Annotated in this window: 56 protein-coding genes and 1 tRNA gene (1 of these 57 only partly in view); 29 read left to right on the top strand and 28 right to left on the bottom strand. The window is 61.9% G+C overall.

Annotated elements, in window-relative coordinates:
- A protein-coding gene (locus tag GM658_RS13670; protein WP_155454603.1) for a nuclear transport factor 2 family protein crosses the window boundary here: on the top strand, positions 1-263 show its 3' portion. It extends 142 nt beyond the left edge of the window; 263 of the gene's 405 nt are visible here — the last part of the coding sequence; its start codon lies off the left edge, out of view; the stop codon is at positions 261-263.
- A gap of 4 nt (positions 264-267) precedes the next feature.
- Here the strand turns inward: GM658_RS13670 and GM658_RS13665 are convergent, their stop codons facing one another.
- The 3 genes from GM658_RS13665 to GM658_RS13655 all read right to left on the bottom strand — a co-directional run bounded on the left by GM658_RS13665 (position 268) and on the right by GM658_RS13655 (position 3,279).
- A complete protein-coding gene (locus GM658_RS13665; protein ID WP_155454602.1) occupies positions 268-666 on the bottom strand; it encodes a VOC family protein in 399 nt (132 codons plus the stop codon).
- Between the two features lie 67 nt (positions 667-733).
- Positions 734-2,380: a DNA repair protein RecN gene (recN, locus tag GM658_RS13660; RefSeq protein WP_155454601.1), complete on the bottom strand. Its 1,647-nt coding sequence runs from the start codon at positions 2,378-2,380 to the stop codon at positions 734-736.
- Positions 2,380-3,279, bottom strand: a complete 900-nt coding sequence (locus GM658_RS13655) for an NAD kinase (RefSeq protein WP_155454600.1) — start codon at positions 3,277-3,279, stop codon at positions 2,380-2,382. Before GM658_RS13655 ends, recN begins: the two co-directional genes overlap by 1 nt.
- Positions 3,280-3,417: 138 nt before the next feature.
- On the opposite strand from GM658_RS13655, the gene GM658_RS13650 reads away from it, so the two are divergent.
- From GM658_RS13650 to GM658_RS13635, 4 genes are all read left to right on the top strand, one after another.
- Positions 3,418-3,795: a VOC family protein gene (locus tag GM658_RS13650; RefSeq protein WP_155454599.1), complete on the top strand. Its 378-nt coding sequence runs from the start codon at positions 3,418-3,420 to the stop codon at positions 3,793-3,795.
- Between the two features lie 146 nt (positions 3,796-3,941).
- Positions 3,942-4,385 carry a hypothetical protein gene (locus GM658_RS13645; RefSeq protein WP_155454598.1) on the top strand — a complete coding sequence of 148 codons (444 nt, stop codon included), beginning with the start codon at positions 3,942-3,944 and terminating at the stop codon, positions 4,383-4,385.
- Positions 4,386-4,434: 49 nt separating this feature from the next.
- The gene (locus tag GM658_RS13640; protein ID WP_155454597.1) at positions 4,435-4,683 is read left to right on the top strand and encodes a hypothetical protein; all 249 of its coding nucleotides are present in this window, start codon (positions 4,435-4,437) and stop codon (positions 4,681-4,683) included.
- Positions 4,680-5,354 carry an alpha/beta fold hydrolase gene (locus GM658_RS13635; RefSeq protein ID WP_155454596.1) on the top strand — a complete coding sequence of 225 codons (675 nt, stop codon included), beginning with the start codon at positions 4,680-4,682 and terminating at the stop codon, positions 5,352-5,354. The genes GM658_RS13640 and GM658_RS13635 overlap by 4 nt, the downstream gene beginning before the upstream one ends.
- Here GM658_RS13635 and GM658_RS13630 read toward each other — a convergent pair.
- A complete protein-coding gene (locus tag GM658_RS13630; RefSeq protein WP_155454595.1) occupies positions 5,338-6,195 on the bottom strand; it encodes a DUF3667 domain-containing protein in 858 nt (285 codons plus the stop codon). The genes GM658_RS13635 and GM658_RS13630 overlap by 17 nt on opposite strands.
- Positions 6,196-6,284: 89 nt before the next feature.
- On the opposite strand from GM658_RS13630, the gene GM658_RS13625 reads away from it, so the two are divergent.
- Genes GM658_RS13625 through gloA form a run of 3 tightly spaced genes read left to right on the top strand, consistent with a single transcriptional unit; the run spans position 6,285 to position 8,284 of the window.
- On the top strand, positions 6,285-6,545 hold the full coding sequence (locus tag GM658_RS13625; RefSeq protein ID WP_155454594.1) for a hypothetical protein: 261 nt from the start codon (positions 6,285-6,287) through the stop codon (positions 6,543-6,545).
- Between the two features lie 8 nt (positions 6,546-6,553).
- Positions 6,554-7,861: a PQQ-dependent sugar dehydrogenase gene (locus GM658_RS13620; RefSeq protein WP_155454593.1), complete on the top strand. Its 1,308-nt coding sequence runs from the start codon at positions 6,554-6,556 to the stop codon at positions 7,859-7,861.
- A 12-nt stretch (positions 7,862-7,873) separates the two neighbouring features.
- Positions 7,874-8,284, top strand: coding sequence for a lactoylglutathione lyase (gloA, locus tag GM658_RS13615; protein WP_155454592.1), 411 nt, complete (start codon positions 7,874-7,876; stop codon positions 8,282-8,284).
- A 99-nt stretch (positions 8,285-8,383) separates the two neighbouring features.
- On the opposite strand, the gene GM658_RS13610 is transcribed toward gloA, so the two are convergent.
- From GM658_RS13610 to GM658_RS13595, 4 genes are all read right to left on the bottom strand, one after another.
- Complete coding sequence (locus GM658_RS13610) at positions 8,384-9,691, bottom strand: TolC family outer membrane protein (protein ID WP_155454591.1); 1,308 nt, start codon at positions 9,689-9,691, stop codon at positions 8,384-8,386.
- 44 nt (positions 9,692-9,735) lie between these two features.
- The gene (locus GM658_RS13605) at positions 9,736-10,059 is read right to left on the bottom strand and encodes a rhodanese-like domain-containing protein (protein ID WP_155454590.1); all 324 of its coding nucleotides are present in this window, start codon (positions 10,057-10,059) and stop codon (positions 9,736-9,738) included.
- 9 nt (positions 10,060-10,068) lie between these two features.
- Entirely contained in the window at positions 10,069-10,722 is a 654-nt protein-coding gene (locus GM658_RS13600; protein ID WP_155454589.1) for a protein-L-isoaspartate O-methyltransferase family protein, read from the bottom strand.
- A gap of 150 nt (positions 10,723-10,872) precedes the next feature.
- Positions 10,873-11,517, bottom strand: coding sequence for a TetR/AcrR family transcriptional regulator (locus GM658_RS13595; protein ID WP_155454588.1), 645 nt, complete (start codon positions 11,515-11,517; stop codon positions 10,873-10,875).
- Between the two features lie 222 nt (positions 11,518-11,739).
- On the opposite strand from GM658_RS13595, the gene GM658_RS13590 reads away from it, so the two are divergent.
- The 6 genes from GM658_RS13590 to recQ all read left to right on the top strand — a co-directional run bounded on the left by GM658_RS13590 (position 11,740) and on the right by recQ (position 16,590).
- Entirely contained in the window at positions 11,740-12,045 is a 306-nt protein-coding gene (locus tag GM658_RS13590; protein WP_155454587.1) for a hypothetical protein, read from the top strand.
- 24 nt (positions 12,046-12,069) lie between these two features.
- Positions 12,070-12,327: a YkgJ family cysteine cluster protein gene (locus GM658_RS13585; protein ID WP_155454586.1), complete on the top strand. Its 258-nt coding sequence runs from the start codon at positions 12,070-12,072 to the stop codon at positions 12,325-12,327.
- A 14-nt stretch (positions 12,328-12,341) separates the two neighbouring features.
- Positions 12,342-12,602: a YkgJ family cysteine cluster protein gene (locus GM658_RS13580; protein WP_155454585.1), complete on the top strand. Its 261-nt coding sequence runs from the start codon at positions 12,342-12,344 to the stop codon at positions 12,600-12,602.
- Positions 12,603-12,655: 53 nt separating this feature from the next.
- Complete coding sequence (locus tag GM658_RS13575) at positions 12,656-13,798, top strand: MFS transporter (RefSeq protein WP_155454584.1); 1,143 nt, start codon at positions 12,656-12,658, stop codon at positions 13,796-13,798.
- Between the two features lie 134 nt (positions 13,799-13,932).
- On the top strand, positions 13,933-14,766 hold the full coding sequence (locus GM658_RS13570) for an undecaprenyl-diphosphate phosphatase (RefSeq protein ID WP_155454583.1): 834 nt from the start codon (positions 13,933-13,935) through the stop codon (positions 14,764-14,766).
- Between the two features lie 6 nt (positions 14,767-14,772).
- Complete coding sequence (gene recQ / locus GM658_RS13565; protein WP_155454752.1) at positions 14,773-16,590, top strand: DNA helicase RecQ; 1,818 nt, start codon at positions 14,773-14,775, stop codon at positions 16,588-16,590.
- Here recQ and GM658_RS13560 read toward each other — a convergent pair.
- Both GM658_RS13560 and GM658_RS13555 read right to left on the bottom strand, forming a co-directional pair.
- Positions 16,568-17,449, bottom strand: a complete 882-nt coding sequence (locus GM658_RS13560) for an AraC family transcriptional regulator (protein ID WP_155454751.1) — start codon at positions 17,447-17,449, stop codon at positions 16,568-16,570. The two genes, recQ and GM658_RS13560, sit on opposite strands and share 23 nt — an antisense overlap.
- A 124-nt stretch (positions 17,450-17,573) precedes the next feature.
- Positions 17,574-19,391, bottom strand: a complete 1,818-nt coding sequence (locus tag GM658_RS13555; RefSeq protein WP_155454582.1) for an SEL1-like repeat protein — start codon at positions 19,389-19,391, stop codon at positions 17,574-17,576.
- Positions 19,392-19,494: 103 nt separating this feature from the next.
- On the opposite strand from GM658_RS13555, the gene GM658_RS13550 reads away from it, so the two are divergent.
- The 3 genes from GM658_RS13550 (at position 19,495) to GM658_RS13545 (ending at position 21,575) form a co-directional block, all read left to right on the top strand.
- Positions 19,495-20,064 carry a PEP-CTERM sorting domain-containing protein gene (locus GM658_RS13550; protein ID WP_155454581.1) on the top strand — a complete coding sequence of 190 codons (570 nt, stop codon included), beginning with the start codon at positions 19,495-19,497 and terminating at the stop codon, positions 20,062-20,064.
- Positions 20,065-20,132: 68 nt separating this feature from the next.
- Positions 20,133-20,624 carry a hypothetical protein gene (locus tag GM658_RS28875; RefSeq protein WP_211841862.1) on the top strand — a complete coding sequence of 164 codons (492 nt, stop codon included), beginning with the start codon at positions 20,133-20,135 and terminating at the stop codon, positions 20,622-20,624.
- Between the two features lie 54 nt (positions 20,625-20,678).
- Positions 20,679-21,575 carry a DMT family transporter gene (locus GM658_RS13545; protein ID WP_155454580.1) on the top strand — a complete coding sequence of 299 codons (897 nt, stop codon included), beginning with the start codon at positions 20,679-20,681 and terminating at the stop codon, positions 21,573-21,575.
- A 1-nt stretch (position 21,576) separates the two neighbouring features.
- Here the strand turns inward: GM658_RS13545 and trmB are convergent, their stop codons facing one another.
- The gene (gene trmB, locus GM658_RS13540; RefSeq protein ID WP_155454750.1) at positions 21,577-22,257 is read right to left on the bottom strand and encodes a tRNA (guanosine(46)-N7)-methyltransferase TrmB; all 681 of its coding nucleotides are present in this window, start codon (positions 22,255-22,257) and stop codon (positions 21,577-21,579) included.
- A gap of 127 nt (positions 22,258-22,384) precedes the next feature.
- Between trmB and GM658_RS13535 the strand changes: the two genes are divergently transcribed.
- The 3 genes from GM658_RS13535 (at position 22,385) to GM658_RS13525 (ending at position 24,017) form a co-directional block, all read left to right on the top strand.
- Positions 22,385-22,888, top strand: coding sequence for a hypothetical protein (locus tag GM658_RS13535; RefSeq protein WP_155454579.1), 504 nt, complete (start codon positions 22,385-22,387; stop codon positions 22,886-22,888).
- A gap of 103 nt (positions 22,889-22,991) precedes the next feature.
- Complete coding sequence (locus GM658_RS13530; protein ID WP_155454578.1) at positions 22,992-23,717, top strand: hypothetical protein; 726 nt, start codon at positions 22,992-22,994, stop codon at positions 23,715-23,717.
- A gap of 66 nt (positions 23,718-23,783) precedes the next feature.
- Positions 23,784-24,017, top strand: coding sequence for a hypothetical protein (locus GM658_RS13525; RefSeq protein ID WP_155454577.1), 234 nt, complete (start codon positions 23,784-23,786; stop codon positions 24,015-24,017).
- A 14-nt stretch (positions 24,018-24,031) separates the two neighbouring features.
- On the opposite strand, the gene GM658_RS13520 is transcribed toward GM658_RS13525, so the two are convergent.
- Both GM658_RS13520 and GM658_RS13515 read right to left on the bottom strand, forming a co-directional pair.
- Positions 24,032-24,721: a DUF4197 domain-containing protein gene (locus GM658_RS13520; protein ID WP_155454576.1), complete on the bottom strand. Its 690-nt coding sequence runs from the start codon at positions 24,719-24,721 to the stop codon at positions 24,032-24,034.
- 61 nt (positions 24,722-24,782) lie between these two features.
- Positions 24,783-24,856, bottom strand: a tRNA-Gly gene (locus GM658_RS13515).
- A 124-nt stretch (positions 24,857-24,980) separates the two neighbouring features.
- Between GM658_RS13515 and GM658_RS13510 the strand changes: the two genes are divergently transcribed.
- The gene (locus tag GM658_RS13510; RefSeq protein ID WP_155454575.1) at positions 24,981-26,573 is read left to right on the top strand and encodes a serine hydrolase domain-containing protein; all 1,593 of its coding nucleotides are present in this window, start codon (positions 24,981-24,983) and stop codon (positions 26,571-26,573) included.
- Between the two features lie 58 nt (positions 26,574-26,631).
- On the opposite strand, the gene GM658_RS13505 is transcribed toward GM658_RS13510, so the two are convergent.
- The 3 genes from GM658_RS13505 to GM658_RS13495 all read right to left on the bottom strand — a co-directional run bounded on the left by GM658_RS13505 (position 26,632) and on the right by GM658_RS13495 (position 29,623).
- The gene (locus GM658_RS13505; protein ID WP_155454574.1) at positions 26,632-28,161 is read right to left on the bottom strand and encodes a family 43 glycosylhydrolase; all 1,530 of its coding nucleotides are present in this window, start codon (positions 28,159-28,161) and stop codon (positions 26,632-26,634) included.
- A 107-nt stretch (positions 28,162-28,268) separates the two neighbouring features.
- Positions 28,269-28,661, bottom strand: a complete 393-nt coding sequence (locus tag GM658_RS13500; RefSeq protein ID WP_155454573.1) for a YidB family protein — start codon at positions 28,659-28,661, stop codon at positions 28,269-28,271.
- Between the two features lie 62 nt (positions 28,662-28,723).
- Positions 28,724-29,623: a LysR family transcriptional regulator gene (locus GM658_RS13495; protein ID WP_155454572.1), complete on the bottom strand. Its 900-nt coding sequence runs from the start codon at positions 29,621-29,623 to the stop codon at positions 28,724-28,726.
- A gap of 101 nt (positions 29,624-29,724) precedes the next feature.
- On the opposite strand from GM658_RS13495, the gene GM658_RS13490 reads away from it, so the two are divergent.
- Together GM658_RS13490 and GM658_RS13485 are read left to right on the top strand one after the other, a co-directional pair.
- A complete protein-coding gene (locus GM658_RS13490; protein ID WP_155454571.1) occupies positions 29,725-30,159 on the top strand; it encodes a carboxymuconolactone decarboxylase family protein in 435 nt (144 codons plus the stop codon).
- A 121-nt stretch (positions 30,160-30,280) separates the two neighbouring features.
- Positions 30,281-31,867, top strand: coding sequence for a methyl-accepting chemotaxis protein (locus GM658_RS13485; RefSeq protein WP_155454570.1), 1,587 nt, complete (start codon positions 30,281-30,283; stop codon positions 31,865-31,867).
- A gap of 536 nt (positions 31,868-32,403) precedes the next feature.
- On the opposite strand, the gene GM658_RS13480 is transcribed toward GM658_RS13485, so the two are convergent.
- From GM658_RS13480 to GM658_RS13425, 12 genes are all read right to left on the bottom strand, one after another.
- On the bottom strand, positions 32,404-33,054 hold the full coding sequence (locus tag GM658_RS13480; protein WP_155454569.1) for a hypothetical protein: 651 nt from the start codon (positions 33,052-33,054) through the stop codon (positions 32,404-32,406).
- A 129-nt stretch (positions 33,055-33,183) separates the two neighbouring features.
- Positions 33,184-33,576 (bottom strand): hypothetical protein, encoded by a 393-nt coding sequence (locus tag GM658_RS13475; protein WP_155454568.1) that lies wholly within the window; start codon positions 33,574-33,576, stop codon positions 33,184-33,186.
- A gap of 115 nt (positions 33,577-33,691) precedes the next feature.
- A complete protein-coding gene (locus GM658_RS13470) occupies positions 33,692-34,291 on the bottom strand; it encodes a hypothetical protein (protein WP_155454567.1) in 600 nt (199 codons plus the stop codon).
- Between the two features lie 268 nt (positions 34,292-34,559).
- A complete protein-coding gene (locus tag GM658_RS13465; RefSeq protein ID WP_155454566.1) occupies positions 34,560-35,069 on the bottom strand; it encodes a hypothetical protein in 510 nt (169 codons plus the stop codon).
- 48 nt (positions 35,070-35,117) lie between these two features.
- Positions 35,118-35,762 carry a hypothetical protein gene (locus tag GM658_RS13460; RefSeq protein WP_155454565.1) on the bottom strand — a complete coding sequence of 215 codons (645 nt, stop codon included), beginning with the start codon at positions 35,760-35,762 and terminating at the stop codon, positions 35,118-35,120.
- 63 nt (positions 35,763-35,825) lie between these two features.
- Positions 35,826-36,335 carry a DinB family protein gene (locus tag GM658_RS13455; protein WP_155454564.1) on the bottom strand — a complete coding sequence of 170 codons (510 nt, stop codon included), beginning with the start codon at positions 36,333-36,335 and terminating at the stop codon, positions 35,826-35,828.
- Positions 36,335-37,321, bottom strand: a complete 987-nt coding sequence (locus GM658_RS13450) for a TraB/GumN family protein (RefSeq protein ID WP_155454563.1) — start codon at positions 37,319-37,321, stop codon at positions 36,335-36,337. Before GM658_RS13450 ends, GM658_RS13455 begins: the two co-directional genes overlap by 1 nt.
- 38 nt (positions 37,322-37,359) lie before the next feature.
- Positions 37,360-38,529, bottom strand: a complete 1,170-nt coding sequence (locus GM658_RS13445; RefSeq protein ID WP_155454562.1) for a purple acid phosphatase family protein — start codon at positions 38,527-38,529, stop codon at positions 37,360-37,362.
- Positions 38,529-39,893, bottom strand: coding sequence for a Gfo/Idh/MocA family protein (locus GM658_RS13440; RefSeq protein ID WP_155454561.1), 1,365 nt, complete (start codon positions 39,891-39,893; stop codon positions 38,529-38,531). Before GM658_RS13440 ends, GM658_RS13445 begins: the two co-directional genes overlap by 1 nt.
- 30 nt (positions 39,894-39,923) lie before the next feature.
- Positions 39,924-42,881, bottom strand: coding sequence for a TonB-dependent receptor plug domain-containing protein (locus tag GM658_RS13435; RefSeq protein WP_155454560.1), 2,958 nt, complete (start codon positions 42,879-42,881; stop codon positions 39,924-39,926).
- 15 nt (positions 42,882-42,896) lie between these two features.
- Complete coding sequence (locus tag GM658_RS13430) at positions 42,897-45,896, bottom strand: TonB-dependent receptor (RefSeq protein ID WP_155454559.1); 3,000 nt, start codon at positions 45,894-45,896, stop codon at positions 42,897-42,899.
- Between the two features lie 85 nt (positions 45,897-45,981).
- Positions 45,982-49,311 carry a TIM-barrel domain-containing protein gene (locus GM658_RS13425; RefSeq protein ID WP_155454558.1) on the bottom strand — a complete coding sequence of 1,110 codons (3,330 nt, stop codon included), beginning with the start codon at positions 49,309-49,311 and terminating at the stop codon, positions 45,982-45,984.
- A 279-nt stretch (positions 49,312-49,590) separates the two neighbouring features.
- Between GM658_RS13425 and GM658_RS13420 the strand changes: the two genes are divergently transcribed.
- From GM658_RS13420 to GM658_RS13395, 6 genes are all read left to right on the top strand, one after another.
- A complete protein-coding gene (locus tag GM658_RS13420; RefSeq protein WP_155454557.1) occupies positions 49,591-50,727 on the top strand; it encodes an SIS domain-containing protein in 1,137 nt (378 codons plus the stop codon).
- On the top strand, positions 50,714-51,700 hold the full coding sequence (locus GM658_RS13415) for an ROK family protein (RefSeq protein ID WP_155454556.1): 987 nt from the start codon (positions 50,714-50,716) through the stop codon (positions 51,698-51,700). Before GM658_RS13420 ends, GM658_RS13415 begins: the two co-directional genes overlap by 14 nt.
- Positions 51,697-53,001, top strand: a complete 1,305-nt coding sequence (locus GM658_RS13410) for a D-tagatose-bisphosphate aldolase, class II, non-catalytic subunit (protein ID WP_155454555.1) — start codon at positions 51,697-51,699, stop codon at positions 52,999-53,001. The genes GM658_RS13415 and GM658_RS13410 overlap by 4 nt, the downstream gene beginning before the upstream one ends.
- Positions 53,002-53,034: 33 nt before the next feature.
- Positions 53,035-53,802, top strand: a complete 768-nt coding sequence (locus GM658_RS13405) for a DeoR family transcriptional regulator (protein ID WP_155454554.1) — start codon at positions 53,035-53,037, stop codon at positions 53,800-53,802.
- Between the two features lie 2 nt (positions 53,803-53,804).
- Entirely contained in the window at positions 53,805-54,890 is a 1,086-nt protein-coding gene (locus GM658_RS13400) for an N-acetylglucosamine-6-phosphate deacetylase (protein ID WP_155454553.1), read from the top strand.
- A 16-nt stretch (positions 54,891-54,906) separates the two neighbouring features.
- Positions 54,907-55,698 (top strand): MFS transporter (locus GM658_RS13395; RefSeq protein ID WP_229416895.1); only part of this gene is annotated, 792 nt, incomplete at its 3' end.

Here is a 55,698-nt window from a genome sequence, read left to right as displayed (position 1 = left end):
CGGCAGCCATTGAAAACTTTATTGCGTCCCTGCTCAAAAAGGTGCCCGATTTCCAATTCAAGAACGTCCGTATTCTGATTGAAACCGGCGAGCAGGCCTTTGCAGAGTATGACGTGGAGGCTCCTGTGGTTCCGACCAATCGTATTTACCGCCAGTCCTATGCCGGACGGCTTGTGACAGCCGGCGGAAAAATCGTGCTGCTACGAGAGTCACTGGATACCGTAGCAGCAGCCAAGGCCTTCAATATCCCGATATCAGTCTAAGGGTTCAGGCCTGTGGCGCGACCCAGACCAGGTTCCACAGGTGGCCATCGAGATCCTCAAAGCCCTGGTCGTACATGAAACCGTGGTCTTCCGGGGGATGCGGGATGCGGGCGCCGCCGGCGAGGGCCTTGGCGATAAGGCTGTCGACTTCCTCGCGGCTGTCGCACATCAGGCAAATGACCACTTCATTGGCCTCTTTCGCCTGCACCACCGGCTTGTTGATCAGCGACCGGAAAAAGGGTTCCGTGGTCAGCATGACGTCGATCCCGCCTTCGACGACGTGCATGTACGACGCTTCCTGGTTGCTGAATTGTTGATTGAAGGTGAATCCCAGCGCGGTAAAGAAGGTTTTGGATTTCTCCAGGTTCTTGACCGGCAAGTTGAAGATAACTGACTTTTTCATGGCGTCTCCAGGTAAAGGTTGAGGGACTTGCATCCCTACGACGAATGACGTTGGCCGAAATCGACAGCTAAGAAGCCAGCAGTTCGCGGGCGTGCTTGCGGGTGGTGGCGGTGATTTCCAGGCCGCCGAGCATGCGCGCCACTTCTTCGATGCGCGCCTTCTGGTCCAGCACTTCGATGCGCGAGGCGGTGCGGCCGTTGCCGGCCGGGCCCTTCGCCACCTGGAAGTGCTGGTTGCCCTGGCTGGCCACTTGCGGCAAGTGGGTCACGCACAGGACCTGGCGCTCCTGGCCGAGGCGCTTGAGCAGCCGTCCCACAACCTCCGCCACGCCGCCGCCGATGCCGCTATCGACCTCGTCGAAGATCAGGGTCGGCACGGTCGTCGCATGCGAAGCGATGACCGAAATCGCCAGCGAGATACGCGCCAGTTCGCCGCCCGAAGCCACCTTGGCAAGGGGCCGCGGGGCAACGCCGGCGTGGCCGGCCACCAGGAATTCCACCTGCTCCACCCCGTAAGCAGACGGCTCGCACGGACGCAGGGCGATTTCGAAGCGACCGCCGGACATGCTCAACTCCTGCATGCCTTGCGTGACGGCCGCACCCAGAGCCTGCGCCGCCGCAGCGCGCGTGGCCGACAGTTCGGCGGCAACCGCGAGATAAGCCGCCTTCAGCTTCTCTTCCTGCTTGCGCAATCCTTCCAGGTCCGCCGCGTCGGCCAGCTGCGCCAGCTTTTCGGACAGGCGCTCATGTTCCTCCGGCAGGTCGTCCGCCGCCACGCGGAATTTGCGCGAAGCGGAATGCAGGGCTTCCATGCGCGCATCCACTTGGCGCAGGCGCTCGGGATCGAGCTCCACCCGGTCCATGTAGTTATTCAGCGCATACACCGATTCCTGCAGCTGGATACGGGCCGATTCGAGCATTTCAACCACCGGCTGCAGTTCCGCATCGACCGACACCAGTTTGCTGAGGCGCGAGCCGATCGTCGTTACCTGCGAAAGCACCGGGTGCTCGTCCGACTCCGACAGCACGCCCAGCGCCTCCTGTGCGCCCTCCAGCAGGCTGGCGGCGTGCGACAGGCGCGAATGCTCGTTGCCGATCTCCGCCCACTCGCCTTTTTTCGGCGCCAGCTTGTCCAGCTCCGTCACCTGCCATTCCAGGCGCTCGCGCTCGAACTGCAGGTTGGCTGCGTTGGCCTCATACTCTTCCAGCTGCTTCGACAGGGAGCGCCAGGCGCGATAAGCCGCCGTTACGTCGCGCACATTGGCGCCGCACTGGTTATCCAGCAGCTCGCGCTGCGAATCGGTTTTCAGCAGGGACTGGTGGGCATGCTGGCCATGGATGTCCACCAGCAGGTCGCCCAATTCGCGCAACTGCCCCGCTGTCGCCGCCACGCCGTTGATGAAGGCTTTCGAGCGTCCGGCATTGTCGACCACGCGGCGCAGCAGCGCCCCGCCCTCTTCCACCGCGAACTCGTTCGCTTCCAGCCAGGACAGGGCCTGTTCGGTCAGCGCGAAATCGGCAGTGATATCGGCCTTGGCCGCGCCTTCGCGCACCATGCTGCCATCGCCCCGCCCGCCCAGCGCCAGCGTCAGTGCATCAATCAGGATGGATTTGCCGGCACCGGTTTCGCCGGTGAAGACTGTGAAGCCTGGGGAAAATTCCAGTTCAATCGAATCGACAATAACGAAGTCGCGGATGGACAGGGTTCGAAGCATCAGATTTTGCCGTCAGTAGATGGGTATTCGTTCCAGTGCAGCTTTTCGCGCAGGGTGTTGTAGTAGCTCCAGCCTTCCGGATGCAGGAAGGTGATGGTGTGCGGCGACAGGCGGATGTGGATCTGGTCGCCCGTTGCCGCGCTGGCGAAGGTTTGCATGTCAAAGTTCACAGTGATGTCTTTGCCGCGCTTAAGCTCAATCACGATCTCGCTGGAATCGGGCAGTACGATCGGCCGGTTGGACAGTGCGTGCGGCGCAATCGGCACCATGGCGATGCCGCCCAGCGTCGGGTGCAGCAGCGGGCCGCCGGCCGACAGCGCATAAGCCGTGGAGCCGGTCGGGGTCGAGATGATCAAGCCGTCGGAGCGCTGGTTGTACATGAACTGGTTGTCGACGTCCACGCTCAGCTCCACCATGCCGGCGCCGGCGCCGCGCGACACCACCACGTCATTGACGGCGGTGCCGAAGAAGATCGCTTTCCCGTCGCGCATGACGCGGCCTTCGAGCAAGGTGCGGCGTTCGGCCTTGTGCGTGCCGCCGAGGATGCGTCCCAGCACCGGCAGCATGTCTTCCTGGCGGATGTCGGTCATGAAGCCCAGGCGGCCCTGGTTGATGCCGATCAGCGGCGTATCGTAGGCGGCCAGCTGGCGCGCAATGCCCAGCATGGTGCCGTCGCCGCCCATCACCACCACGGCATCGGCGCGCTCGCCAATGCCCTGTACGCTCATGGAGGGAATGTCCGTGATCCCAAGGTGCTCCGCCGTATCAGATTCCAGCACGACGCTGTAACCGCCCTGCTTCAGAAAGTTGATGACATCGCGCACCGGTTCTTCGATGCCGGTGGTGTTTGGCCGGACAACCAGGGCAATCGTGTTGTACATCGGGTGCGTAACGGACATATCAATCTCGGTCAAAAATATGGGGGTGGCAACACGCAGCAGAGTAACCCATAATGCTTGCTCATGCCATGCATTGCAACGCTGGCCGATACGCTCAAATACTGTATATTTGCACAGTATATAACAAGGGAGGCTCGCATGGCAAAAGCAGTGGGCATCGGCGGGATTTTCTTCAAATCCAAGGATCCGGTGGCGCTGATGGCCTGGTACCAGGCTTGCCTTGGGCTTCCGGGTGAAGCCAAAGAGTACGCCTCCTTCCCACCTGCCGCCATGCCTCCGAATGGCGCAACCTTGTTCAGCCCCTTCAAAAGCACGACTTCCTATTTCGCTCCATCCAAGCGTGACTTCATGATCAATTTCATCGTGGATGACCTGGATGGCGCGCTGAAGCAAGTCGCCGAAGCTGGGGCGACACTGGTGGGCGACCCGCAATCCTTCGACTACGGCCGCTTTGGCTGGTTTATCGATCCTGACGGGAATAAGGTCGAGCTGTGGCAGCCGACTGCTGCGGTGTAAGGCGCCCCTTCGAAGCATGGTGTACCCAAGGTCCGCCGCAAGGACTGATATGTCTCAAAGCTTGGCCAGAAGCCGCTTTCCAGCGGGCAAGCTTGTTGTACAATCCGAAGTCTTGAGAGATTGTCTAATCCTTGCCTTTCCGCGCCATGGATTCCGTATCAGAAGCACAATTTGAGCTGGACCAATTGCGCCACCAGGCCAGGAAACAGTTGCTTGGAACCGTGGTGCTGGGTGTCATGGCCGGACTGCTGGCGTTTGTCGGCCAGAGTGCCCTGGGACAGGCCCGCCCTCTGCTGGAGTCCTCCTTTGGCACCTGGCAGTCGCTCTACACGGTGGTGCTGTGGGCGCTGGCGATCGCCTGGCTAGTCGCCTTGATCCAGCAAGCCCTCCACTACCAGAACATCAGCGAACAATTCGAATCCCGGCGCCGCCTGGATGCGGTCTATGCAGAGCGCGCTGCCAAAGCGCAGGCCGTCGAAGAAGAACGCCAGCGCCAGCGTGCTGAATCCGAAGCCCGCCAAGCCGCCGAGCGCAACCGCCGCCTCAACAAGAACAGCCACAGCACCAAATTCGACTTCTGGCAGGAATAACTCAGTAGCGATCTGATAACATTAGCCTCTTGATTCCCAGGAGGATACCTTGCTTATCTTGTTTGCTGCGTTGATGGCCGGCTATGCCATCGGAAAATTCATGCCAAGCGGCAAAGCTGCTTTTGGCGTCTGCACCCCCGTCAGTATCGTTTGCTATGCCTTGGTGAAGTCGATGCTTGGTACCTTGCCGGACATCGGGATGATCATCATGGTTGGCGTCGTCCAATCGCCAATCCTGATGTTGGGCGTTGTCCTCGCCCGGCGCAGCAGTAAGCGCAATTCATACGAAACGGAATGAAACCAGTCCTCGTGCTGCTGCCTGGAATGGATGGGACGGGGGAACTGTTCACGCCATTCATCCAGGCGCTTGGCGGGCAATTCGATGTGCGAGTGGTGAAGTATCCCGGCGACCATGGCGGCGGGTACGACGAGCTGGAAGCGCTCGCGCGGGCAGCGCTTCCTCAAGACCGGCCTTATTTCCTTCTCGGCGAATCCTTTTCGGGGCCGATCGCGGTTTCGATTGCCGCATCGGCACCCCAGCATTTGTCAGGCCTGGTGTTGTGCTGCACGTTTGCACACAATCCCCGGCCCCGACTGGCTGCGTTGAAAGCGCTGATTGGTGTGATGCCGGTGAAAGCTCTGCCAGCGGCTTGGCTGGTAAGCGAGCAACTGCGCGCGCCGTTCAACGCGGCACTGTCCAAAGTGACGTCGAATGCACTTCGCGCGCGCATGCGTGCCGTTCTCGCCGTCGATGTCCGTAGCCGGCTCGCTGCTTGCAACGTGCCGATCCTCTACCTGCAGGCGAAGCGCGACCTTCTCGTACCGCCCGGCGCAGCGAACGCCATCACGAGCATCAAGCCGGCGGTAAAGCTGGCCGCGTTCGATGCGCCGCACTTCCTGCTGCAAACCGTGCCGCGGGAAGCCGCGCGCGAAGTCGGTGACTTTGTGCGGCTTAATGCGCGGAGATGATTGCGAGGCCCATCGCGACGAAGATGGCGATGGCGAGCGAAACGCCATGTATGAGCCCGAGCAGCAGCCAGCGCCAGGCAGTTCCCCATTTCCCTTTCCGGTAGACGCGTTGCATGGCCCATGGCAGGTAGCCCGCCACCCAGCAGAACGCCACGAATTTCAAGAACCCGTCTGGCAAGAACATGAATATGGCGAGCATGACGAAGGCAAATGCATTCGTGTGCAAGGCGAACAGCAGGTGTTCGCCATAGCGCTTGCCGGTGCCGAGATAAAGCAGCTTCAGCCACAAGGCAAACAATGGCATCAGCAGGAAGATCGCGTAAGGCACGTATTTGTAGAAGCCGGCCTGCATGACCGCGCTCTTTTCCTGGTCCGGCAAGCGGTTGAAGCGGTCGATGGAATGGTAGATGTCCGGCGTTTCGCGCTTTAGCCACTCCTGCATTTTCCCGGCATCGCCTTGCGCCTCCCTTTTTTCAGGCTCCGCTTGCTGGATGGCGACCGGTTGCGCCGCATGCGGGTCAACGTTCACGATACCAACGTTGGACAGCTTCAGCACGGCGAAGAAAATAATGCTCAGCGAAAGATACAGCCGCAAAGGCTCGACATAGCGCTTGCGTCGGCCCGCAATGTATTCCGTGGTCAGCAGGCCGGGCCGGAACAGCAGGCGTGTGATCGTTCCCCACAAGCGCCCTTCCAGCGCGACGTAGTGGCCAATGAACTCGTGCAGGAATTCGCCTAAGCTGGGCGAGTGGAGACGGGTCTCCTGGCCGCACATATGGCAGTAGTTGCCGGACGTGGTGGCGCCGCAGTTGCGGCAAGTGTTGTCGTTGGTGTTGTGCATCCTGCAATGCTACCGGTGGAATTGCTTCTGTTCAAGCTGGCGACCCAGACCGTGTCGCTTCGCTACCATGGCCTGAGGAGGACGAGACCATGGAACCGAACAGCAAGGACCGCAAGGTCAATACGCAAACGCCCGTGGACCGCACTGGCGGCAAGCGCCTGCCCCATGAGCGCGACCAGTCGCCGCAAGGCGAAACCCAGCAGAAGGAACGCAGCGTGATACGCCAGGCGGCGGACGACGTCGAGCAGGGCCTGGTTGATACCGACCTGCATGGCAAGCCGGGCCTGCAAAAGCCGAGTGCCGGCAGCGAAGCAAAGGCCAATCCCCTGCCCGGGACTAAGCGCGATTGAGGCCCATCATGCGAACCGCAATACTTACCCTTTCGGCAGGCGCGGCGATCGGCGCCGGCGCCGCGCTGGCGCCGACCTACCCGATGGGCTGGGGACCCAATCCCGCGCTGGCGGAACCGAACAAGACGCTGATCCCCACCTTGAACGTGGCCCCGGTCGATCGCTGGAAAGGCGATGAGAAACCGGTGCCCGCTTCGGGCTTCAGCGTGACCGCTTATGCGCGCGACCTGGACCACCCGCGCTGGCTGTATGTGCTGCCGAACGGCGACGTGCTGGTGGCGGAAACCGCCGCCCCGTCCAAGCCGGAAGACGGCAAGGGCATCAAGGGCGCCATCATGAAGCATGAGATGAAGAAGGCCGGCTCCGCCACCGCTTCCGCCAACCGCATCACGTTGCTGCGCGACGTCGACGAGCGCGGCGTCGCGAAGACGCGCGGCACCTTCCTCAAGGACCTGAACTCGCCATTCGGCATGGTGCTGGTCGATAAGGACCTGTACATCGCCAATACCGATGCTGTGGTGCGCTTCCCCTACACGGAAGGCGCAACGTCCATCAGCGCGGCCGGGATGAAGGTGATGGACTTGCCGGGTGGACCGATCAACCACCACTGGACCAAGAACATCACCGCCAGCCCGGATGGCCGCTTCCTCTACATCACAGTCGGCTCCAACAGCAATGCGGGCGAAAACGGCATCGATAAGGAAGAAGGCCGCGCCGCGATCTGGGAATACGAACGCGCCACCGGCAAGTCGCGCCTTTATGCAACTGGCATGCGCAACGCAGCCGGCATGGCGTGGGAGCCGAAAACGAAGGTCTTATGGACGGTGGTGAACGAGCGCGACGAGCTGGGCGATGATCTCGTGCCTGACTACCTGACGTCGGTAAAGGATGGCGCCTTCTACGGCTGGCCCTACAGCTACTACGGCCAGCGTGTCGACACGCGGGTCAAGCCGCAGCGGCCGGAGATGGTGCAGAAAGCGATCATGCCCGACTATGGCCTCGGCTCGCATACCGCTTCCCTGGGGCTGGCGTTTTACGATGCGAAGCTGTTCCCGGCCAGCTGGCAGGGCGGCGCCTTCATCGGCCAGCATGGCTCGTGGAACCGCAAGGAATTCAGCGGCTACAAGGTGGTGTTCGTGCCGTTTGCGGAAGGCCGGCCATCCGGCCCGCCGACTGATTTCCTGTCCGGGTTCCTGACGCGCGAAGGCAAGGCCAAGGGGCGTCCGGTGGGCGTGGCGGTTGACAAGGCCGGGGCGCTGCTGGTGGCGGACGACGTGGGCAATATCGTGTGGCGTGTGAGCCCCGCCACGCGCTGATACAATCAAGCCATGCGAATCCTACACACGATGCTGCGGGTTGGTGACCTGCAGCGATCCATCGACTTCTACACCAAGGTGCTGGGCATGAAACTCTTGCGCACCAGCGATAACCCGGAATACAAGTACACGCTGGCCTTCCTCGGCTACGGGCATAACCCGGAGCATGCGGAGCTGGAGCTGACCTACAACTACGGCGTGGACAAATACGATATGGGGAATGCCTACGGCCATATCGCGATCTCGGCGACCGATATCGTGTCGGCTTGCGAGGCGGTGCGCGCCAACGGCGGCAATGTCACGCGCGAACCGGGCCCGGTGAAAGGCGGCACGACTGTGATCGCTTTTGTCACCGACCCGGACGGGTACAAGATTGAACTGATTGAGCGCAGCTTTGACGGCCAAGGGGCTGGCTTGCGCTAAACCCGGTAAACCTGGGTACGACCGAAGGGTCGGCCCCTTCCCCTGCAGCCTGTACCGGCGAGGGTCAGACCCTTGGGTCTGACCCGGATTTGCCGGGTTTTAGTGCTGCAGCAGCGCGTTAATCGGCTCCAGGTCCGCTTCTTTCAGCGACCCCGCGGCCGACTTCAGGCGCAAGCCATTCATGATGGTGTCGTAACGGGCCTTCGACAGGTCCTTCTGCGTGGTGTACAGCTGGCGCTGTGCATTCAGCACGTCGATGTTGATACGCACACCCACCTGGTAACCCAGCTTGTTCGATTCCAGCGCGGACTTGGACGACACTTCCGCCGCTTCCAGCGCCTTGACCTGCGCCAGGCCGCTGTTCACGCCGAGGAAAGCTTGGCGAGCGGTCTGCGCAGCCTGGCGGCGCGATGCTTCCAGGTCGTTGCGGGCCTTGTCTTCCAGCGCGATCGACTCGCGCACCTTGCTGGTCACGGCGAAGCCGTTGAAGATCGGGATATTCCAGGTCACGCCGATGGCGTTGTTGTTCTGCAGAGAAGTGCCGGTGAGCGAGGTGCGGGACTTCTGCGCCACCAGGTCCACCGTCGGCATATGCCCTGCGCGCTGCTTGCCGATTTCGCGCTTGGCGATTTCCACATTCAGCTTGGCGCCGGCCACGCCGTAGTTCTGCTCTTCCGCCGCCGAGACCCATGGCTCCAGCGTCGCCGGCTGCGGGCTGGCGATGGTCACGCCGGTGCGCAGCGGCGCCAGGGTGCCCGGCACTTCGCCGATGATCTGCTGCAGCGCGGTGCGCTTCACTTCCAGGTCGTTCAGCGCGGCGAATTCCTGCGCCACCACCAGGTCGTATGCCGCCTGCGCTTCGTGCGTGTCGGTGATGGTCTGGGTGCCCACTTCGAAATTGCGCTTGGCCGATGCCAGCTGTTCCGTGGTCGCTGCTTTTTGCGCCTGGGTCGCGGTCAGGTTGTCCTGCGCGGTCAGCACGTCGAAGTAGGCTTGCGCGACGCGTAGGATCACATCCTGTTGCGCCTGGGCGAAGACCGCTTCGGCAGCGGCAGCGGACAGTTTGCCCTGCTGGTAGCCTTCCCAGTTAGCCCAGCGGAACAGCGGCTGGGTCAATTGCAGCTGCATCTGGCTGCTGTAGTTTTCTACATCGCCGGATCGCTTTTGGATGTAGTCCGTCGCGTCACCATTATTTTTCATATTGGTGCCGTTCAGGCCGACGGTCGGCAGCAAAAGCGAGCGTCCCTGCACCGTGCGTTCCTGGCCCGCTGCCAGGGCGGCGCGCGCGCTGGCGTAGGTGGCGTCGTTGGCGAGCGCCTGTTTGTACACCTGGACCAGGTCAGCCGCCTGCGTATTCAGCGAGAACAGTGCGCTGGCAACCAGCACGGCGAGAAGGGGTTTCTGCATTTGCATCTCCGTTGGAGTCGTCAAAAAGGTTTAGTTTTCGTGCCTTAGTACTTCGGCATTGAGCTGTCTACCTGCACAGCCCAGGCGTGAATACCGCCTGTCAGATTGCTTACCTTGCTGAAACCGTGATGCTCGAGGAAGGCTGCCACGTTGAGGCTGCGCGCCCCGTGGTGGCAGATGCAGACGATCTCCGCGTCCTCGTCGAGAGCGTCGATGCTGGCCGGGATGGTCTGCATCGGCATCAGGGTCGAGCCTGCGATATGGCAGGTCTCGTACTCCCAGTTCTCGCGCACGTCCAGCAGGAAAGGCTGGGCCTTGGCCGAATCATTCAGCCAGGCCGCCAGTTCCGCTGCAGTAATGTGCTGCATGGCGTTCCCTTAGAAAGTGAACGCCGAAGGTTTCACCGCCAGGTCGAGCGGATTGACATCGGTTTCAAACAGTTTCACGGTGTCGTACCCGTGCTCGCCGGTGCGGGTAATGCGCTGCGCGGACATCACCGGCGAATCGCCGAGGATGACCACGATGCGGCCGCCTACCTTCACTTGCTGCAGCACCGCTTCCGGCAGTACCGGCAGCGAGCCGGAGAATACGATCACGTCGAACGGCGCGCCGTTGGACCAGCCCTGGGCGCCATTGCCCAGTTCCACGGTCACGTTGGCGATGCCGTTGTCCGCCAGGTTCTTTTGCGCCAGCGCTTTCATTTCCGGCGAAATTTCCACCACGGTGACGTGGCGTGCGCGGTGTGCGAGCAGTGCGGCCAGGTAGCCGGTGCCAGCGCCGACCAGCAGCACGTTTTCATGTTTCTTGATTTGCGCGTCCTGCACGATGCGCGCTTCCAGCTTCGGGGTCAGCATTTGCAGGCCACCCGGCAGCGGGATGAAAGTGTCGACAAAAGCCAGGTTCTTGTAGGCTTCTGGCACGAAATTCTCGCGTTTTACGACCAGCAAGAGATCGAGGATGTCCGTATCCAGCACGTCCCAGGGACGGATTTGCTGTTCGATCATATTGAAACGGGCTTGTTCGATATTCATCTTTGTTGACTCGGTGAGGGATAAATAATCCGTCATTTTATCGTTTGTCTGGTCAGGTGGGCATATTAACGATTAAGACAACGGATCGCGGGAAATTGCGACAGTCTGCAGATTTGGGGGGGTGAACGCGCAAAATCGGGACTAAATGCTTCACTTCTGAGGGGCCAGGCCCTGCTGCACCAGGCCGAGGAAGGTCTCCATGAAGGCATCGGCATCGACACCCTCGTGGGTCTCGCAGGGGAAAAAGCTGTGCTTCCACATCATCAGCGTGAGCACCGGGGCGATCAGGACGTTGGTCATCATCACCGGATCCAGCGGACGGAATTCGCCGCGCGCCACGCCGCGCTCCAGGATGCCGGTCAGCAACCGGCTGCCGCGCTCGATCACTTCCTCGTTATAAAACTGGGCCAGTTCCGGGAAATTGCCGGATTCCGCCATCATCAGCTTGGCCAGTCCGGCGACCTTGGTGGCGCCGACCTGGGTCCACCAGGTGCGCAGCATCTGGCGCAGCAGTTCGTCGCTGGGCATGTCCTGGGCGGCGGCGGCATCGCTTTCCGCCTGGCCGATGGTTTGCACGATGGTGTCGCGCACCACGGCCTTGAACAGGTCCTGCTTGTTTTCGAAGTACAGGTAGAGCGTGCCCTTGGAGACGCCGGCGGCGCGCGCCACGTCTTCCAGGCGGGTAGCGGCAAATCCGCGATCGACGAACAGCTCCAGCGCGGCCGCCAGCAATTCCTGCGGACGCGCGTCCTTGCGCCGCTCCCAGCGGGGCTTGGTATCAGTCGGGGCTTGCATGATAAATATTGCGATTAGGTAACTTACTCGTGAGTCAGTTATATTAGTCCCCCTATCCCGGGGCGTCAAGTTTCTGGCCTCGTCGCCGGCTCCTCGTCATACTAGTCAAAAAAATAACGACTGTTGTTATATAGATCCATTTTTACGATTTAATTGGTAAAACCCGGAATTTAGGTATTTACTGCTAAGTACGCGTCAAAGAACGTGTCTGGGAGAGTAAAAATGTATAACAAAACAAATTTGCAAGTCCTGGCAGCGGCCTCGGGACTTGGGGACGAGCGCATCCAGGAGCTGTGGGAAGGTGCGGATATGTACGCGCGCGCCCAAGCCGGCAATCCTGATTCGCCACGCTACCAGCAAGTGCTGCATGAACGCATGGCGGTGATGGTGGAACGCGAGGTCGCCAAGCGCCATTCGACCGATGGCGAGCCGTGGGTGCTGGCCGATGCACACCTCGGGCAAATCGAGGTGTCGCTGTCCGACGCGCTGAAAGCCTTTGGCAGCCGAGCGCAGCACGTCATTCACTAACGGGGCAAGGCCGCGAGCACGGCTTTGAACCGCGCCCCGATCCCGTGCCGCCCACAATGCGGCGCCTGCTGCACGGCGCCCGCGATTTCCAGCGCCATCCCCGGCATGCCCGAGGGGAAACCGGCTGGCGTCCCCTGCATTCAGCTTGACGAACAGCGGCGCTGCAAGCTGTATGGCTCGCCGGATCGGCCGCAAGTCTGCATGGATTTTGCCCCCGACGAGTCGGTGTGCGGCGAGTCGCGTGAGCAGGCCATGCGCTGGCTGGGTTGGCCAAAAGGGTAAAATACCGCCCCATCATGAGTTTCCAATGCCGCCCCGCCTGCGGCGCCTGCTGTACGGCGCCCTCCATCACCTCCCCTATTCCCGGTATGCCGAACGGTAAGCCGGCGGGCGTGCGCTGCGTGCAGCTGGGCGACGACAATCGCTGCATGATCTTCGGCCGCCCCGATCGGCCCGCCTTTTGCGCCGGACTGCAGCCTTCCGCAGAAATGTGCGGCGAGACGCGCGAACAGGCGATGCACTGGCTGACAACGCTGGAACTGGCCACCGCGCCCTGAAGCGCCCTCCGGTCGGCGGCGCGGGGAGCGGATCCCGGCTAGAATGTTCAGCCATGAATCAAATCATCGACCATCGCCACCGTCTTTCCACCCGTTTAGCTTTCCTGACCGCGGGCCTGGCCATGTCCGCCTGGGCGCCGCTGGTGCCTTATGCAAAGGAACGGCTGGAGCTGGGCGAGGGACCGCTGGGCCTGCTTTTGCTGTGCCTCGGCCTGGGCTCTCTCGCGGCGATGCCGGTGACGGGCGCGCTGGCGGCGCGTTTCGGCTGCCGCAAAGTGATCCTGTGGTCGGCTCTGGTGGTCTGCCTGGCCCTGCCCGGGCTGGCGCTGGCGCCCACGCCGCCGATGCTGGGCGTGATCCTGTTTATATTCGGCGCTGCCATCGGCACCATGGACGTGGCGATGAACGTACAGGCCGTGATGGTGGAAAAAGCCAGCGGGGGCGCCTTGATGTCCGGCTTCCACGGCATGTTCAGCCTGGGCGGCTTTGCCGGGGCCGGCAGCATGGCCTTGCTGCTTTGGCTGGGCAGCGGGCCGCTGGGCGCATGCCTCGGCATTATTGCCCTGGTGGGCCTGCTGCTGTGGCGCGCCGCCCCCGACCTGCTGCATGAACCGGAAGCGCGCGAGGGCGGCACCCCAGCCTTCGCCATGCCGCACGGCGCCGTGATCTTCATCGGCGCGCTGTGCTTCATCGTCTTCCTGGCTGAAGGCGCCATGCTGGACTGGAGCGCCGTCTTCCTGACCGCCGAGCGCGGCCTGGAGGAAGGGCGCGCCGGCCTTGGCTATGCTGCGTTTGCCGTCGCCATGACCGCCGGCCGCCTGACTGGGGACCGTGTGGTGGCCCGCTTCGGCGGACGGCGCGTGCTGCTGGCCGGCGGATTGTGCGCGGCAGCCGGCTTTTTCACCGCCGTCGGCGCGCCAACTGCGGGCGCGGCACTGGCCGGCTTCGTGCTGGTGGGACTGGGCGCCTCGAATATCGTACCCATCCTGTTTACCGCCGCCGGCAACCAGCGCGCCATGCCGGCCAGCCTGGCGATTGCCGCCATCACCACCATTGGCTACGCCGGCATCCTGGCCGGACCGGCCCTGATCGGGCTGGTCGCCCACCTGTCCAGCCTTGAATGGGCCTTTGCCGCCCTTGGCGGGGCATTGTTGCTGGTAGCCGCCAGCAGCCGCCTGGTACGGGTCCACTCCTGACGCAGCGCAAACCGGGCCCCTTGCAATGGGGCTAACCTCGGAATTAGTGCATTCGCCAGGGACGCTCATGGTAAGCTTCGTGCCCGCGCGGCATCGCGCCCGCCTCCCCTACCGACACTCTTAACAAGATCACAATGGATATCATTCTCGCACTGAAGGCTCTGATCATGGGTCTGGTCGAAGGTTTCACTGAATTCCTTCCGATTTCGTCTACCGGCCACCTGGTACTGGCGGGCAGCTTGTTGGGTTTCACCGGCGAAAAGGCCAAGGTATTTGAAATCGCCATCCAGGGCGGTGCGATGATTGCCGTGATCTGGGAGTACCACAAGAAGATTTGCGAAGTGCTGTTCGGCATGTTCCGCGATGAACGGGCGCGCCGCCTGGCCATCAACGTGACCGTGGCCTTCATTCCTGCCGCCCTGCTGGGCGTGCTGTTCATCAAGAAGATCAAGGCGGTGCTGTTTGCGCCGGTGCCGGTGGCGCTGTCCTTCATCATCGGCGGCCTGATCATCCTGTGGGTGGAGCGCAGCGTCAAGAACAATCCGGCCGCCGTGCGCGTGAATTCGGTGGACGATATGAGCACCATGGATGCCCTGAAAATCGGCATCGCTCAAGTCTTCTCACTGATTCCCGGCACCAGCCGTTCCGGCGCCACCATCGTCGGCGGCATGCTGATCGGCCTGTCGCGCAAGGTCGCCACCGAATTCACTTTCTACCTGGCGATCCCGACCCTGCTGGCGGCCACCTTCTACTCGCTGTGGAAAGAACGCGCGCTGCTGTCGGCGGCCGACGTGCCGCTGTTCGGCATCGGCTCCGTAGTGGCTTTTGTGTCGGCCTTCGCCTGCATCCGCTGGCTGCTGCGCTACATCAGCACCCATACCTTCAATATCTTCGCCTGGTACCGCATCGCGTTCGGCCTGGTGATCCTGGCCACCGCCTACACCGGCATGGTGCAGTGGGTTGACTAAATAATGATGGAAACTGACACCAGCGCGCGCGCCCTGCACCTGCTCCAGACCGTATTCGGCTACCCAGCCTTCCGCGGCCAGCAGGGGCAGATTGTCGAGCATGTCGGCAATGGCGGCGATGCCCTGGTGTTGATGCCCACCGGCGGCGGCAAGTCGCTGTGCTACCAGATCCCGGCCATGATCCGGGACGGCGTGGGCGTGGTGGTATCGCCGCTGATCGCGCTGATGCAGGACCAGGTCGATGCGCTGGCCGAAGTGGGCGTGCGCGCCGCCTTCCTCAATTCCACGCAATCGTATGAAGAAGCGGCGCGCATCGAGCGTCTGGTGCGCACCAACCAGATCGACCTGCTGTACGTGGCGCCGGAACGCCTGCTGACGCAGCGCTGCTTCGACCTGCTGCAGGATTCGCAGATCGCATTGTTCGCCATCGACGAGGCGCACTGCGTGTCGCAGTGGGGCCACGACTTCCGTCCCGAGTACATCAAACTTTCGGTGCTGCACGAGCAGTTTCCGAACGTGCCGCGCATTGCGCTGACTGCGACCGCCGACCAGCTCACGCGCGACGAGATCATCCACCGCCTTGCGCTGAACGATGCCGCGCAGTTCGTCTCGTCATTCGACCGGCCGAACATCCGTTACCAGATCGTCGAAAAAACCAACGGCCGCAAGCAGTTGCTGGACTTTATCACTACCGAACATGCCGGCGATTGCGGCATCGTGTACTGCCTGTCGCGCAAGAAGGTGGAGGAGACGGCGGAATTCCTGAATGAGCATGGCGTGCGCGCCATGGCCTACCACGCCGGCATGGAACATGCGAAGCGCGCCGACAACCAGGCTCGCTTCCTGCGTGAAGAGAACATTGTCATGGTAGCCACCATCGCCTTCGGCATGGGTATCGACAAGCCGGACGTGCGCTTCGTCTGCCACCTGGACCTGCCGAAATCGATCGAAGGCTACTACCAGGAGACCGGCCGCGCCGGCCGCGACGGCATGCCTGCCAGCGCCTGGATGTCCTACGGCCTGCAGGACGTGGTGCTGCAGCGGCGCATGATCGACGAGTCGGAGGCGGACGAGAACTTCAAGCGTGTGCTGTCGACCAAGCTCGATTCCATGCTGGGCCTGTGCGAGACCTTGAGCTGCCGCCGCGTGCGTCTGCTGGAATACTTCGGCGAGCCCGCGACCCCTTGCGGCAATTGCGATACCTGCCTGATTCCTCCGGTGTCGTTCGACGGCACGGTGCCGGTGCAAAAGCTGCTGTCGGCGATTTACCGCTGCGACCAGCGCTTCGCCGCCGGCCACGTGATCGACGTGCTGCGCGGGGCGGAATCGGAGCGCATCCTCACCTGGCACCATGACAAGCTCTCCGTATTCGGCATCGGCGCCGACCGCAGCGAACAGGAATGGCGCGCCATCCTGCGCCAGGTCATCGCCCTGGGCCTGGTGACGGTCGACCACGAACAATTCAGTTCCCTCAAGCTCACCGACGCGGCCCGTCCTGTGCTGAAGGGCGGCCAGAAAGTGCAGCTGCGCCAGTACCAGAAACCGGTCAAGCAGAAACGCAGCAGCTCCGCGCCGAAAGGCTACGAAGAGAGCAGCCTGGATGGCGACGAACAGCGCATCTTCGACCGCCTGCGCTCCTGGCGCATGGGTGCTGCGCGCGAACACGGCGTGCCGGCGTATGTGATTTTCAACGACGCCACCTTGCGCGAGATCGCCAAGGTGCGGCCTTCCACGCTGGGCGAGATGCGCGGCATCTCCGGCGTGGGCGAGAAGAAACTGGTCTCTTACGGCGACGAAATCGTCAGCCTGATCGCGAGCCTGTAGACATCAGCTCCCGGTAACGCCCTGGCGGGGCGCCCGTCGCCTCACGGAAGCGGTGGCTGAAGTGGCTCAGGTCAGCGTAACCGCAGGCTTGCGCCACTTGCTGCAGCGGCAGGCTCCCCGCCCGCAACAGTTCTCGTGCGCGCTCGATGCGGCGCGCCGCAATCCATGCCGAGGGCGGCATGCCGAAACTGACGCGGAACATGCGCGCCAGGTGGAACTCCGACATGCTGGCCAGTTGCGCCAACGTGCCAAGGGTGATGCTTTGGCCGAGGTGGGATTCAATGTACTCATGCAGCCTGCGGCGCACCAGCGGCGCCAGGCCGCCACGCAAGCGTTGACCAGGCTTGCTCATCGACTGGGACCGCAGCAGCTCGCTCAAGGCTCCATGTGTGATCTCGTTGGCACGCAGAAGGTGGTCGGCGTCGTCCCAGGGCTGCTGCAGCAAGGCGCCGCACAGACGCACCAGCTTTTCGTTTTCAAAATACGTGCGGTCCTGCAGCGTGAGTTCGCGCGGCTCGCGATCCAGCTCCGCCACGGCGCGCTGCGTGAAATGCTCGGGCATGAAATAGATGTGCAGCATGCGCAGCTGGCCGCGCACGACCCATTCAGAGTCATGCCAGTCCGGCAGCGAGCAAAGCCGCTGCGGCGCGCCGTATTGCCCCGGCAGCCCTTCCCGCTCAACGCTGTAGCCGCCGCCGATATAGCACGACAAGGTGTGGTGGCCGGGCTGGTGGTAGCCGGTCAGCGCCTCTTCCGTGTCACGGTGCCAGACTGCCGCCGCGAGGCCATCGCCCAGCCAGGCAAAACGCTCCAGCGTCGCATCCGTGCCGGACATGGTGCGGAATACCGCATGCGACATCGCGTCGCGCGGTGCGGCTTGCTCGAGTTGTCCAGTCAGGGGCTTCACGCCGAAAAGTCTAGCATGCGTCCTGCGCCTGTGCCGGCCGCACCTTAGAATTGCGCAAGATCAGACAAGCCGGGGTTCAGCTCGAGGCGCGGATCAATTCGAGCATGTCCTTCGCTTCGCTGAAGCCCTGCGCCGCTGCCTTCTCAAGCCAATAGCGTGCCTTGGCCACGTCGCGCGGGACGACTTTACCAAACCAGTAGGAGCCGCCCGCAAGGTACTGCGCGCGGTCATGGCCAAGTTCCGCGGCTTTGATGTAGTAGTCGAATGCCAGCCGCTCATCCTTGCGCAGGATCTTGCCGGCGTCATGGTGTTGCCCCAGCAGGCATAAGGCCTCGGCGTTATTTTGGGCGGCGGCCTTGCGGAACCATACGATGGCCTGTTGCTCGTCCTTGCGGACGCCCTCGCCCAGCATATAGCTGTTCCCAAGGGTCACCTGGCAATCGGCGTTGCCCAACTCGGCGCCGCGGCGGAAAAGCTCGACCGCTTGCTTCGTATCCTGTTCGACGCCACGGCCTTCGTACTTGATCCATGCAAGGCCATACATGCAGCGCGTATCGCCTTGCTCAACGCCCTTTTCATACCACGCCGCGGCAATCCGGTCGTTGCGCGGGGTACCGATGCCGTCTTCGTAAAGTTCCGCCATCAGTTGTATCGCCTTCAGGTCGCCCTGCACCGCGGCAGCCTGGTAGAGGCTCAGTGCTTTTCGCAAATCCTGCGGCACATGTTCACCGGAACGGTAGATATGCCCAAGCAGGCGCTGGGCGTCCGCATATCCTGCGTTGGCGGCTTTCTCGGACCACTTGAAAGCCAGCTTCACATCGCGCCCAGGGGCAGGACGATAATAATAGGCCTCCGCTACGCGGCATTGTGCCGCGACGTGACCTTGCAGGGCGGCCTGATGGTACCAGTTGAAGGCTTTGGCATTATCCCGGCCGATGTATTTGCCGTGGAAGTAATGATCGCCCAGGGCCAGTTGCGCTGGCGCCTGTCCACCCTGCGCTGACTGCTGGAGCAGCGAGATGCCTTCTGCGGTGCTGTTGGCATTGCCTTCGTCCTTGAGCAACTCCAGCGCGAGCTTGTATTGCGCATTCGAATGGCCTTGGGCTGCGGCCTTGCGCCACCAGGCGATGGCCTTAGTGACATCGCCCGCCTCGTAAACCGTGCAGCCGCAATCGAATTGCGCTTCGCTCTCGCCGGTTTCGGCGGCGCGCAGAATTGCCTGCTCCCGCGACTCGGGTTCTTCCCAATTGCGCTGGCCCGTCGCCACGATTTCAACCGTGCAGCCGCATTTTTCCAGCGCCGATCTGTATTTCTCCGCGTCCGGCATGAGGACGTCCTTTTTCACCACCATGCCTGGACGATCGAGGACCAGGCCCGCCTCTTTTTCGGTCCGCTGGAACAGCTTGGCGAGCGCGTGGGCGACGACGGCCTTGCCGAATCCGGGCTGCATTCCGGTGATCTTGACGTCGTGGATCGGGGCCGATACCTGCCGCGTGCGCTGCTCGTAATTCCTGGGCGGCGTCGGCGCAGTTGGGACAGGATCGTCGAATGCCAGCTTGCTGCCGTCAGGCAGGTAGGCGTTGCCGTTTTGCGAATCGTAAAGAACCAGGCCGACCTTCCGCGCAGTCTCGACCGCGCTTGAATAGATGTCCTTCAGGCGCGACGTCACGATCAGGAAGCTGTACACCGCGTCGGTCGTATCGCCGTCGAATGGCATCTCGGTCCATTCGTCGTCATCGCTGTCGCAGGGATGCAGTTCCAGCATGCGGCGCGCGTAATCGGCGAACTTGGGATTCCGCCCCACTTCATCGGCGTGAATTCGCTGATGAATTTCGTCGGCTTCCCGAGCGGTTTTCGGTATTGGATGCTCCCAGAGGTGAACCACGTAGCTCATTTTCTTTCTCGAACTTGAAATTGCCTTGCGGAATTGTAATCCGGAAATTTGGCTTTTTTACTAAGATTCAAGAAAAAGTCTTGTTTGCCTGAATGGAGATCGTATGAAGAAATTCGCTTGCCTCGCAGCTTTTGCGCTCTGCTTCTCTGCCGCTCAAGCCAACCCGCTGACGCTGGATCTGACCAGCGGCGCCTGGGCCAACCTGCATAATTCGGCAGTGTTCGACACTTACACCGAGTCCGGATTCCGCCTGCGCACGGTGCGCGCCGGCGACCACTTCGACCCAGGCTATCTGAGCGACATCGGGATCCATAACGGCTTCCAGAACGGCGATAACGTGAGCTGGGTGCTCGACTTTTTCGGCGCCAGTTTCAGCCTGCTGAACTTCGATATCGCCGCCTACGACGCGGGCGCGACCTCGATCACGCTGACCGGCTCCAACGGCGCTACGCAAACCCTGTCCGGGCTGGGTAACATGGCCATTAACGGAATGGGCGACGTGACCTCGGTTGTATTCAACATCGACCAGGACGGCGGCACGCAAGGCGTCGGCTTCGCGGCGATCAGCGTCGACGCCACGCCAGCGCAGCAAGTGCCCCTGCCAGGATCATTGGCCCTGCTCGGCCTTGGTCTGGGCGCGCTGGGCATCTCGCGCCGCCGCCGCACGAAATAGCAGCGCTGGTCACAGTCTGCCCGACAGATAAGGTAGAGTGGCCGCAAGCAAACCACTCTACCCTTTCAATGCGAGTCTTCATTCAATCGGCAACGCTTACGCTAACGCTGTTATCGACTACCGTCTTTGCTGCTGACAGCCTGAAGTCATTGCCAACCATGTCCAGGCAACAGGCTGCCACTCTGGCTGCCGCCTTGGCAAGCGGCTCAATTGGGCAAGCGCAATTGTCGTCGCTGCCGAACGTAAGGGGCAAGGACATCACACTCCTGAAAGCCTTCACTGGATTTCATCCGATCTCGCCGAATAGTGAGGAAGACTATTTCGCCTTTAGCGCAAAGGTAGGTCGAGAGTTTTTCTCTTTCCGTTTCACGGTTACACCCAAGTTGAACCAAAATGCAGAAACTCCCGACCTGAGCACGATCCTGGGAAGTACCACAGTCACGCAATACGCTGTGTCGTCTGTAGACCTCAATCGTCGGCAAGAAATCCATTACGTTGCCTGCTACTCCCGAGATTCTTTTTCGTTCTGCCGCCCACGCCCCGCCCAATCAGGCGAATAAAGCCGCAAGTTCAGACAACTGCCAGTGTGCGGCGCGCGGCACACTGGCAGCACTATGAATATTGCCCTCTACCTCACCACGGTGCTCATCTGGGGTACCACCTGGATCGCGATCAAATTCCAGCTTGGCGCAGTGCCAGCGCCGGTGTCGATCGCTTATCGTTTCTGGATCGCCGCGCTGGTCCTCATGCTGATCCTGTTCGTGCGCCGGCAGAAGATGCTGCCGCCGCGTTCTGCCTGGCGCTATCTGCTGGCGCAAGGACTCGCGCTGTTCTGCTGTAATTTCCTGTGCTTCTACTACGCCACCATGTCGGTACCGAGCGGGCTGGTGGCGGTGGTGTTTTCCACCGCGCCGATCTGGAACGCAATCAATGGCCGCATCTTCATGCAGCGCCAGATCCGGCCGCAGGTGCTTGGTGGGGCGGTGCTGGGGCTGGCGGGCATTGCACTGCTCTTCCTGCCTTCGATGCGGGGACACTGGAACGACAGCGGCATGCTGTCCGGCCTCGGCCTGGCGCTGCTTGGCACACTGTGCTTCTCGACCGGCAACCTGCTTTCGAGCCGCATGCAGGCGCTGGGCATGCAGCCGTGGCTGACCAATGCCTGGGCCATGCTGTGCGGCGCGACCATCCTGACGCTTGGCGCGCTGGCCCTGGGCATGCCGTTCAACTTCGACCCAAGCCCGCGCTATGTGGGCGCGTTGCTCTACCTGGCCGTGCCTGGGTCGGTCGTGGCCTTTACGGCTTACCTGCTGCTGGTGGGGCGGATCGGGCCGGACCGCGCGGCATACTGCACCGTGCTGTTCCCAGTGGTGGCGCTGACGGTGTCTACCGTCTTTGAGGGCTACCAGTGGAGCAGCATGGCGCTGGCCGGACTGCTGCTGGTGATCGGGGGGAATCTGCTGGCGTTCATGCCGGCACGGGCCAAGGCCCGGGCGCCGGCGGCTGCCTAGATTACTTTTTGGTGAAGACCAGGTCCCATACGCCGTGGCCCAGTTTCAGGCCGCGGTTTTCAAACTTGGTCAGCGGGCGATATGCAGGCTGCGGTGCGTAGCCGTCGGCGGTATTCTGCAGGGCCGATTCAGCGCTCAGCACTTCCAGCATCTGCACCGCGTAATCCTCCCAGTCGGTGGCCAGGTGGATGTAGCCGCCCGGGGCAATGTGCTCGCACAGGGTCTTCACGAACGGCGCCTGGATCAGGCGGCGCTTGTTGTGGCGCGCCTTGTGCCATGGGTCAGGGAAGTAGATGTGCACGCCCGCCAGCGACGCGGCCGGGATCATGTCGCGCAGGACCTCCACTGCGTCATGCTGGATCACGCGCAGGTTGGTGATGCCTTCTTCACCGATCATCTTGAGCAGGCTGCCCACGCCCGGGGTGTGCACTTCCACGCCGATGAAGTCTTTCTCCGGCATGACCTTGGCGATGTGCGCCGTGGTGCCGCCCATGCCAAAGCCTATTTCCAGGACCACAGGCGCCTTGCGGCCGAAAGTCTTCTCGTAATCCAGGGCTTCCTTCTTGTAGTCGACCAGGAATTGCGGGCCGAACTCCTTCAACCCACGTTCCTGGCCGGTAGACAGGCGGCCAGCACGCGTAACGAAGCTGCGGATGCGGTGTTCGGTCGGGTCGTAGAGCATTTTGCCCTTTGGCGTGGATTCGGAAGACATGGCTAAACGTGCAAGGAAAAGGGGCGATTATACCATTCCGGTTTTTGCGCCCGGCCTGCGATAATAGCGGGTCTTGTCCCTTAGGAAGCCCACTTTCATGGCCCTCGCATTGAATATCCTGATCATCGTCCTGGCGCTGGTAACGCTGTATTTCCTGCTCAAGGGCGGGCCGAAGGCCGACCCGGCGCCAACGGGCAAACCGGTCGGCGGCTCCTACACCCCGCTGCCGCAGGGCGAGCCGGTGCACCACTGGACCGATGAAGGCCGCTTCCAGCTGGAAGTGCTGGGCGAATCGCGCTATTCCGAGGCGATCCGCGCACTGGCCGGCGACCATGGCGATGCCGCTGCCGACGCCCGCCATAAAGCCCTGCTGCTGGCCGACGACAACAACCCTTATGAAGACAAGGCCGTCGCCGTCTTCCTCAACAACGAGATGGTGGGCTACCTGGCGCCGAAAGATGCGCTGGCTTTCCGCACCATGCTGGCACGCCAGGAAATCGAAGGCCAGCTCACCTCCACCGACGCTGTGATTCGTGGCGGTCAGCTGTTCGAAGGCAAACGCCTGTCCTACGCCGTGCTACTCGACGTTAACGTTGCGTAAATAGCACTGAGTAACTTACCAGACCCCGCGCACGATTGAACGCGGGGCGCAGTTGTGACATCATCGGCGACTTGTTGTTTTGATAATCAATAAGGGAATCGTGATGAAGACCAAGTACGCTTTGCTGTTACCTGCCCTGCTGCTCGCCGCCTGCGCCAAGAAAGCGCCAGCGCCAGTAACCGCCGCGGAAGCCGCGCCCGCACCAGCCGCCGCAGCGGCTACCGCACCTGCACCAGCACCTGCTCCGGCGGCACCAGCTCCCGCCGCAGCCGCCGCCAGCAACGGTCCGCTGCAAACGCCGCAGGTGAATACGGAAAACCTGAGCGACGAGCAGAAGGAAATGGCCAAGCGCCAGGCCAAGCTCGATTACTCCAACATGGAGGACGGCTACATCAACGACGCCAACGGCCAATGGGCCAAGACTGCAAGCGCCACCTCGGAATACGGCGGCAGCACCTACGAGCCGGCCAATGCCACCGGCAAGGTCGACGGCAAATCCTACGCCACCAAGGGCAGCGACGTCGGTTTCGACTCGCTGGAAGTGACCTTCGAGAAGCCGGTTAACGCCACCCAGTTGCGCGTGGCGATCAGCGACGGCTATGGCCTGGAAGGCATCACCAAGCTGGAACTGCAGGATACCGATGGCAAGTGGAACACCGTCTGGAGCGGCGTGAACATGGTGAAAGCCGACAAGCGCGGCGCCCGCACCTGGCTTGTGCAGCCGATTGAAAAGACCGCCTATAAGGCCAAGGCTGCGCGCATCACCAAGTCCAATAACATCACGACGGACCGCCTGTACATTGATGCGGTCCAGCTGATAGGTTCCTGAAAGTAACTAGCGCCCTGCCTTGCCCGGCAGGCGTATCATGATGGTTGTAGCTAGCAGGGGGCAATCATGGAACGCGAACGGGCAAAGGCGGGCGATGCGGTGCGGCCACTTGGCTGGCGCCATAAAATGCTGGTGATCCGCACCACCCCGGGCCGCAGTGGCCTGGGTGATGATGACGATGTTGTGTGCCGCTGGCACGACAGCGATGGCGAGCACCAGCAAACCTTCAAGGCCGGCCAGCTGGAGGTACTGAATTCCGCCGCGCAGGCACGCAACCCGCGCAGGCGCACCTTGATTTAATTCGCCGCCGAGCTCTATTTCAGCAGGCCGAAGACTTTGGCAATCGCCTTGCTGCCGTACGAAACCGGGTTCTCGCGGATCTTCTTCTCTTCTTCACCGATCATCAGGTACAGGCCATCCAGCGCGCGCTGGGTGACATAGCCTTCGACCGTCGCCTGGTCTTCAGTGGCCAGGCCGTATTTGGTGGCCTGCGCCATGGCCGTGTTGAATTTGCCGGACAGCCTGGATTTGTCCGTCACGCCTTTCACAATCGGCTTGAACTTCACGGACAGCTCGGATGCGGTTTTCGCCTTGAAGAAATCGGTGACCGACGTATCGCCGCCCGTCAGGATGGCCTTGGCGTCGCTCAGCGTCATCGATTTGACGGCATTCACCAGCAAAGGCTTCGCCAGCGGTACGGCTTGCTCGGCGGCGTGGTTCATCGCGGTTTCGAGTTCATCCAGCTGCTCGCCGTGGCCGGTCATTTCCAGCAGCGGACGGGCCTTCTGCAGAATGTTCGGCAGCTTGATGCGCACCGCATCGTTATTCAGGAAACCGCCGTCGACGCCGAGTTTGCCCACCGCGGCTACGGAGCCAGCTTCCAGCGCCGCTTTCAGGCCGCCGCCAGCTTCCTTGTCGGTCAGGGCGTCCAGCGGGCCCGCTTGTACGCTGGCGGCGAGCGCCAGGCCGGCCAGCAGGATGGATAGGTGATTCTTGATGCTCATGGCGCAGCTCCTTGGTTACAAAGTAGCTACCCTACCATAGGAAAGTACGCCGAAGAAGGAGTGGAGCGGGTGATGGGAATCGAACCCACGTCTAAAGCTTGGGAAGCTGCCGTTCTACCATTGAACTACACCCGCACGCCTCGCATTCTATGCGCGTTTGCCAGCTGTTGACAACTCTTCAGCGGATTCATGCGCGCCTCGCCTCATTCTGGGAGAATACAAATCCCGCATTGCTGCGAACACAAAAGACCTGGAGAACATGATCAAGCTAGCCGTAGCACTTTTATTCGGGCTGCAAGCCCCGTTGTATGCTGCGACGCAAAGTGCGGCACTTCCCCAGCTGACCGACAAGATATTCAATACTTGGGCAGGCCCAGACACCCCGGGCTGCGCAGTGGCAATCGGGCAGGCAGGAAAGCCTGTAGTGGTGCGGGCATATGGCCAGGCTGACCTGGAACACCACGTACCAAACACGCCGGAGACGGTATTCGAAGCCGGCTCCGTTTCCAAGCAATTTACCGCGGCGGCGATCCTGCTGCTGGCGCAGGACGGCAAGCTGTCGCTATCGGACGACGTGCGCAAATATCTGCCGGAGTTGCCTGATTACGGCCAGCGCATCACCATTGACCACTTGCTGACGCACACCAGCGGCTTGCGCGACTGGGGCGCTCTCGTTCAGATGAGCGGCTGGCCACGCGGCACCCGGGCGGTCACGATGGATCAGGCGTTGGCGCTGACGGCACGCCAACGCTCGCTTAATTTCCAGCCTGGTACTCGCTACTCATACACCAATACCGGCTATGTCCTGGCGGCGCTGGTAGTTCAACGCGTCAGTGGAAAAACCCTGGCGGAATTTACCCGCGAGCGCATGTTTGCGCCGCTTGGCATGACGCATACGCAGTGGCGCGACAATTTCAGGCGCGTCGTGCCCGACCGCGCGATAGCCTACAGTCGTGCCGATGCCGGCTATGAGCAAGATATGCCATTTGAAGATGTGATCGGCCATGGCGGCATACTCACCACGGTCAGCGATCTGATGATCTGGAATGAGGCCTTGACCAGCAAACGCCTTGGCGCTTTCGTCGCGCAGCACTTTGAGCAGATACCTGCGCTGCCCGCCGGCCAGGTGAGCGTGTACGGCCACGGCCTGTCGGTGACGAATTTTCAGGGCGCCGTGCAAGTGGCACATGACGGCTCCACTGCGGGCTATCGCACCTGGCTTGGCCGCTATCCGGAGCAGGGCTTGTCGATCGCCTTGCTGTGCAACGCGGGCGATGTGAACCCCGGCACGCTGGCGCACGCCATCGCGCAAGAGCTGCTGCCCCCATCAGCCAATGGCGCGCAGGAACAGTCGGTCCCGCCAGTTTCAGCCTCCTTGGCCGGCACTTTTTATAACACGCTGACTGGCGTCAAGGTTCCCCTCGCCTATCGCGACGGCGGCCTCACGCTACCGAATGGAACCCTCCTGCGCGCGCTTGGCGGCAGGGCCTTTGCAGTGAAATCCGGGACATTTACGTTTGCGGACAACGACAGCTTCATCGCGCGCGGGCCTGGCGGTGATACGGTGCGTTACCGGCGCGTAGGCGACGCAAGCGCACCGAAGGCTTATGCGGGCCTCTACAGGAACGACGAAGTGATGACGACCTACCAGGTCATTCCCGATGGGGCCAACCTGGACTTCCGCATTGCCTACCGTCCCGACTTCGTATTCCATCTCGCGCCGCTCGGCCCGGATACCTTTGGCGGCGACGACATCGTGGTCCGCTTCAAACGTGATGCCAAAGGGGGCGTCACAGGCGCGAGCTTGGCGAGGGAGCGCCTATTCGATCTGCAGTTCCAAAAGCTCGACTGAGCACAACCAGGAAATTCATCCGGCGGGGCGCGCCCCGCCCTCCCTGCACCGCTCGGCCTTATTTAACGAAAGGCCATCCGTCGGCGGTGAATCCGAGCGTATTGATGCCCAAGGTAGCACGGCCGCCGTTGTTGCCGTCGTAATAGTGGTAGACAAAGGTCGGCGTATTGTTGTTGCCGGCGTCGGTAAACACACTGCCGCCGCCAGGGCCGATGATGTTGCCGTGGGTGCTGAGCAGAATGGTGCCGCCGCCTGCCGTCAGCGCTACCCCGGCGCGGTCAACATATGGCCCGGTCACGCTGCTGGAGCGGCCAACGATGGTACGGTATGTGCTGGTCGAGCCTTTGCAGCACTCGTTGATTGGTGCGAAATAGTAGTAATAGCCGTTGTAGTAGTAGATGAACGGTCCTTCTTCGCCCGCCGACGGCGTGCCGCGTTTGGCAACGGTGTACACCGGTGCATTGGTCTTGATCAGGCCATTGGCGGGATCAAGCTGCACCAGGTGCGTGCCGTCAGTCCACGAGCCCCACGCCATCCACCAGTTGCCGCTGGCGTCCTGGAACGGCGCCGGGTCGATCGCATTGTCAGTCGTAGCCCAGAAGCCTGGCGGCGGCGAGGTGGTGCTGCTGTTCCAGGATTTGGTGACGAAGCCTTTGTCGGTCCAAGGACCTGCCGGCGAGCTGCTGGTGGCGACGCCAATTACCGCTTCCGCTCCGCTGCTTGGCAGGTACGGGATCGAGTAGTACTGGTAGTAGGTGCCGTTCACCAGCATCAGGCTTGGCGCCCAGACGTCGGTATTGGCGCCGTTGTTCCATCCCTTCGGCGTCTGCAGTCCGCTCCAGGAGCTGAAGTCCGGGCCGATCGGCGGGCAGTTTGGAGCGTAGCCGCCCATCTGGCCTGTGGTGCAGCTTGTGTAGTTGGCGAAATTGACGCCATCGGTCGACGTAGCCAGCGTCTGGTGCGAACCATACAGCCAATACTTTCCGCCGCTGTCGCGCAGCATATAAGGATCGTGCACAAAGATGCCGTTCCCCGTGATGGCGCGCGGCGCAGGATACGGGCTTGTCCCGGTATTCACCAGTTGCCACTCCTGGCAGTTGCAGCCGGTCGAACCCCACTGGTCGATGGTCGCGGTATTTGACACGCTGGCCATATACACGTCCAGGTATTTGCCGCTGTTGACGTTCTGGATCAGGAAATTGCCGCTTGCCGCCTGGGTGACGATCCACAGATGGTCCGACGTGCCGTTGTCCGACCATTGGACGATTTGCGCGCCGTCGGCAGTGGAGGCATTGGTCACGCCCAGCACCTGGTGCGTCAGCATGTTCTCTATGTTATAGCGCCCATTCCCCATCGGCATGAAGTGCCACAGGTGATCGGTGGTTCCGTTGTCGGCCCACTGGATTACCTTGGCGCCCGCGGCCTGGCTGGCGCCATCGATACCCAGCACCAGGCCGCTATTAACGTTCTTGATCTTGTACTGCACGCTTGTATTGATCGTGATCGGCGTGGCGGCGTGCGCGGAGAAAACCATACCGACAAGCATGGCGAAACATGCGGCGATGCCGCGTAAGGCAGTTCTATACATTGAAAGGTCTCCCTGTGATTTTTTGACTGCCTTACCATGCTAGTCACAGGGTTGGGAATCGACCAATCGTATCTTTTGCGACCTCAATATTGGTTTCAGTATCGCCTTCAGGAACGGCCGAACAAGCCGCCCAGCATGCCGCCAAGGCCGCCGCCATCCTGCGGGATGGTGCCGTCCGGCGTGAGCTTGTCGACCACCTGCGGCAGCAGCTGCGCCAGATGGCCGGCGACTTCCTGCGGATTGAGGCCTAGCTGGCTGGCGATCTGCTGCAGGTGCTCGTTGCCCAGCACCGATTGCAACTGGTCCGGACTGATTGGCTGGTTCTGGCCGGTGCCGACCCAGGTCGCGATCACGCCGCTCATGCCGCCCTGCTGGAATTTTGTCACCAAGCCTTGCAGGCCGCCGATGCGTGGATCGTTCAGCATCGTGGTCACTGCTTCCAGCATCCCTTCCGGGTGATTACCGCCCGAGAATTGGCTCAGCACATCGAGAATACCCATGGCACACCTCCTCAAATAAACGGACCGAACGCCAACAGTAACACAACGGACTCAGCAATTACTCAGCGCCATAGCGGGTCGTTGGCGAACAAGGCGGTGGCCCAGTCGGTGAAGGCGCGCACGCGGGCCGACAGCCGCCGCGCATAAGGGTAGACAAGGCTGATCGGCATGCTGCCCAGCTGCCAGTCGGGCAGGACTTCCACCAGGGCGCCGCTGCGCAAATGCGGCGCGGCTTCGGCGCGCGGGATGTTGAGGATGCCCAGGCCCGCCACGCCGGAAGCGATGTAGGCAGCCGCACTGTTGAAGCGCATCGCCGCCTGCTGTTCGATGATGTAGCGCTGCTCGCCGCGCAGCAGGGTCTGAATATGCTGGCGGCCTGTCGCGGCGAAGACAAAGCCAAGGTAGCGATGCGCGGGCAAGTCCTCCACCGTTGCGAGCTTCGGCGCTGCCGCCAGGTAGCCCGGTGCGGCGCACAGGCAGAAGCGCATATTGCCCACCAGCCGCGCGACCAGGTCCTGGTCCGCCACCGGGCCGCCGCGCAGGGCGCAATCGATGCCCTCCTGCACGATGTCGACCACGCGTTCGCCGCAGCCGATATCGAGCTGCACGTCGGGGAAGCGCGCCGCGAAATCGGGCAGCGCGGGAATGATGAGGGAGGTGCCGACCGGCGACGGCATTTCGACCCGCACCCGGCCGCGCAAATGGTGGCGCGAAGACTCCAGTTCATCCAGGTCGTCCAGCAAGGTGCGGGCGCCTTCATAGTAGGCCGCGCCATCGGCGGTGGGCGAGACCCGGCGCGTGGTCCGGTGCAGCAGCTTCATGCCCAAGTGGGCTTCCAGGCCCTGGATCTGCCCGGAGATGGTGGTCTTGGGCACGCCCAGCGCTTCCGCCGCGCCGACGAAACTCCCTATTTCGACGATGCGGCAAAAGGCGCGCATTGCCTCCAAACGGTCAAAAGCCATGATTAGCCGACTTTCCGTATATTCAAAACGCAAAAGACCAGTTTATCCGCAATCTCGCCCGGACTAAAGTGGATTCATCACAACTCACGGAGGAATCCACCATGCAACGCATCGACTACTTCAAAGCCGCCCCTAACGCCATGAAGGCCATGATGGGCCTGGAACGCGCCGCAGCCGAATCGGTACTGCCGCTCAAGCTGCGCGAACTGGTCAAGATCCGCGCCTCGCAGATCAATGGCTGCGCCTATTGCATCGACATGCATAGCAAGGATGCCATCAAACACGGCGAAGATGTGCGCCGCCTGCTGGCCCTGTCGGCCTGGCGCGAAACGCCCTTCTTCGACGAACGTGAACGTGCCGCCCTGCTGTGGACCGAGACCCTGACCGAGCTGTCGAAGAACGGCGCACCGGACGAGGCTTACAGCGCAGTCGCCGCCCAGTTCAGCGAACAGGAACTGTCGGAGCTGACCTTCGTGATCGGTGCCATCAATGCCTGGAACCGCTTTGGCGTGGGCTTTGCGATGGAACTGCCATAAATTAATCCGGCGACAATAGTTTTGGCGGAAATACCACGAAAAGGCCACGCTTCCGAGCGTGGCCTGCTCGCTATCTGCTAGTATGTTCAGCGATATTTCCTAACTGAAACTAAGTGTCAACATGCGCAGCACAATCACCGCAGCCGAACGTGAAATCCTCCTGGAAGACGGCAAACCCATCGTCATCACCACGGACCTGCAGGGCCGCCTGACCTACGCCAATTCAACCTTCATCGCGGTCAGCGGTTATGCCGACGAAGACCTCGCCGGCCGCCAGCAAAAATCGCTCTACCATCCGGACATGCCGCGCGACGTCGACGAAGACATGCTGCGCACCACCATGTCAGGCGAACCATGGCGCGGCCTGGTCAAATACCGCTGCCAGGACGGCGGCCATTTCTGGTGCATCGCCAACGTCACGCCGGTGATTGAAAAAGACCGCACCACCGGCTTCATGTCGGTCTGCACCAAGCCTAAGCGCGAACAGATCCAGGATGCGGAAGCCTTGTACCGTACCGTACGCGGCCCGAATCCGGACGGCGTGCGCATCGCACGCGGCAGCGCTGCCCCGCGCGGCTGGAAGAAATTCTCCAAGGCGCTGCGCGACATCTCCCTGACGCAGCGCATGACGATCTGCTTCGGCAGCATGGCGCTGCTGTCGCTGTCGATGGCGCTGCACGCTGTGCTGCCATACTCCAGCACCGCCCTGCACGTGCAGGCGTTCTTGCTGGCTGCAGCGGCCCTGTACGGCTGGTACAACCTGCACCACGCTGTCGTGGCGCCGATCCAAGCCTGCATCAAGGCCACCCGCATCCTGGCAGGCGGCGACCTGACCACACGCATGGCGGTGGATCGCCACGATGAACTGGGCAAGCTGCAAGCCTTCGTGCGCCAGCTGAACCTGAACCTGGCCTCCATCCTCGGCGACATCCGCGGCAACTTCGCGCTGACCCGCAGCACCACGACACAGGTGCGTACCGCCAACGCCGACCTGGCTGCCCGCACCGAAGCGCAAGCAGCCAATCTGGAACAGACATCGGCGCATATGGGCCTGATCACCGGCACCGTGAGCCAGACCGCCGACAACGTCAACACCGCCAACGGTGTGGCGAACGAAGCGACTGCGCTGGCCGGACGTACCGGCGTGGCGGTGGCACAGGTGGTGACGGCGATGGACGAGATCCGCCAGTCTTCGCACAAGATCGTCGACATCATCGGCCTGATCGACGGTATCGCTTTCCAGACCAATATCCTGGCATTGAATGCTGCGGTCGAAGCGGCGCGCGCCGGCGAAAGCGGCCGCGGTTTCGCCGTAGTGGCCAGCGAGGTGCGCAACCTGGCGCAACGCAGCGCGGCGGCGGCCAAGGATATCAAGGCGCTGATCGATGCATCGGCACACAAGATTGAAGGCGGCGCCAGCGTGGCAACTGCGGCCGGCAGTGATATGGATGCGGTGATTGCGGCTATTGGCCGCGTGGCGTCCATCATGGGCGACATTCGCGGCGCGACGCGCGAACAAAGCGACGGTGTGAATCAGGTGAAGGACGCCATCGTTCAGCTGGATGAAGTGACGCGCCAGAACAGCCAGATGGTGGAGGAAGCTTCCACCGCCACCGGCGTGCTGGATGTGCAGGCGCAGGCCGTGGCCAAAGCGCTGGAAGTGTTCAAGCTGCCGCCACAAAGCAGCGGCAAGGCGAAGCGCGCCTGAGCTGTACTGGAATTAAGCTGGCCTTTGGCTTCGTGCCATCGGCCGCTCCGCACCTCGTCGTGGACTTCCGCGCGAGCGCTAAACTTGATTTCTCAGCTTTGCAACTGAATGAAAATCAAGCGTCCAAAGACTGCTGCGCCCCATATCATGAATGGAATAAGCATTGCCTAAAACGTCAATGCCCAGCTACCTATCTTTCGCTCAAAATATGGGCGAAATGCCCTTTTACTCGCCCTGAAGAAAAACGGCAGCGCTCCCACCCAAAAGAAGGCCATGGGATGACCTAGTTCGTCAGCGAGCAAACCTCCCCACAAAAAGAAGACCGGGAACAGCCAAGCCAAGACAAAACTTCTCCAGAAGGCTTTGCCCGCTCGCCACAAAGTATATGTCGGCACTTGCTGTACGTAATCTGGACTCATTTCATATTTCAGGCGTCATCTATTGGCCGAAACCCTGTCGTACGTAGGCTTTTTAAGCAATTTAGGAAGCATGCTCTTCCTCGGGTCTATCCTTGTCAATTTCGACTTTCTACCAGTCTATGCTTGCGCGGTAAGCAGACGTTTCCTGATATGTTTGCTGACAATCTTAGGGACTTCATGCCAAGGGCTATCAAGGGACTTGGACGCGGCAAATTCAGCGCTGCTTTCGTCACCGATAGCGCGCAGTGCAAGTAGCGCCGTCGCACGTTGTGCCTCGCTCCCGGAACAGGCATAGAGAGCGCATAAAAATGCGCGAAGCTCGATCGCCTGGTGCGGGGCGGCTTCGACGATTGGCTTGAAGCTAAGCATTTGATTCACCGCGCCCGCGATCCGATACGAGGTGTCAACGTCGCAGCACGGGTTGCTCACGTTTTCCTTGAATGCCAGTAGCAAGGCATCAAACGATTCCTTCTTCTTAATCTCTTCAAGTAAGCCGATAACGAAATTGGCCAGTTTCGGCTCACCGGCAAGATGAATCAAGCCGTTGAAGCCGTCGCGACAATAGGTGGAAACGACTTTCGCCCAAGTCGCCAGAGGGACTTGACGATCTCCAGTGTCAAGCGCACTCGCAAAGGGCCATTGCATCTCTGCGCTCAACGCATCAAGAGCCATTGCTAACGCGTCGTTCGGATGGATCGCGTCCTTTAGAAGGTGCTCGACTTCAAGTGTTCCGTCCCTAGCACGCCTCTTGATCGATTCGATGCTCATAAAATTTCAATTGGCGTTCTTCTGATGGATAGATTCAATTCTGGCAGCCCCCTTCACTGAATCTCTTGACGCTCAAAAGATACTTGCCCGTCAACGACACGCCAAGGCGAGACAAAACCTTACGGTATTTCATTTCTTCTTGCGTTCCCAACTCTGCAAGCGTGTAACGCGCTCAATGGAACCTGAAAACATACCGAAATGTCCCCGGTCCTTGGCATTGAAGATCCCTTCAACCAATACGTATCCTTTGCTGAGCTTTCTCGATGCACGAAGCTGCTGATCATCCAGTGAAATCCAAACGGCATTGGACAATATAGACTTGTCAAAGTCTTCGCGATGTAAGTACAGCGCGTTGCCTTCAAACTCCAGGTTCAAAAAGGCTATAAGCCTGATTGGCTTACCATCGTACTGTTGTGGGTTTGAAATGAGTTGCACCATTGAGACGTCGCTGAGTTCGCTCGATTTAGCACTTGTGCAAAGGCAAAAAAGTCCCACAATGAGCACCCGCATGAATTTTCGCATTTCCTGTTCCAGGCAATTAAGAGATAAAAGGTTTGTTGAGCGAGGGCGCCCGCTCATGGCAGATACCGACTGCATTCGTAATACCAAAGCCGCGCCGCAGCGAATCTCGTTCGGCCTAGCCGTGCGCCCGCCAGGGAAGTCCGGCCCCCACACTAAATCCTAGTGATAGGAGAATGTGCGTGAAAAGCGAATATCCGAGCAAGGTGAGAAAGTCGGATAGCCAATTGCCAGAGATCTGCAGAACGGTTACGCCCAGCAGGACTGAGAAGGCGACAGAGATGAACAGACTCGCAAGCAGCACCCAGCCGACCTGACCTCGGCCAGACCTGGCCAATCGGAAAATCACCGGAACGCCAATTGCGGCGATTCCCAAGCCCGCCAAAAACGTGCTCAAGATTAGATTTGACATGAACTCCCTCACGATTGCCTCCCTATAGTGCTCTGGCGGCACCTGCCAAATGCTGCGTGCATCTTCAGGCGATACGTAAGCACTAAATGCCGACAAGACCACGCAGACCACAAATGCTGATCCATAACCGATCAACAAACGAAGCGGTGAAATTGGCGCCGGACTATCGTTTGCTCGGTAGATTGCGATTGACAGACAAAACACGACCATCAACCAGACGATGATTGCGAGCGGAGTCGCCATAAGTCCAACTAAAAGATCGCTCTCCATATTTCCCCCGAAGTTTTCTGTGTAGAGAGTTGGCATTACAGCAGAATCAAATATTGAAATGAGTGTTACTGCTCATGCCCGCATGCCGCCGCGACTGGTGTTATGAAAAGCAAGTTCTACTGTTTAGAGCCTGCTGCCGCTTGCCATGTACGATCTCGGGATCATGAATGTAGTAGTACAGTTCTCGCTTTCCAGCGTCACCACTAAGAGCGAATCCCCAGCTGCAATTTCAACGTTTGACACAGTTTCGAACTTCATTCAAGTAGCTCCACGATGATGGGTCCGCTAGTGGCCGATTATGCACTCATTCTCCGTAAACCTCAGACCAAGCCAAACGCTTTTCCAGCCATTCTTCCAGTTCAGATGTGTCAAGACCCGAAAGCATGGCGCCCAGCTTCAACTCGCCTTTTGCGAGTGCTAGCACGCTGAGAATGGCTTGAGTGGTGGCGCTGTCGGTGCTCAACCCAAGATCCGCCAAGGCTAAGGCATACGCTCGCGCCAACGCATTTTCGTAATCTGCCTTTAACCATATCGGCAATTCAGGATTGTTTCTGCGATGACGTTCAACTTCGATTGTCGCCACAAACCCGTAAAAATTCCAATCCCTCACGCTTGCCGCGGCCGCATAGCTAACTATCTGCGGAATTGCCGCGTATGACGCGACGCCAACGTCGCCTTGATGATGGAGCTCATTCCAAAGTTCATCCCATACGTCTTGACCGTCTTTCATTGACCGCAGGGCTATCGAAGCGTCATATGGGATTCGATAACCGCCATGAAGCTCCTTCCACTTTTTATCGTCGAGGCCCAGCACTTATTTATCCATCCTTTTTTTTTGAAGGCAGGTTTAAGGAAACGGTAATTACTCTCCGTGTTGCTTGCGAAGCGCTTCGAGTATCTGAGACGTCTCGTCTTCCCCTCCCAGCACAATCGTACGGACTATCTCTTTGGCTGGAGGTACCGCTTCGACCGGGATCTGCAGGCCGACATATCGGCCTGCGTCGGCAAGTGCATTGCGAATGCCCGGATGTCCTGTCGCACTGTGCGTTTGTTTGATCACCTCCGCTACAAACGACTTATATTTCTCGTCGCTCGCAACATTCTGGTCAACATTCACTTTACCGGAGCGGTTCTTGCGGTGAATTGAATGAGCCGTCATTCCATCAATCACAACAAAGCGCGGGGTCTGGGGTGGCTCTGCGGCTAAGTCAAGCAAGGATGACAATCGAGCGAACTGCAGATCAGGGAGAATCCCGGCTTCTTGTTCTACTTGCGTCAATTGAGGCAAAGGCCAATCCTGAAGCCAGATTTGCGAAACTGCCGCGACGACGGAAACCGAAACCGTTCCTGCTATGCATAAAACAGAAATGCAGATCTCTCGATGGAACGACGGCTTCAAAAGGACCCGGATGCATTCGTCCGCCCCAGCGAGCTGCCAATCGTTGGCAAAACCGCCCAGGCCGAGCGCTCTACAAATATTTTCGGATGTGTAGTTTGCGGAAAGCATATCGCTGGTGGCTAACTCACTCTAGGTTCAAAACTCGGCAAAGGTACCAACGTCTAGTGGATTTCATGGCTGCCTCATGGAGGATTGCTGCCTTCGCTCAGGTTCTTCTGCGTGGATAAAAACGGTGAAGGTATCGGCTGGGCGCACGCCCCCTTCCAAATCCAAGGCATGACCGATCGCACCGCGGTGATAGGTACCATGATTGATGATGTGGAAAAGAATTTCGAGACGGGTGAGCCGGCCTTGTTTGCCGTCTACGAACTGGAAAGAGACTTGTTCATTCAGCGTTTCGGAAGTCGACTCGTTGACGTATCGGGTGAACCATGCGTTTGATTGGGTCAGCTTTCTCTCAAGTTCATCAAGTGTTGGAACGGCCTCGGTATTTGTGGTGTTATGCGGACGCTCGTTTCCAATCAGGCGTGCCCTAAACAGTTCTTCCACTATGACCATGTGGTTCAACTGCTGGCGAATGAAGGCAACCGCTGCGCGTCCCTTCTGCGCTTCAAGCGCTTTGGCAGCATCAAGGGTCCGGCGATCGGCCCACTGTTTGTATTTGAAACCGTCGATCAGCATTATTCGGGCGCTTCCACTTTGTAGCCCTTGGCCTTCAGTTCGGCGACAGGGCCTTTCGGGTCAAGGATGCTTTGCAGTGCCAGCACAGCGAAAGTCGTGTCGTTCTTTTCCAGCGCGCGCTCCGCATTGACCACCCAGTTTTTCTTCAGGTTTTCCATGACGTCTTTCAGTCTCGATTTGAACGCATCGTTGTTGAGGATAGCATCCTTGCAGGACTCTTCGCGGTCGGCAAAATCCAGCGAGGCGATCTTCGACATGTCACCGACGGCCCAGGCGTTGGCGCGAGTGCGCATGGCGCCAAGATCGGATTCTAGGCGGTCCACAGTTTTGACAAAGCACGCGATGTCCGTGCCGGCGGAGTGCTTGAAGTCCTTTAGCGCTTGCGCCGGATCTTCCAGCTCCATCTCGACATTGCTGGACGTGGTCTTCACCTTATATTGCTGCACCAGCTTCTCCAGCCTGGCATAGACTCCGGTGCTCTTGGTCAGGCCGTTCTTTTCCAGGCCTTTCGTGTAAAGTGATTCAGCCACGAACATCGGGCGCTCGCGTTCAATGCCAGAGTCTTTGCCGATGTATTTGGCCTTGAGCGCCTGCCAGCGGTCATAGGTTTCTGCAGGCAGCACATCGACCAGTTTCGCTCCGTCCGGATTGTTCTTCGCACCAAAAAGGGAGGGCAGCATTTTGAGCCCACCCCATAAGCCCACCGACATCCCGAACTCCGGCTTTCGCAAATACTCTTGCGACTTGGCCATGATGGATTCAACCTCCTGGGAACGCCAATCCATGTTGACCGGCAGCGGCGCGTAGTCGCCGAAGATGTACATCACGTGATCGCCTTTGCTGACTTTCCACAGGCCAGGGCCAGGGCGCTGGCCGACGATCAGGACTTGCTCGGTGTCCGCCAAGGGTGCAGGGGGTTCTTCCTGCGCCCACGCGGAGCCCGCCAGCAGGCAAAGGGCGGCGGCGGCGATAGTGCGATTTACCATGTTGACTCTGCGTGCCAAAAAGGCAACAGAGTAACATGTTATCGGCGTACCGGGATGGTCAGCGTATGTGCCGTCACGCCTTTGTCGCTCACTACTTTGACGGTCAGCGTGCGGTCCGTGGCATCGACACGCGCCAGCTGGTCCTGTCCGAGGATCAGCGTGTGGTAGGCGTGCGTCTTGTCGGGAGCGTGATAGGAGAAGGCGTGGTCATGGCCAGCAATCACCAGGTCAACGCCGGCCTGGTTGGCCAACGCAGTCCAGGCGGCGCCGCTATCGGGCAGCCAGCCCCAGTCGGCCTGGTGCATCGCCACCACGCGGAACGGCGCCTTGGCGAAGTGGCGGTTGCCCGTCACTTCTCCGCGCAGCCAGGCCAGCTCGCTTTCGCGGTAAGGCACGGTGCGATTCAGCTGCGCGTACACGTTGGTGTCGTCCGGCTTGTCCTCAGCGGTGTCGAGTACCAGTAGATGCACCGGGCCCATGGCGCGCGAGTAGTAGTAAGTGCCTTCCGGCGTCGGCACATAGCCGGCCAGCTGGCGTGCGTAGGCGCCGCGCAGTTCATGGTTGCCGCGTGCGAAGAGCAGCGGCTTGCCCGGTCCCATGGCGGCAACCGTCGGGCGTAGCCATTTGCTCCACACCTGCTCTTCCGAATCGACCCAGTGGAAGGCGTCGCCCAGGTGCAGCAACGCGTCCGTGCTGTCCCAGTCGACCATCTTCATCAGGCGGCCGATGCGTGCGGTGTCTTCGTGGGTGTCGGTGACCACGCTGAACGAGATCTTCGCCTGCTGCGGGCTGAAGGTGGTGAACGTGGCTGGCGCGCAGCTGATACTCAGGCCCTTGTCCGGCCAATAGGGCTTGAGCTTGACCACGCGTGTTGCGATGGCTTCGTACGAATAATGCTTGCCGGGTTCGAGTCCGGTTACCGTCACCACGTGGCGCTGGCCAACCGGGACCAGGCCGTCCACCTGCGGCTCGATCTCGCGCACCTTGTCGCCGTCGTACAAACGCAGCTTGGCGTGACTTGGCGCATCTGTCATCCACATCACCGAGACTGCAGTATCGGAGAGCGCGGACAGGTACGGGCCTTCGGTGATTACCGGCTTGGTGTCGAAGACCTTGTAGGGCTCGGACTGGGCCCCTGCCATCCCCGGCGCGGTCAATACAGCCAGGCCGAGGCACAGGGACGCCAACGCAGTTTGCGCATGCTTCATCAGTAGCTGTCGTTGAAGGCGAAGATCGGCTTGCGCTTGCTCCACTGGCCTCGTGTGAAGTCAGGGAAGTCCAGCGTCTGGAAGTTCTGCGCGATCGATTGCTCGGACAACGGCGTGATGGCGCTCCATGTCACCGCGTCGTAGATGTCGATCGGCATTGGCGCACGCGCCTTCAGCGCTTCCACAAAGGCATGGATCACGAAGTAGTCCATGCCGCCGTGGCCCGCACCTTCCGCCTGGCCGGCGTACTTGCGCCACAGCGGGTGGTCGAACTGGTCCTGGTAGGACTGGAAGTCCTCCCACTGGTGCGGCTTGCTCTTGCCTTCGATGTGGATGGAATGGTTCACGTCCATCCACAAGCCGTTGGTGCCCTGCACCCGGAAGCCCAGCGAGTACGGGCGCGGCAGTGAGGTGTCGTGCTGCAGGATGATGGTCTCGCCGTTTTCGCAGGCCAGCGTCGTGGTCACCACGTCGCCCAGGCTGAACTTCACCTTGCCGCTCGGGTGGTCAGCGCCACCCTGCTTCATGATGTAGTCGTGCAGGCCGCGTGCCTTGGTGGCGAAGGTATTGATGCGGGTGAATCGATTGCCCCGGTTGATGTTGGTGTACATTGCGCAAGGCCCGATGCCATGGCTTGGATACAGTTCGCCGTTGCGCTGCACCGAATGCTGCGTGCGCCATTTCGCTTCCGACCAGCCCTTTTCACCGAACTCGATACCGCTGCCGTACGGCTTGGCCGGGTCGCCGTTGTTGAACTTCACCGCGCGCAGGTCGTGCTGGTAGCCGCCTTGCAGGTGCACCAGTTCGCCGAACAGGCCGGAACGCACCATCTGCAGCACCGCCATCACGTCGCGGCGGTAGCATACGTTCTCCAGCAGCATGTAGGGCGTGCCGGTTTTCAGCTGGGTGTCCAGCACGTCCCAGTGGTCTTTCAGCGTGATGCCGGCCACCACTTCGCAGCCGACTGGAACCTTGGCCTGCATGGCGTCGATCGCCATTTGCGCGTGCCATTCCCACGGCGTGGCGATGATCACGCCATCCAGCGCCTTCGCATCCAGCATGCGGCGGTAGGCGTGCTTGTCGCCGTCTTCGCCAAAGGTACGCGGTTTTGCCTTGCCAGCCTTCTCGAATTGCGCCAGGGCCTTGCCCAGGTTGATCGGTTCGATATCGCACAGCGCGGCCACTTCCACGTCGTCGCGGCGCACCAGCTCTTTCAGCAGCACCTGGCCGCGCATGCCGGTACCGATCATGCCCAGGCGGAGCTTCTCGCGGCCACCGGCTGCAAACGCGGTCGGCAGCAGCAGGCTGCCCGCCAGCGCGGCGCCGGCGGTGAGGAAGTGTCGTCGATTGAATTGCTTGTCCATCTATTCAAAACCTCTCTGTGTTGATGCAGGTTACCAGAACTTATAGCTTGCCGAGAGCGCGAAAGTGCGGCCGAACAGGTTCAATTGGTGGTTGTAGCCTTCCCAGCCATTCGGGTCGTAGTACGGCATCTTGTTCGTCACGTTCTTGATGTTCAGGCCTATGTCCAGGTTCTTGACCGGCTTCCAGTTGAAGCCCAGGTTGACGGTGTAGTACGAAGGCTGGCCGCCGCACAGGTTGTCCGGCATCTGGACGCCGGCCGCCATGCAGTTCTCCGGCGTGTTGTCGGTGTCATAGTCGCCGTATGCCCACTTGGCTTTGCCGGTGTAGTTCACGAACACACTGGTGACGAAGTTCTGGTAGGTCCAATCGGCGTTCAGGGTCGCACGCAGGCGCGGCGAATCGTAGTAGCCGACGTAGTTGCCCGAGAAGCCGCTGCCATCGTCATAGTTGTAGGTTTCGCGCTTGCGGATGGTGAAGGCGGCGCCGGTACCCAGCTTGCCCCACTCGCCCAGCGAGAAGCGTGCGCGCGCATCGATGTCGAAGCCATCCAGCAGGGTGCGGCCGCGGTTCGAATAAGAGTTGATCAAGCCGCCAATATTGCCCACCGAGTACTTCGGCAACGGGCCGGTGCAGGCTGCGGCATTGGCCGGGTTGGCGCACATGGTGGTCACTGCGGCCATATTGGCGCGGTCGGCATCGGTCAGGTCGTTGCGGATCGCCTGGCTGGTGCCGGCCAGGGCTGGTCCGTACTGGTCAACCAATTCGGTGAACAGCTGGTTGAAGTCCTGGCGCACGATCTCATTGCGGCGATAGACGAACCAGTAGTCCAGCGAGATGCTGACGTCCTTGGTCGGCTGCAGCACAAGGCCCAGGGTCGAGATCTTGGCCTTTTCCGGCTGCAGGTTCGGGTTCGGCGGAGTCAGGCCGCCAACCGTGGTCGAGCAGTTGGAATTGAGCAGGGTCTTGCCCAGGTCTTTTTCCGCCGGGTTGACGGATTTCTGCAGCAGCTTGGCGATGGCGTTGGTTTCGTCGCAGCGCACGGTGTCGCGGATGCCGCCCACCTGGGCGAACACGCCCCCGCTGCCCGCTTCGGCCAGGTTAGGCGCGCGGAAGCCTTCCGAGTAGGTACCGCGCAGCATGACTTGCGGCAGGGCGCGCCATTGCACGCCGATCTTCGGCGCCAGGTTGGCCTTGAAGTGCGGGTATTTGTCCAGGCGCGCCGCGGCGTTCACTTCCAGTTTGTCGGTCACCGGCACCACGACTTCGCCGAACAGGGCGCTGATATTGCGCTTGCCGTCAAACCAGGAGCCGCCCTGCTGCGTGATCAGGCCATTGGCGGCATCGGCATTGCCCGGAGTCTCGAAACTTTCACGCATCAGATTCGTACCGACAGCGGCGCGCACTTCGCGGTCGTCCAGCTTGAACAGCGTGCCTTCCACCTTGGCGTCAAAGGTAATCAGCTTGGTCCAGGACTGGATGTCGAAGGTCGGGTAAGCCTCACGGATCAGCGCCGCATTTGCTTCGCTGATTTCTCCAAATTTGAAGGCCGGGTTGTCGGCGATGTAGGTACGGCCGGTGACCGGGTCTTTGGTGGTCGGGCCGAAGGCTTTTTCGAAGCCCTTGGTGTTGATATTGGTGGTCTGGTATAGCGTGGAGTGGCTGCCTGCCACGCCCAGCGCAGTTTCAAAGTCCCAGCTGCCGCTCAAGTTGCCTTTCAGGCCGGCCAGCACGCGGTAGTTGTCGTCCAGGTTCTTTTGGCCGAAATGGCCGACCGCATCCTGCATGATGTAGTTCAGTCCAGCCGCACCGCCCATCATGGCTGCCATATCGGGGTCGAGCTTGCCCTTCAGGTAGACGTTGTTCGGGCCAAGGAAGGGCTGTGTGAAGGTATTCAGCGTGGTGCCGGTATTGCGCGAGAACCAGTTGTTGACCGAGCCGCTGTTGAAGCTGCGCGGGCCGTTCTCGCCGCGCATCTTGATGTGGGTGTAGGACGCCTCGGCAAACGCTTCCAGGTCGTCGCCGAATTTCTTGCGGCCGGACAGGAAGCCCGTTACGCGGTCGGAGGTCGGGCCGGTGTCCAGCGCGTACGGCAGGTTGTTCCACACGCAGCGCGTGCCGGAAGCTTCGGTGATGGCAGTGGTGCAGCCCGGCACGGCACGCTGGGTGCGGGCATTCTTGTTGGCCGGGTCGAAGACGAAGAACGTGCCCGGATTGGGTTGCCCTGGTTCGCTGCCGACACCGACGCGGAAGTTCGAGATGAAGTTGGGGTTGTTGACGTAGAAGTAGTCCGGGCGCTTGTCGTAGGTATCGGCCAGCGCAATGCGGTCACGCTTGTAGACGTTCAGCGAGGCCATGAAGTTGTAGCCGTCGTTGCCCATGTCGCCCTGGCCGTACACCAGGCTGGCCTGGTGCTCGCCGTAGGCCGAGACTTTCTGCGAATGGTCGGTGCTGACTTTCGCTTCCAGGCCCTGGTAGTTCTTCTTGGTGATGACGTTGATCACGCCGGCCACCGCGTCGGAACCATAGACTGCGGATGCGCCGTCGGTCAGGATCTCCATGCGCTCGATCGCTGCCGCGGGAATGGCGTCGATGTTGACGAACATGGTCTGGAAGCCGGCCGGTGCGCCGTAGAACGACAGGCGGCGGCCGTTTAAAAGCACCAGCGTTCCTTGCGCGCCCAGGCCGCGCAGGTTGGCCTGCGAGCCGCCGTCGGAACCGGTGAACATGGAGCGGAAATCCTGCTGCGCCGGGCGCGCGGCAGGCAGGTTGTCCAGCACCTGCATCAGGGTGCGGGCGCCCATGTTTTCAATTTCCTTGGCATCGATCACCTGCACCGGCGATGCGGTTTCGGCGTTGATGCGTTTCAGGCTGGAGCCGGTCACTTCAACGCGCTGCAGCTTTTCGCCATCGCCGTCACCATCGGCAGCGATCGCGCCGCCGGCCAGTCCTGCAGCCATCAACGCTGCGATCAATCGTTTCAGTTCCATTTCTCTCTCTCCTTTTTAGAAGTTATATTCGGCAGTCAGGCGCACGGAGCGCGGCGCATTTCGCGAGCTCACTTCGAGGTAGTGGCGGGCGACAAAGCCGGCGTCTTCGTGGGTTTCGTTGTAGCGGGTCACCGTCTGGCGATCCAGCACGTTGAACACGTCCAGTTTCAGGCTCAGGCCTTTGGCGAAGGACGGTGTGTAGACCACGTTCAGGTCCAACTGGGTCTGCCATGGCATGCGGCCCTGGCTGCCGCGCGGCGCCGGCTTGCCGTCGCAGAAGAAGTAGGCGTCGCCGTAGTCGTTATCGAAGTGCAGGTTGTCGGGCAGCGCGCCGATGCAGTTGCGCGGCGCGCCCGAGATGAGGGCCAGGTTGCCGCCCACCATCCATTCCGGCGTCGCCTGCCAGAAGCCGTAAGCCTTGACCTGGTGGCGGTGGTCGCTTGGCAGGTAGCCGTAGGCGTTGTACATCAGTTCCTTGTGGTCGTCGCTCACCGTCAGCGCTACGTCGCCGCCGCCGATGGTGTCGGTCTGGCCTTCCATATTGCCCTTCAGCGAGGACAGGGTATAAGTCACCTTGCCGTACCAGCCGTCGCTCATTGGGTGCTCGATGGAGAGGTTCAGCGCGCGGTAGGTGCGGTCCGGTTTCGGGTTGCCCCATTCCGCCGCCGATATGTCCACGCGGCGCAAGCCTTTGCCGTCGGCGAAGTCGATCCACAGGCTGTTGTCGCGGCCCGGGTTGATGATGGCGCACTGGAAGCCGCTCCAGTTGCTGGCGTCGACATTGTTGCGCGCCGCCCAGGCGTCGATCGGGCGCTGGTCGCAGGTGTCGTCGTTGGTGTCGTTCAGCTTGCGGTACAGCAGGCCGGCGCCCACCACCAGTTTGCGGCTGAGGGCTTTTTCGAAGCCGAGCGCGAATTCATCCTGCGACAGCGGCTTCAGGCCGATGGCCGTCACTTCGCGCGCATCGCGGCCCACGCCGTAGGCATTGTTGGCCGAATACGGCTTGCTGATGGCGTGCAGGCCGGTCGGTGCGCCAGTGAGCGGATCGACGCCGGTGTAGGTGAAGAATTCGCTGGTATTCAGCGAAGGGCTGGCCATATTGCTGGACAGGTTGGACGGCACCGGCAGGTGATAGCGGCCCGCGTTGGCGTACACCTTCAGCGAGCTGTCGCCGTAGGCATCCCAGGTGGCGCCCAGGCGCGGGGCGATCATATTGCGCTGGGAGATGAAGGCGTCGCCCTCGGTGGTGTAGTTGGTGAACTGCTCGCGGCGCAGGCCCAGGTCCAGCAGCAGGCGTTCGTTGACCTGGTAGTGGTCCTGGATGTATTGCGCCGACTGGGTGCTGGTCGGGCGCGCCAGGCGGTCGGTGATGTCCTTGGTCACATAGTAGCCCTGCGTGCCGTAGCCGCCTCCTTGCGCCGGGGTTTCAAAGGCGCCGTTGATCGGGCGGTTCGGGTCCTTGGCGAAGCGGTAGCTCCAGCGGTAGCCGCCGGCCAGCGTGGTGCCGACCAGGGAATCGATCTTCAGGCGGTCGATACCGGCGCGCAGCGAGTGAGCGCCCAGCTTGTATTCGGCGTCCAGGCGCATGCCCTTCTGGTTGTCGTGCGAATTCGGATCGACCAGGCTGCCCGTGACGGTTTGCGGATTTGTGTAATTCCCCCTGATTTCCGGCACTTGCGTCGTGACGGAGGAGGAAGTCTGCGCCAGCGCCGGGTTGTAGCCTTCCGGAATACGGCGGTGCGAGGTACGCGAATCGCCGTACAGGGCGGTGACGGTCAGCGCGTCGGTCAGGTAGCCGGTGTACTTGAAGATGTTGATATTGGCGCCAGGCGCCGAGGCGGAGGAGCAGCAGTTGATGGTTTCCTGCGACTTTCCGCCCGGGATATCGTTGTGCGTCAGCGTGCCGTAGTCGAAGCCGTAGACCTGGCTCGTTGTGGCGGTACGGTCGTACAGTTTGGTGAATTCGAAGTGATGGTCATCGGTCAGGTTGTAGTCGATCTTGCCGAGATAGCGCTTGACGGTCGTGTCGCTTTTGTTCCAGCCGTTGCTGGTGATTTGCCCCGCGCTGCTGGCGGCGCCGATCGAGCTGGAATTCGTCTTCGTCTGCTCCAGCGCGACAAAGGCAAACAGCTTGTTCTCGATGATCGGGCCGCTGCCGTACAGGCCATACACCTTGCTGGTGGTGCGGTTGTCGCGGTTCCAATACAGCAGCTTGCCGTCGGTGTCCGGATTGGCGCCGGTGTTGGGGTAATAGGTGTTTTCCGGCTTGCTGCGCAGCGCAGCCGGAATGGTGGCAACCTTGCCGCCAAATTCGAACTTGTTGCCGCCGCTGCGGGTGGTGATGTTGATCACACCGCCGGTGGAGCGCCCGAACTCGGCGCCGTAGCCGCCCGACAGCACCTGCATGTTCGAGATCGCGCCGAACGGCAGCTCGGAGGCGCCGACCTGGGTCAGGATATTCGTGATCGGGAAGCCGTTGACGTAAAAAGCGTTTTCCGACTGGCCGGAGCCAGAGATGGAAGGCGCGCTGCCATACTGACTGTTGGTGCCGCGCGAGACACCGGGCGTCAGCTGCACCACCGAGGCCACGTCGTTCGCCACCGGAATCTGCTTCAGCTCCTTCGCCGTAAAGACCACGCCGTTATTGGTGTTGGAGACATCAATGTGGTTGCGCACCGAGCTCACGGTGACCTTCTGCATTTCGGTCCCGCCGAAGTTCGCTTCCACGCCGCTGCCGACGCGCGCTTCCACTTCCTGCGTCGCTTCCACAGCGCCGGAGCGCAGCACCTTCACCGCATAGCGGCCCGGCGGCATCGAGTTGGCCACATAGCGGCCGGCGGCATCGGGCGTCAGCGTACGCTGCACGCCGGTTTCCAGGTTCTGCACCACGACGCTGGCGCCGGATGGCGCTTTCACTTCGCCGAAGATGGTGGTGGTAGCGTTGGACTGGCCCCAGCTTTGGCCTGCCAGCGCCAGGCCGATCATGATGGCAAGGGCCTTCTTACGAGTATGCATGCAGTGTCTCCGTCTTTCGTATGGTTGTAAGCCGCCCGCCCCGGTCCGAAGAGGGGCTGGCGTTTTTATGACGATAAGGGTGCGGTCAGCGCATTCGGACGGTGGCGTCCTCTGTGCCTATCAGTACGGCGTTGGCCCAGTTGCCGCATACCTGGGCGGGTTGGGCGCCGCGTGCGCCCAAGGTCCGCAGGCTGAGTTGTTTCAGCCCGCGTACATCGATTTCCGGCTTGACCACCGCCGGTGCGGCCACCAGGCCGCTGTCGTACAGCAGGCGCTCGCCGCTCCAGACCTGGAACTGCAGGCCGCCCGCGCTGCGGCAGCTGTCGTCTACGCCAAGGTCGGCGCGCAGCAGGTTCCAGTTGCCTTCCAGCTGCAGGTCGATACGGCTGGCGGCTCCGACACCGAGGCCCTTGCGGAACCACAGGCCGTTCATGCGCATCTCCTTGCCCTTGCCGGCTGGGCGGTCGCGTCCGACGCCTTTTGGCAATGCCAGGTCCGACAGGAAGCTCTGCTGCTCCGCGCCTTCTGTGGTACGGGCTTCCAGGATGCGGAAGGTGGACAGCGCAATCGGCCCCACTTCCGCCGGCTGCAAGGCGTTGATCGCCTTGGCCGCTGCCCCAGGCTGCGCCGCCGTCACCATCGGGTCGGTCGCTGCCGCGCCTTCGCCGTCGGGATTCTGCGTGCTCAACACGCGGAAACGCAGCAGGCGGCCTGCGGTGGCAGGGAAGCTGATGGTCTGCGTTTTCTCCTGCAATTTCAGGCGGCCGGTGAAGGTCGGCTTGCCCCACTCGCCGTTGCTGTCGGCAATGTAGATTTCATAGTCGCGCACCTGGCCATGCTGCCAGTGCTCGTCGTTGCGCGGCGCGATCTCGATGCCGTCGATCAGGCGGCGTTCGGTGAAGCCGATGGTCCATTCGTGGGCGCCGGTCCGGATCGACTGGTTGCGCGTGGTGCGGAACCAGGTGCCCGGCTTGTCGTCGAAGGCATTTTCCAGCGGATGGCCTGGTTCTTCAGCAGGGCGGTTGACCACCAGCAGCGCATCCGGCGGCAGTGCGCGGCCCAGTTCCGGCGCCGAAGGGAATGCTCCGTCCTGCGCCGCCAGGGCTTGCGCACCCTGCACGGCGATGTGCAGCGCCTGGCGGATGTCCTGCTTGACGGTCTTTACGTACAGCGTGCCGCTGCGGTCTTGCTGGTCGTAGTACCAGCCCTCCGCAGCCGCATCGAAGGCGGCGCGGTCGGCGAAGGCTTTCAGCGCGCGGCCAGCGGCGTCCACGGCGCTTGGGCCCTGGCGGGACAGCATGCGCAGGGCATATGCACGCTTCGGCTCCTGGTTGGCATAGCTGCCTTCCACAGGTGAGATGTCGACGCTCACGGCGCCGTTGCTCTCGCTCATGCGCAGGATCTGCTGGCTGAAGGCGCCCTTCTGGTACTGGCGGGTATTGCCGTCATCTTCGTACAGCGTGAAGGAGGATTCACCATGCGGGTACAGGTCCAGCGTCAGCACGTCCTTCGGTTTCTCGCCGTCGTACAGCACTTCCGGGTACATCGGCAAGATCGCACCGGCGCGGACAAAGACCGGCAGCTTGTCCAGCGTGACCTGCAGGTCGATGTCGCGGCCAGCGGCGCCTGCGGTGGCCTGGCGGCCGTCCCAGTAGTCGAACCAGGTGCCTTGCGGCAGGTGGATCGCCTTGCGCCAGCCTTGCGACACGGCCTGGCTGCGGTAGACCGGCGCCACCAGCATGTCGCGGCCCAGCAGGAACTGGTATTTGTGCGCTTCGGTGAATGCAGCCGGGTCGGAGGGGTAGTCCCACATCAGGCCACGCACCAGCGGCGCGCCGGTCTGCTCGGTTTCGTGCGCCAGCGTGTACATGTACGGCGTCAGGCGCAGCTTGAGCTTCAGGTAGCGGCGGTTGATGCTGCGGTATGGCTCATCGAACCACCATGGATGCTTGCGCTCGTTGGCCGACCAGCCGGACATGCCCATCAGTACCGGCGTGAAGGCTTTCCACTGCAAGTCGCGGGTATAGGTTTCCGGGCTGCCGCCGAAGATCGCATCGACGTCGCCGGTGGCATAAGCCTGTCCCGACAGGCCGGAACCCACCAGCGTTGGCACGTGCCAGCGGATGTAGTCCCAGCTCGCGCTCTGGTCGCCGGTCCACGCGACAGCGTAGCGCTGCGTGCCGGCCCAGCCCATCACGGTCCAGATGAAAGGACGGCTGTCGGAGTTCTCCAGGATGCCGTCGTAGGCGGATTTGTTGGCGTCCAGCGAAAACTGGTAGCCCTTGCCGGTCCACGCCACGTCCAGCTTCTGCACGCGGGTGCCCGCGGTGCCGACTTCCCACTTGATCTTGTCGACGCCGTTCTCGGTCCACAGGCCGGTGCGGAAGCCGTACTTGGCCAGGCCCTGCACGGTATCCGGCAGGTTCGTATAGCCGCAGCCGTAGCCGTCATTCGGCAGGATCCAGCCGCCCGGCATATCGTTTTCGCGGTACTTGCGCGCCACCGAGTCGACGACATCGGGCGTCTTGCCGGTCGGGCCATCGCTCCAGCCTTTCGGCACGGTGCCCGGCTTCTTCACGTTGTCGCCATCGTTATAGCAATCGGCATCGCCGTATTCCAGCGCCCAGCGCGGCAGCATGCGCGCGCGGCCGGTCCATTCGGTGTAGCGCTCCAGCACGTCGTGCAGATCCTTGCCGACGAAGTAGTAAGCGTCGAAGCGCGGTTCGGCGTGCTGCAGCGCGACCAGGTCCTGCTGGCGCAAGTCATAGCTACCGTCCGCCCAGGTATTGCGCAGCATGCCCCAGCCGCGCGAGCTCATAAGGAAAGGCGCCGGGCTTGGGCGGTCGCCCTCCTCCCAGCCGCCGGAGTAAGAGACGTCCAGCTGGCGGCCCTTGAATTCATAACGGCCGTTCTGCTGGCCGCCTCCGAAGAAGCGCTCCGCCTTGTCGCTGGAAAGGGTTTGCACGCTGGCCTTCTCACCCAGCTCCAGCGGTTGCACTTCGCGCCACAGCGGCTGCGTTTCACCAGCGCGGTACAGCGTGAAGCGCACCGGGTTGCGGTCGATGCGCAAGGTCAGCTTCGCCGTGCGCAGCAAGATGTGGTCGGGCTGCTCGATTACGCTATGCTCGACCTGTGCGGCCGGCTTGCCGACGACGATGGCGGCGGCCTTGTCGCCGGCATCAGTCAGCTTTCCTTTAGGGCCGGCCCAGATGCGAAGCACGTCGTCGCGCACCAGGCTGACACGCACCAGCGCACCGGACTCGGTCGCCAGGTCCCATGACGGGCCGGCGCTTACGGCAGGTGCAGCGGCAGAGATGCTGCGCAATTTGCCCAGCGGGGCTGCGAAAGCGGTGCCGGTGGCCAGGGCGAGGACGGCGGCGGCGATTGCGGTGCGGGTGAGTATCTTCGTTTTCATGGGGCTACTTTAGAAATAAAAGCAAAAAAGGTCAACAAAAAGAAAGGTGAAAGCACAAAACAATCGCTTTTTCGAATATTTTTCTTTCGTATTAACCCTTATTGCGGCGCAATATCTTTCGCTTAGTAGCGCATTCGCAACGTTGTGGACAAAAAAGCGCCCATGGGCGGGCCTTCCGGCGAGAGCCGGCCATCCCCAATTCTTTCGTTTAACTTTCGTATTTGACTTTTCGAAATATGTTATTTATGCTTCGCCTAACTTATAACTTTTCTTTTTTCGATGACTAAGCTCCTCCAGCGTGACCAACAAGCCTGGCGCGACATTCGCGGCCTGGATACCGCAGAAGAGATTGCGCAGCAGCCGGCCCTGTGGCGCGAACTGGGCGCCAGCCTGCAAAGCCGCGCCGCCGATGTTGCCGCCTTCCTCGGCGGCTGCCTGCACAATCCACAGCAGCGCGTGATCCTGACCGGCGCCGGCAGCTCCTGCTACGTGGGCGAGATCGTCGCCGATGAATTGAATGCTGCCTGGCCCGCGCAAGTGCGCGCAGTGGCGACCACCAGCCTGTTGACCCACCCCGAGCTGTATCTTGAACAGGATGCGCCGACGCTGCTGGTCTCTTTCGCCCGCAGCGGCAGCAGCCCGGAAAGCCTGGCCGCCGTTGAACTGGTGCGCGAGCTGGTGGCCGATGCGCGCTTCCTGAACATCACCTGCAATGCGCAAGGCCAGCTGGCGCGCCAGGGCGATACCGATGCGCGCACCTTCAACCTGCTGATGCCTGCCGCCAGCTGCGACCGCGGCTTCGCCATGACCAGCAGCTTCACCTGCATGCTGCTGGCAGCCTTGTGCACGCTGGGCCGCGGTGAATGGCAGGAGCGCCTGGCCGCGTTGGCGCAGGCCGGCGATGCTGCCCTGCGCGACTGGGCCGCTCCGGTTGCCGCGCTGGCCGCAAAGCCGGTGCAGCGCGTGGTTTACCTGGGCAGCGGTCCGCTCGAAGCGCTGGCCAAGGAGTCGGCGCTGAAGATCCTGGAGCTGACCGGCGGCCGCGTGCTCGCCATGTCGAACACCGCGCTCGGGTTCCGCCATGGTCCCAAGTCGGCGTTGAATAAAGAGTCGCTGGTGGTGGTCTTCCGCAGCAGCAAAGCCCTGTCGCACCGCTATGAAGAAGACTTGCTGCAAGAACTGCGGCGCGACGGCGTGGCCGGCAGCGTCGTCACCGTTGGCGCCGATGCCGACATCACCGTGGAAGCGCCCGCCTTGCCAGACGCCTGGCTGGCGCCATTATGGCTGCTGATGGCGCAGCAATATGCGCTGCACCAGTCGGCTGTTCTCGGCCTGGCCCCGGACAATCCTTTCGCCGACGGCACCGTCAACCGTGTGGTGCAAGGCGTTACCATCTACCGTCATGACCAATTCTGAGCAACGCGCCTACCACGGCATCGACATCGGCGGCACCAAGATTGAACTGGTGTCGTGGATCGATGCCGGCGGCGAGTTGCAGGAAGTTTTCCGTGAGCGTGTCCCAACGCCAGGTACCGACTTTAAGGAATTCGTGAGCGCCGTTGTGGCGCTCGTGTCGCGCGGGGACGCGGCGCTGCCCGCGCGCCCCGTTGCCGCCGGCACGGAAACGGCCGCGCCGCCAGCGCCGGTCGGCATCGGCCTCCCGGGTGTTATCGACAGCGCGACTGGCCGCCAGATCAGTTCCAACGTCCCGGCGCTGAACGACCTCAATGTCGCCGCCGCTTTGCAGGAAGCCCTGCAGCGTCCCGTCATCATCGGCAACGACTGCCAGTGCTTCGCCCTGTCGGAAGCGCAAGGCGGCGCAGCAGCCGGCCTGCCCAGCATGTTCGGCGCCATCATCGGCACCGGCGCCGGCGGCGGCTATTGCGTCGATGGCCGCCTGCTGCGCGGCTTCAACGCCATCGCCGGCGAATGGGGCCACTGGACCGTGCCTGCGCCGCTGCTGGAGCAATACCAATTGCCGGTGCTGGACTGCCCATGCGGCAAGAAAGGCTGCATGGAGCGCTACGTCTCAGGCCCTGGCCTGTCGACACTGCACGCCCACATCGGCGGTGACGGCGCCGAGCCGCTTACCATCGTAGCGCGCGCCAACAGCGGCGACGCGCTGGCCGCGCAAGCACTGGCCATCCACCTCGACCTGCTGGGCCACGCCATGGCGGGCCTGGTGCTGGCCTACGATCCGCATGCCATTGTGCTGGGTGGCGGCCTGTCCAAGCTGGACCACCTTTACCAGCAACTGCCGGCCGCCATGCGCCGCCACCTGTTCCGCGGCGTGCATACGCCGCCTGTGCTGCCGCCGCGCTTCGGCGATGCCGGCGGCGCGCGCGGGGCCGCCCTGCTGGCCCGCCAACAAACGAAACAATCGATATGACCGCTTCCGAATCTCCCGTCCTGCAAATCGTCAAGGCGCACCGCCGCGGTGAAAAGGTCGGCTTGTACAGCGTATGCTGCAGCCACCCCACCGTGCTGCGCGCCGCGCTCAAGGTGGCCGCGCAATATGGCACGCCCCTGCTGGTGGAAGCCACCTCCAACCAGGTGGACCAGTTCGGCGGCTACACCGGCATGAAGCCGGCCGAATTCCGCGACTACGTGCATCGCCTGGCGCAGGAGCAGGGCTTTCCCTCCGAACGATTGGTGCTGGGCGGCGACCACCTGGGCCCGAACGCCTGGCAATCGCAGGACGCCGCCACCGCCATGGCGCACGCTGAAGTGCTGATCGATGCCTACGCCTCCGCCGGCTTCCACAAAATTCACCTCGATTGCAGCATGCGCTGCGCCGACGATGCACCGGTCCTGAGTGATGAAACCGTGGCTGAACGCGCAGTGCGCCTGGCCGCCATCGCCGAACAATCGGCAGCGCGCGCCGGCCTGCCGCCGCCGGTCTACGTGATCGGCACCGAAGTGCCGGTGCCGGGCGGCGAAGCCTCGCTGGAGCAGGCGCTGGCCGTCACCGCGCCGCAAGCGGCCGCCCGCACGCTGGAAGTACACCGCCGCGCCTTTGCCGGCGCCGGCCTGCACGATGCATGGCAGCGCGTCATCGCCATGGTGGTGCAGCCCGGCGTCGACTTCGACCAGTCGAATGTGCAGCACTACAATGCCGCTGCCGCCGCCGAACTGTCCGCCTTCGTCGCGGGCCAGCCAGGCCTGGTGTTCGAAGCCCACTCCACCGACTACCAGCGCGAATCGGGCCTGCACGACATGGTGCGCGACCACTACGCCATCCTCAAGGTAGGCCCCGCCGCCACCTTCGCCCTGCGTGAAGGCCTCATGGCGCTGTGCCTGATCGAAGAGGCCCTGCTCGGAAAGGAAAGCGCTTCGCGCCTGATGGATGTGCTGGACGAAGCCATGCTGGCCAAGCCAAAGCACTGGCAGAAACACTACCAGGGCAGCCCGCAAGAACAGCGCCTGATGCGCCGCTACGGACTGTCCGACCGCTGCCGCTACTACTGGGGCGAACCGGAAGTCGCGGCCGCCGTCAGCCGCCTGTTTGCCAACCTGGCCGGTCGCAGCATCCCCCTGCCATTATTGAGCCAATACCTGCCGCAGCAATTCCTCGCCGTGCTGCAGGGCGACCTGGCCGCCGAGCCGCAGGCTCTGGTGGAGCACAAGATTGGCCAGCTTTTGGGCCAATATGCGCGGGCCTGCAGCGCCAACAGCGCCGTCATCTGTTAAGCTCGACGTTTTCGAATTACCTCGTCAGAAGATATGCGAAATACCAGCCAGCGCCGCGAAACCATCCTGCAGGCGATCGTACAACATGGTTCGGTCCAGGTATCCGACCTGGTGGAAAAGCTCGGCGTGTCCGCCGTCACCATCCGCAGCGACCTGAGTGTGCTCGAATCGCAAGGCCTGGTGCAGCGCAGCCACGGCGGCGCCCTGCTGGCGCGCACCCCGCCCACCGAACACACCATCCGCCAGAAGGATTCCCTGAACCAGGCGCAGAAAGAGCAAATCGGCCTGCTGGCCGCGCGCATGGTGCAGCCGGGCGACAACATCATCATCGACTCCGGTACCACCACCATCTACCTGGCGCGCCACCTGCGCGAAGCCGGCGACATCACGGTGCTGACCAATGGCCTGAACATCGCCTGGGAACTGGCCGATGCGCCAGGCGTGGACCTGATCCTGACCGGCGGCCGCCTGCGCAAGCAGTCGCTGTCGCTGCAAGGCGCGCAGGCCGAAGCCTGCCTGTCGGCCTACAACTTCGACACCCTGTTCCTGGGCGTCGACGGTTTCGACCTGCAGTTCGGCATCACCACCCACCACGAAGCGGAAGCGAACCTGAACCACAAGATGGTGGAACGCGCCAAGAAAGTGGTGGTACTGACCGACGCCTCCAAGTTTGGCCGCGTGTCGCTGCACCGCATCGTGCAGCTGGACCGCGTGCACACCGTGATCACCGACGCCAGCATCAGCGCCGAGTACCGCGACGGGCTGGAAAAGCGCGGTATCGAAGTCATCATCGCGGAGTAAGAATGCTGCAAGGCCGTATCTTCACACCCGGCGGCTGGATCAACGGCAGCATTGCCTTTGACCAGCGCATCACCAGCATCACCGAAGGACCGTCCGGTGAAGGCCTGACCATCATCCCCGGTTTCGTCGACCTGCACGTGCACGGCGCCTCCGGCGTCGACATCATGGAAGGCGGCGAGGCCGGCGCCGTGGTGGCGCGCAGCCACGCCCGCCATGGCACGACCGCGCTGCTCGGCACCACGCTGACCGCCAAGGAAGATTCGATCCGCCACGCCCTGCAAGGCCTGGCCGGCGTCATCGCCCACCGTCCACAGCACGGCGCGCGCATGCTGGGCGTGCACCTGGAAGGGCCATTCCTGAACCGCCGCCGCCTGGGTGCACAGCCGCCCGACGTGGTGACCGGCAGCCGCGCCCTGGTGGAAAGCTATCACGCCATTGCCCCGATCCGCGTGCTGACCATGGCTCCCGAAGTGACCGGCCACCTGGAACTGATACCGCACCTGAAGGACATGGGCATCCGCGTCCAGATCGGCCACAGCGCCGGCAGCTACGATGACGGCGTGGCCGCCATGCGCGCCGGCGCCGCCGGCTTCACCCACCTGTTCAACGGCATGAGCGGCATGAGCCACAAGGAGCCGGGCATGGTGGATGTGGCCATGGCGCACGCCGAATACGCCGAGATCATCCCCGACCTGCTGCATGTGCATCCGGGCGCCATGCGCGCCGCGCTGCGCGCCATCCCGCGCCTGTACGGCGTAACGGACGCCACCTCGGCCACCGGCATGCCGGACGGCGAATACGCGCTCGGCACCCAGCGCGTATTCAAGTGCATGGGCTGCGTGCGCCTGGCCACCGGCTCGCTGGCAGGTTCGGTGCTGACCATGGACCAGGCCCTGCGCAACTTCGTCGGCCTCGGCATGGACCTCGCCGAAGCGTCGCAGCGCCTGTCGCTGTTCCCTGCCGACTACCTGGGCGAGTCGCAGCGCGGCCGCCTGGCGCTCGGCGCATGGGCCGACATCGTCGTTCTGGATAAATCGTTACACCCCGTGGCTGTCTTCGTCGAAGGCGAGCCGGTTCCACTCTCATAATAATCAAGGAGATCCAATGCAGGCCTTATCCATGCGCTACTTACTGTTTATCGCCGGGATGGGCGGCCTGCTTTACGGGATCGACGTCGGCATCATTGCCGGCGCCCTGCCTTACCTCGAATCGACTGCCTCCGCCGCCTGGAAGCTGAGCGCCCAGCAACTGAGCTTCATCGTCGCCGCCGTGCTGCTTGGCTCCGTGCTCTCGTCCCTGTTTGCCGGCGCCATCGCCGACGCCATCGGCCGCCGCTGGGCCATGGTGCTGGCCGGCGCCCTGTTCACCGCCAGCATTCCCATCATCGCCCTGTCGGACGGCTACACCCCGCTGCTGCTGGGACGCCTGCTGCAAGGCATCAGCGGCGGCCTGATTGGCGTCGTGGTGCCGCTCTACCTGGCTGAATGCCTGCGCGCCGACAAGCGCGGCCGCGGCGCCGCCCTGTTCCAGCTGCTGCTCACCATCGGCCTGGTCGCCGCGGCCCTGATCGGCCTGGTGCAGGCGCAGCACGTGGAAGGCGCAACGCAAGCCGCGCAAGCCCTGCCCGAAGCCGCGCGCGCCGCCGCCGTCTTCGACGCCAAGGACCACGCCTGGCGCAGCATTTTCTGGATGTGCCTGACCCCCGGCCTGGTGTTCACTTTCGGCAGCCTGCTGCTGGCCGAATCGCCGCGCTGGCTGGTACAGCGCGGCCGCCATGAACAGGCGCGCGCCGCCCTGCTGCGCACCCGCGACGCGGCCGATGTCGACAGCGAGCTGCACGACATGCAGGCCGCCGCCGGCGCACGCCTGGCCGCAGCAGCCGCACGCACCGCCGCA

Source organism: Massilia eburnea (assembly GCF_009720745.1).
Classification (GTDB): Bacteria; Pseudomonadota; Gammaproteobacteria; order Burkholderiales; family Burkholderiaceae_D; genus Rugamonas; species Rugamonas eburnea.
The sequence above is the reverse complement of the archived record's forward strand: the minus strand, read 5'-3'. Positions and strand labels throughout refer to the sequence as shown.

Coding starts and splice junctions, on each gene's coding strand:
- GM658_RS13665 (WP_155454602.1), bottom strand. CDS start 666: ATGAAAAAGTCAGTTATCTTCAACTTGCCGGTCAAGAACCTGGAGAAA.
- recN (WP_155454601.1), bottom strand. CDS start 2,380: ATGCTTCGAACCCTGTCCATCCGCGACTTCGTTATTGTCGATTCGATT.
- GM658_RS13655 (WP_155454600.1), bottom strand. CDS start 3,279: ATGTCCGTTACGCACCCGATGTACAACACGATTGCCCTGGTTGTCCGG.
- GM658_RS13650 (WP_155454599.1), top strand. CDS start 3,418: ATGGCAAAAGCAGTGGGCATCGGCGGGATTTTCTTCAAATCCAAGGAT.
- GM658_RS13645 (WP_155454598.1), top strand. CDS start 3,942: ATGGATTCCGTATCAGAAGCACAATTTGAGCTGGACCAATTGCGCCAC.
- GM658_RS13635 (WP_155454596.1), top strand. CDS start 4,680: ATGAAACCAGTCCTCGTGCTGCTGCCTGGAATGGATGGGACGGGGGAA.
- GM658_RS13630 (WP_155454595.1), bottom strand. CDS start 6,195: ATGCACAACACCAACGACAACACTTGCCGCAACTGCGGCGCCACCACG.
- GM658_RS13625 (WP_155454594.1), top strand. CDS start 6,285: ATGGAACCGAACAGCAAGGACCGCAAGGTCAATACGCAAACGCCCGTG.
- GM658_RS13620 (WP_155454593.1), top strand. CDS start 6,554: ATGCGAACCGCAATACTTACCCTTTCGGCAGGCGCGGCGATCGGCGCC.
- gloA (WP_155454592.1), top strand. CDS start 7,874: ATGCGAATCCTACACACGATGCTGCGGGTTGGTGACCTGCAGCGATCC.
- GM658_RS13610 (WP_155454591.1), bottom strand. CDS start 9,691: ATGCAGAAACCCCTTCTCGCCGTGCTGGTTGCCAGCGCACTGTTCTCG.
- GM658_RS13605 (WP_155454590.1), bottom strand. CDS start 10,059: ATGCAGCACATTACTGCAGCGGAACTGGCGGCCTGGCTGAATGATTCG.
- GM658_RS13600 (WP_155454589.1), bottom strand. CDS start 10,722: ATGAATATCGAACAAGCCCGTTTCAATATGATCGAACAGCAAATCCGT.
- GM658_RS13595 (WP_155454588.1), bottom strand. CDS start 11,517: ATGCAAGCCCCGACTGATACCAAGCCCCGCTGGGAGCGGCGCAAGGAC.
- GM658_RS13590 (WP_155454587.1), top strand. CDS start 11,740: ATGTATAACAAAACAAATTTGCAAGTCCTGGCAGCGGCCTCGGGACTT.
- GM658_RS13580 (WP_155454585.1), top strand. CDS start 12,342: ATGAGTTTCCAATGCCGCCCCGCCTGCGGCGCCTGCTGTACGGCGCCC.
- GM658_RS13575 (WP_155454584.1), top strand. CDS start 12,656: ATGAATCAAATCATCGACCATCGCCACCGTCTTTCCACCCGTTTAGCT.
- GM658_RS13570 (WP_155454583.1), top strand. CDS start 13,933: ATGGATATCATTCTCGCACTGAAGGCTCTGATCATGGGTCTGGTCGAA.
- recQ (WP_155454752.1), top strand. CDS start 14,773: ATGGAAACTGACACCAGCGCGCGCGCCCTGCACCTGCTCCAGACCGTA.
- GM658_RS13560 (WP_155454751.1), bottom strand. CDS start 17,449: ATGTCGCATGCGGTATTCCGCACCATGTCCGGCACGGATGCGACGCTG.
- GM658_RS13555 (WP_155454582.1), bottom strand. CDS start 19,391: ATGAGCTACGTGGTTCACCTCTGGGAGCATCCAATACCGAAAACCGCT.
- GM658_RS13550 (WP_155454581.1), top strand. CDS start 19,495: ATGAAGAAATTCGCTTGCCTCGCAGCTTTTGCGCTCTGCTTCTCTGCC.
- GM658_RS28875 (WP_211841862.1), top strand. CDS start 20,133: ATGCGAGTCTTCATTCAATCGGCAACGCTTACGCTAACGCTGTTATCG.
- GM658_RS13545 (WP_155454580.1), top strand. CDS start 20,679: ATGAATATTGCCCTCTACCTCACCACGGTGCTCATCTGGGGTACCACC.
- trmB (WP_155454750.1), bottom strand. CDS start 22,257: ATGCTCTACGACCCGACCGAACACCGCATCCGCAGCTTCGTTACGCGT.
- GM658_RS13535 (WP_155454579.1), top strand. CDS start 22,385: ATGGCCCTCGCATTGAATATCCTGATCATCGTCCTGGCGCTGGTAACG.
- GM658_RS13530 (WP_155454578.1), top strand. CDS start 22,992: ATGAAGACCAAGTACGCTTTGCTGTTACCTGCCCTGCTGCTCGCCGCC.
- GM658_RS13525 (WP_155454577.1), top strand. CDS start 23,784: ATGGAACGCGAACGGGCAAAGGCGGGCGATGCGGTGCGGCCACTTGGC.
- GM658_RS13520 (WP_155454576.1), bottom strand. CDS start 24,721: ATGAGCATCAAGAATCACCTATCCATCCTGCTGGCCGGCCTGGCGCTC.
- GM658_RS13510 (WP_155454575.1), top strand. CDS start 24,981: ATGATCAAGCTAGCCGTAGCACTTTTATTCGGGCTGCAAGCCCCGTTG.
- GM658_RS13505 (WP_155454574.1), bottom strand. CDS start 28,161: ATGTATAGAACTGCCTTACGCGGCATCGCCGCATGTTTCGCCATGCTT.
- GM658_RS13500 (WP_155454573.1), bottom strand. CDS start 28,661: ATGGGTATTCTCGATGTGCTGAGCCAATTCTCGGGCGGTAATCACCCG.
- GM658_RS13495 (WP_155454572.1), bottom strand. CDS start 29,623: ATGGCTTTTGACCGTTTGGAGGCAATGCGCGCCTTTTGCCGCATCGTC.
- GM658_RS13490 (WP_155454571.1), top strand. CDS start 29,725: ATGCAACGCATCGACTACTTCAAAGCCGCCCCTAACGCCATGAAGGCC.
- GM658_RS13485 (WP_155454570.1), top strand. CDS start 30,281: ATGCGCAGCACAATCACCGCAGCCGAACGTGAAATCCTCCTGGAAGAC.
- GM658_RS13480 (WP_155454569.1), bottom strand. CDS start 33,054: ATGAGCATCGAATCGATCAAGAGGCGTGCTAGGGACGGAACACTTGAA.
- GM658_RS13475 (WP_155454568.1), bottom strand. CDS start 33,576: ATGCGAAAATTCATGCGGGTGCTCATTGTGGGACTTTTTTGCCTTTGC.
- GM658_RS13470 (WP_155454567.1), bottom strand. CDS start 34,291: ATGCCAACTCTCTACACAGAAAACTTCGGGGGAAATATGGAGAGCGAT.
- GM658_RS13460 (WP_155454565.1), bottom strand. CDS start 35,762: ATGCTTTCCGCAAACTACACATCCGAAAATATTTGTAGAGCGCTCGGC.
- GM658_RS13455 (WP_155454564.1), bottom strand. CDS start 36,335: ATGCTGATCGACGGTTTCAAATACAAACAGTGGGCCGATCGCCGGACC.
- GM658_RS13450 (WP_155454563.1), bottom strand. CDS start 37,321: ATGGTAAATCGCACTATCGCCGCCGCCGCCCTTTGCCTGCTGGCGGGC.
- GM658_RS13445 (WP_155454562.1), bottom strand. CDS start 38,529: ATGAAGCATGCGCAAACTGCGTTGGCGTCCCTGTGCCTCGGCCTGGCT.
- GM658_RS13440 (WP_155454561.1), bottom strand. CDS start 39,893: ATGGACAAGCAATTCAATCGACGACACTTCCTCACCGCCGGCGCCGCG.
- GM658_RS13435 (WP_155454560.1), bottom strand. CDS start 42,881: ATGGAACTGAAACGATTGATCGCAGCGTTGATGGCTGCAGGACTGGCC.
- GM658_RS13430 (WP_155454559.1), bottom strand. CDS start 45,896: ATGCATACTCGTAAGAAGGCCCTTGCCATCATGATCGGCCTGGCGCTG.
- GM658_RS13425 (WP_155454558.1), bottom strand. CDS start 49,311: ATGAAAACGAAGATACTCACCCGCACCGCAATCGCCGCCGCCGTCCTC.
- GM658_RS13420 (WP_155454557.1), top strand. CDS start 49,591: ATGACTAAGCTCCTCCAGCGTGACCAACAAGCCTGGCGCGACATTCGC.
- GM658_RS13415 (WP_155454556.1), top strand. CDS start 50,714: ATGACCAATTCTGAGCAACGCGCCTACCACGGCATCGACATCGGCGGC.
- GM658_RS13410 (WP_155454555.1), top strand. CDS start 51,697: ATGACCGCTTCCGAATCTCCCGTCCTGCAAATCGTCAAGGCGCACCGC.
- GM658_RS13405 (WP_155454554.1), top strand. CDS start 53,035: ATGCGAAATACCAGCCAGCGCCGCGAAACCATCCTGCAGGCGATCGTA.
- GM658_RS13400 (WP_155454553.1), top strand. CDS start 53,805: ATGCTGCAAGGCCGTATCTTCACACCCGGCGGCTGGATCAACGGCAGC.